Origin of the sequence: Enterococcus sp. DIV0170 (genome assembly GCF_051710765.1) — a bacterium.
GTDB lineage: Bacteria > Bacillota > Bacilli > Lactobacillales > Enterococcaceae > Enterococcus_A > Enterococcus_A raffinosus.
Map to the genome: position 1 here is coordinate 57,672 of NZ_JBIOLG010000001.1, position 57,671 is coordinate 115,342.

Here is a 57,671-nt window from a genome sequence, read left to right on the forward strand (position 1 = left end):
CGATGTGGAGGGGAAGGTTATTCAATGCTACATCTGTAAGGGCTTGACGATTTTTGCACGATTTAAAGAAGAGCATTCCTACAGAGGGGAGCAATTAGTGAATTATCAGACTGCTGCACAGGAAAAGAAGGCGCCTCAAATTGAAAAGGCATTAGCACAAATCTACACACGCAAATTGGAAGCGGTTACCTAGAAGGAGGATTTTATAATGAAATATATCGAATGGGCAGGAAAAAACTTTATTGGTATGTTTGAAGCCGGCGGCGAACAATTCATGGGATACATGACTGGTATCGTACCATTATTGATTGTACTTTTAACTTTTACTTATTCAGTTATTGCATTTATCGGAGAAGAACGTGTTGATAGAGCCATCCGCTATTGTTCGAAATACATGATTTTACGGTACTCATTGATGCCGATTTTAGCAGTATTAATGTTGACCAATCCAATGGCCTATACATTTGGAAAATTCGTTAAAGAGGAAGAGAAACCCGCGTTTTATGATGCTGCGGTATCGTTTGTTCACCCGGTTACGGGACTATTCCCATATGCGAATGCTGGAGAGCTGTTCGTTTATTTAGGAATTGCCAATGGTGTGACGAAAGCTGGATTTAGTCAATCAAGTCTGGCTGTCCGCTATTTCTTAGTAGGGATTGTGGTGATTTTGATCCGCGGAATCGTAACGGAACGTTTAACGAAATTCATGATGGCTAGAGAAGCGAAGAAAGCTGCAGCATAAAGGAGGAATCGTAATGTACAAAACAGTATTTGTAAAACCTGGAAATAAAGGCTGGGGAGTAGGCTGGACGCTAACTCCAACAGATCAAAAAAATAAAATTGTCTCTGTAACAGGCGGTGGGATTCATCCGGTTGCGCAGCAAATCGCTGATTTGACTGGTGGGATTGCCTGTGATGGTTTTAAGAATCAAATTCCTGAAGAAGAAACCTTATGTGCTGTTATTGACTGCGGTGGAACTGCGCGAATCGGCGTTTACCCAATGAAACGCATTCCAACAGTGGATGTATTGCCGTCTTCTCCATCAGGCCCGTTATCAAAACATATTACGGAAGATATTTTTGTTTCAGGTGTTCGACCAGAGGATGTTTCTCTTGTAGAAGATGCAAATTTAGAAGATCGTCAAATGGCAGCAGTCAATCATGGTCATGCGGAAGATGCTGAATCCGCTGCAGCTACTGAAAAAATAATTACTGAGGGTCGAGAGTCTGAAGAAGAGTTCAGAGAAAGATATTCAAAGATTAAAGAAGAACATAAAGTAGAGCAAGCGAAGAAAGACAGCTTCCTCGTTCGTTTCTCTCGTGGAATTGGTGGCGTGATGAGTACCTTTTATCAATCAGGTCGTGACGCGTTAGATATGTTGTTGAAGAATATTATTCCATTTATGGCATTTATCAGTATGATCGTGGGAATTATCAATTATACTGGTATTGGTGACTGGTTAGCGAAGGTACTTTCACCGTTAGCAGGTTCGTTACCAGGGATGATTGTTTTGGCTTTGATTTGTAGTATTCCAATCTTGTCTCCAATCTTGGGGCCAGGTGCTGTAATTTCTCAGGTTATCGGGGTATTGATCGGAACACAAATCGCTAATGGATCCATTCCAGTGCAATATGCTTTACCCGCGTTGTTCGCGATTAACGCACATGTTGGTTGTGACTTCATTCCGGTTGGCTTATCACTAGGAGAAGCTAAACCAGAAACTGTCGCGATTGGAGTACCTGCGATTTTATACGGCCGGATGTTGACAGGTTTTACAGCGGTAATTTTGGCTTGGTTGGCTAGTTTCGGAATGTATTAAAAATTGTTTGAATGGAGCGTATGGATTGATGGTAAAATCAAAAATTATTGAAATTGGCAGTATGGTGCCAGCATTTGAAGAAGAACGATTGATTATTTTGTTTGGCCCCTCTGCGACCGCAGAGCTGAGAGATATTTGTGTGATTCATGAATTTGAAGATCGACCTAAAGATGCGTTAAAAGTAGGCGGCAAAATCAAGTTCGGCGATCAAGAGTTTACGATTGAAGAAGTGGGTTCGCAAGCAAATGCAAATTTTGAAGAATTAGGACATATTTCGATTTATTTTCGTAACGCGATCGGGGAAATCTTACCAGGAGCAATCATTGTTAGTCCGGGTACCTTTCCTGCCTTTGAAGTCGGTGGCGTAATCGAGATTCTTTAAAACAAAAGTCGAGGATGTGCTTACACTAAAGCACATCCTCATTTGTGGTTTTACGGCTAAGAGGTGTTAGTCAGCAGAGGATTGTGTGGGAAAAGAAATGGATTTTTTGCGACAGGAAGATTCTTTTGTTATCAATGTTAGCTGCGAAAAAAATGAATTGGCCCCACTAGTTCTACGGATATTCTGGTAGAATCAAACCGTATGGTGAATGAAAATAAAAAGTTGTTCAGAGGATGGGATCACAATGGCTATAAAACATAATCGAGATATCGTAAAAGTAGCTACGATGTATTACAAAAAGAGTTTGAAACAGTCGGAGATCGCCAAACGTCTGGGAATCTCTCGTTCACTGGTTTCAAAATATTTGAATGACGCAAAAAATGAAGGGATTGTTGATATTTTTATTAAGAGTGAGAGTGCCTATTCGATTGAATTGGAATTGGCTCTTGAAGAAACATTCGGGTTGAAAAAAGCCGCAGTGCTGGATACCAGCAGCTTGCGAAAGGATGAAGTGGAACGCTTACTCGTTCAAACAGCGATTACCGCCTTTCAAAAAGAAATCGCAAAAGCCAAAACGATCGGACTCTCTTGGGGAAAAATGCTGAGAGGTATTGTTGATGAATACCCTTATGAGAATCATGCGGATGCGACCATCATTCCATTGATTGGTGGTTTAGGCTCTGAGATGGTAGATGTCCATTCCAATCAATTGGCTTACGATTTATCCAAAAAGTTGCGTGCTAAATGTAAATATTTATATGCACCGGCATTAGTGGACAATGCCTTTATCAAAAAAAGTTTGATTGAAAATGATGGTATCCATGATGTGCTGGAGGCTGGGAAAAATGTTGATTTCGCTTTAGTTGGAATTGCGAGTCCTTTTTCTAAAAACAATACAATGACAGAGATTGGCTATGTGAACCAACAGGACATTGATGAGCTGGAGAAGCTAGATGTGATTGGCGACGTTAATTCGAAGTTTATTGATCAGGCGGGACGGGAAGTCGCTTGTGAAATCAACGAGAATGTCATTGGATTAGGTGTTGAGGACGTACGAAAAATTGCTAATGTTGCGGTTGCCTGCTACGAGGACAGTAAAAAAGATGTACTGTATGTAGGCACAAAGACCAAGATTTTTACTCATATTACCGTAACAGATAGTCTTGCGGAATACTTATTGGAACAAGCAAAAAACGAGACACATTGAGGTCTCGTTTTTTTTCGTAAAAAGCCCATTTTTCTAAGGGACATATTTTTGGATGAACTCCGTGACTTTTTCCTGGTACATGCTGGGATTACTGCTTAATGCTTCGGCATGTTTGGCACCGTGAACGACATACTGTTCTTTTGGTCCTTTCGTCGCTTTGTAGACTTCATCTAGCATGAAATATGGAACGAAATCGTCCTTATCACCATGAATAAAGAGCATTGGCCGAGTATTCTTTTTCAATTGCTTAATCGTATCTGCTTCACCAAAAAAGTAGCCGGCGCGTACTTTTGTGACCAAACTAGTTACTGGAATCAAAGGAAAGGCCGGCAGGTTGAACATTTCCTTCAATTGATAGCCTAATTCACCTTTCACCGAGCTGTACCCACAATCCTCAACGAATGCTTTGACGTTATCCGGCAATTTTTCTCCGCTGGTCATCATGACGGTTGCAGCGCCCATGCTGACTCCGTGAAGAACGATTTCTGACTGAGGATCTTTTTTAATAATCCGATTGATCCACTGGAGATAATCCTTTCGTTCATCCCAGCCGAATCCAATGTAATCTCCTTCGCTTTTGCCATGTCCACGAGCATCAGGCATTAACACATTATAACCAAGGTCATGATAGATTTTCGCGTATTGCGGCATATCTGTAGCTTGTCCCATATATCCGTGGGCAATAATCGCTGTTTTGTGTTGCTCTTCTTTCGCAGGTAGATAGTAAGCCGATAATTTCAAGCCATCGTTTGAGGTAAGCTGCCAATCGCTGCGGTTATTTTTATCATTGAACCAGTCTTCCGCACGAATCCGTTCCGCTGATTTTTTCTCCGATCCACTGGCTAGAAAATCTTTTTTCGCTGGAACAACGGCATAAGAATAAAAATAATTCCCTGCTGCAATGAGCACGATTACTAGGATTAGGATGAGTCCTAAAATGATTTTCGTTGATTTATTCATTTGTTTCCTCTCTTCTTGTGGTAAGCTGATAAACACTGTCTAGCAAACCAAGAATATATTATTGTGTAGACTACTTGTTAAATTGAATATGATGGATCTGATACCTGATGAAGATACCATAAGCAGTATAAGAAAAATTCAAGTCCATAGCAAGTTGCTGAGAGGTGTATTTACAGAAGCAACTATCCATGAGAAAATGTAGCAGAGTTTGAAACAGGAGAAATCAGATGAAAAATAAAAAAATCACGATTAAAGATGTTGCTAAACAGTCTGGGGTATCAATCGCAACAGTCTCTCAGATCCTAAATGGCAACGAACAAAAATTCAGCCCCAAAACTGTCGAAAAAGTGCTGGCAGCAAAAGCGGAGCTGAATTATGAACCAGACTATTTCGCACGCCGCATGATCATGAAAAAAAGCAAAACGATCGGTGTGTTAATTCCAGATATCACGAATCCTTTTTTCGGAACGCTGGTTCGCGGAATCGAAGGTATTTTGTATCGCGAAAATTTTGTGACGATGCTTTGTAATGCTGATCTGGATACAAAAAAAGAAACCGATTATTTAGAGGAGCTGAGTCGTCGAGGCGTTGATGGGTTTATCATTGCTAGTTCAGCGATCTCCAATCAAGCGATCAATGAAACCTTACGGAAAAAGAATCTGCCGTATATCGTGCTGGATCAAAAGAAAGCAGAGGGCTTCAGTGATGCGGTCTTGACGGATGATTTTTCAGGAGGGAAAATTGCCGGCGAGCATTTGCAGCAATTAGGGCACGAAAAGGTAGCCATTGTCTTACCTGAAGATGCAACCGAGAATATCAGCACACGACTGGCGGGCTTTCAGGAGATTTATCCTGATGCCGTTCGAATCCACGGAGAATTGTCAAAAACTGGCGGCCGTCAAGCAGCTAAAGAAATCGTTAAAATCGATGTGACTGGAATCTTTGCGATTAATGATGAGATTGCTTTTGGTTTGTATCTAGGTCTGGCAGAGCTTAAGAAAAAAATTCCGCAAGACTACAGTGTGATCGGCTATGACAATATCGATATGAGCGAGTATGTGACGCCGCAGCTAACGACAATTGCTCAACCAATCTATGAGTTGGGGCAAACAACAGCGGAATTATTGCTGGAAAGAATCGAGCAGCCGTCGAAAGATTGGGAAGAAAAAACATTGCCTGTTCAATTAATTCAACGTTTTTCAACTGCACACTTGAAATAGCTTTCAAGCTGTGCTATATTTTTGGTGTCGAATTAAAACGTTTTAATAAAACGTTTTAATTTAAACTTAAATGGAACGATTCAGAAGAAAAAGAAATGGAGTGAATAAAATGAATACGATTACAGTCATTGGAAGTATCAACCTTGATCGCACGATTCGGGTGAAACAAATGCCGAAGCCAGGTGAAACCATGCATACGAAAGAAATCTTTTCTGCTGGTGGAGGAAAAGGAGCCAATCAAGCCGTTGCGGCAAAACGTTCTGAAGCAGTGACTAATTTCATTGGTGCAATTGGCAATGATGAATCAGGCGAAATGATGCGGGAGCTTTTATCAGAAGAAGGAATTGATCTCTCTGGAGTTCAAACCTTAGAAAAACAGGCGACAGGTCAAGCCTATATCATTGTTGATGACCAAGGAGAAAATAGTATCATGATCCATTCTGGGGCCAACAATGCCTTCACCCCGCAACAAGTAAAAGAGCATGCAGAGGTAATCAAAGCTAGTGATTTTGTTGTTGCTCAATTTGAAAGCACTTTAGAAAGTACGATCGAAGCCTTTTCCATCGCTCGTGAAGCAGGTGTGAAAACGATACTGAATCCAGCTCCAGCTTTAGAAAATGTGCCTGAAGAACTATTAAGAGTGACCGATATGATCATCCCAAATGAAACGGAAACTGAAATTTTGACAGGTATCCAAGTGACCGATGAAGCCAGCTTGAAAGCAGCAGCGGAACATTTGCATCAACTGGGCATCGAAGCAGTGATTATCACCATTGGAAGCAAAGGCGCTTTTTATGATGTACAAGGACGCAGCGGCATTGTACCTGCCTTCAAGGTAAACGCAGTCGACACTACTGCGGCTGGAGATACCTTCATTGGCGCTATGAGCAGTGTATTAGAAAAAGATTTCAGCAATTTAGAAGAAGCGATCAAATATGGAAACAAAGCCTCTTCCGTGACTGTCCAACGTTTTGGGGCACAACCATCTATTCCCTACAAAAATGAATTGAAGTAAAGAAAGGATCTTTATCATGAAAAAAAGTAAAGTCATCAACTCAGATATTTCACGCGTTATCGCTCAAATGGGGCATTTTGACCAACTAAGCATCGGGGATGCTGGAATGCCGGTTCCAATGACCACTGAAAAAATTGATTTGGCTGTCGATAACGGAATCCCTAGCTTTATGGATGTGTTGAACAATGTATTAGAAGAATTAGCGGTTCAGCGAATTTATTTGGCAGAAGAAATCAAAACAGAAAATCCTGAAATGTTGAAAAAAATTCAAGAACGTTTACCTGAAACGCCTGTAACGTTTATTCCTCATACGGAAATGAAAGCAGCACTGCATGACAGTCGAGCATTTATTCGGACAGGGGAAATGACGCCATACGCCAACATTTTATTGGAAAGCGGCGTTGTCTTTTAAGCAGCGCTACAAGGAGGAAATACGATGAATACAACAGCGATCTTGATTGGACTAGGACCGTTACTCGGTTGGGGGCTATACCCAACCATTGCGTCAAAAATTGGCGGGCGTCCAGTAAATCAAATACTTGGATCAACTTTAGGGACTTTGATCTTTGCGTTAATTTTTGCAGTAGTTAATGGAATGGGACTTCCAACAGGAATGGATCTGGTCTTCTCTATTCTTTCGGGTGTGGGCTGGGCCATCGCTCAAATCATTACCTTTCAATCGTTTACTTTAGTCGGCTCCTCGCGGGCGATGCCGATCACAACAGCTTTTCAGTTATTAGGTGCTTCCTTGTGGGGTGTCTTTGCCTTAGGTGATTGGCCAGGAGTCGGTGCGAAACTATTAGGCGGGTTGGCTTTGGTATTGATTATCTTGGGTGCTTGGATGACCGTGTGGACAGAAGAAAAAACACAGGAAAAGGCCAGCATTTTGAAAAAAGCAGTGCTATTATTAGCGGTCGGTGAAATCGGCTATTGGGCTTATTCAGCTGCACCGCAGGCAACGAGTATTGATGGTATGCACGCATTCTTGCCGCAGGCGATTGGTATGCTTTTAGTTGCGCTTGTTTACTCCGTGATTTTAAGCGTGAAGGACAAAGAAAAATCTGCCTTGGCAGAAGCCGTATCCTACAAGCATATTTTTTCTGGCTTCTTCTTCGCTTTTGCCGCACTGACTTACTTGATTTCTGCTCAACCAGATATGAACGGGTTGGCAACAGGATTCATCTTGTCTCAAACTTCAGTTGTATTAGCAACCTTAACCGGTATCTGGTTCTTGGGACAGAAGAAAACCAAAAAAGAAATGACGATTACAATCATCGGCTTGGTATTGATTTTAGCTGCCGCTGCGATGACCGTAATGATCTAAAGCTGTCGATTTTCGACAGCTTTTTTTGAGCTTCGTATCCATGAGTTGGCTTCGCCTTTCTTATTGGAGGTAAATCAAAGTAAAAATTCGCGCGGTAATGCTATAATCGAAACGAGAAAAGAGACTATCGTTTTTTTAAAATAGAAAGAAGGAAGAAGCATGAAGCTGACCGTTTCATTAGATATTTTGGAGGAGGCCTTTTATTACGTGTCGCCGGTTAAACCAGTCTCCACAGTTCCGCTGGTCTACGCAACATTTTTAGTGGAAAAGACAGAAGTGGCTTATACCACTGACAATGAAGCGAAGTTCGCGCGAAAAATCGAGCGCGTCTTCAAAGCCGCTTTTCACGAGATTGTCCAAGCAAATCAAGCGTATCGTGAGATTCTTGATCAAGACAAGCTTTTGTCCTTTGATGAGCATTTAAAAAAGCAAAGGCAATTAATTGAATCAATAAAAGAAGCCATTCAGAAGTATCCTGAATTGACGCTGATTCGTCTGGAGCTTACAGGCAGCTGGCCGGTTTTCCAAACGGAAGCTGGGCGGCTGGATTTAACGGAATAAGCGTGATAGTTTAGGATTTTGATGACAGATGGTACAGTTAAGCTGAAAGGGTGAATTAAATGGATATGACGTATTTTGAAGGACAAGCAGTATTTTTAGAGGATTATAAAAAGGTCGCAAAGGCAGCGACGATCAATCAGCAGCAAGTGATCGATCAAGTCATGGAGCAATTGAACAAACCGACACCAGATGACAAATTGTTTTACATTCTACCTGGCGAAGAGACAGCCAACGGTCTGGCGGTTAGATTTCCTTTCCGTAAAGAGCTGATCGCTATGGATAATGAAGCGACCGTCTCTACTCAATTCTTCTATGAAGGATCACCATATGAATATGAAGTGGTTGAAGAGGAACAATTGTAATCGTTGAGACTTTCAAGTGTAAAAAGCTTGAAGGTCTTTTTTTACTTGCTTTAAAAAAAGAAGCTGGTATGATGGATATAATATGGTTTGTTATTTTTTTGCAAGAATGGGAGGTGATGGTCTTGCATGATTTACAAGCAGCAGGGCTATTTCCTGCAAGCGATGATTTTAAACTGAAAGGGAGTTAATACATTGTTCATTCTTGAAAAGAAAGCGGAACCAACGCAGCAAATATGGAATCACATCAAACGCCAATACCAAGGCGAAAAAGTAGCGGTTGTAGGAGTAGAGAAACAATTGCCGCAAACTTTTTTACGTAATAAACAAGTTATTTTTTATGAGAGCTTAACTGGAAAAGCTTTACTAGATGAAGGGAAAAAATTTTTAGAGAAGTTCTCGAAAGACTATACAGCTTTTGTTTTCTATTTGGCTTGTTCTTCAGAAATAGCGGAGCAGCTGATTGAAGCGGGTCGGAAACTAGGTGTTCGAGTAACGGTGACAGTAGAAGAAAAGGCAGCTTAGGAACTAGTCATGTGGAAAGAAGTCATTCAACAAAAGAAGGTCCATAATAGGATTTTACGGAATGGCTTGCGTTTGCTGCATCAATACTCTTGGCGCCAAAGCAAGGATAAAAAAGCTTTATTAGAATTTTCAGAACAACTGCAGAACGTGATGCAATTACATTTAGAAACTCAGAATTTAGTCGTAGGGGTTCCTGGATTTGGAAAAGAAGTCACTCTTTTGGAACTAGATGAACCGAATTTTGTGCCTCATTATAAAATAGAACAAGTTGTGGAATCTACCGAAGGACATTTTATCAAGCTAAAATTAATCAAAACCATTTAAAAGCAGTCGCACAAATGTGCGGCTCTTTTTTTACCAAAATTGTTCGAATAGTGAGATTGCGGAAAGGGAATTTCCACTTTAATGTGGAAAATAAAAATTTTAACCAATTAAGAAAACGCTTTATAGTTGGACTATAGAAAGAAGAGGAGGGAGTTTCTTGGGAGAAGCAAAAATTGGAACGGAAATGGAATCGATGGCGATTATTTTGCATGCCGGAAATGCGAAAAGTGATTCATACGAAGCGCTGCAGGCAGTAAAGCAAGGCGACTTTCAGACTTTCGAAGAAAAATATCAATCGGCAAAGGACGAAATTAAATTGGCACATAAAGCTCATGCAGAGATGCTACGCAAGCTTTCTGCGGAAGAGCGTATGGATGAAATTGATTTGCTGCTTGTTCACGCCGAAGGGCATTTAACATCGACAGCGATCGCAGTCGATATGATCGGTGAGTTTGGTGAGCTATATAGATGGAAGGAGACGATGTAATGGATAAGAACTTTTTATGGGGTGGCGCAACAGCTTCCTATCAATGCGAAGGAGCTTGGGATGTAGATGACAAAGCAGAATCAATGTGGGATCGCTATTTACATGAGAACGATCTAGAAAATGGTGATGTCGCTAGTGACCATTACCATCGTTTCGAAGAAGACATTCGAATGATGAAGGAAGGTGGACAGAATTCTTATCGTTTTTCTCTTTCTTGGCCGCGGATCATCAAAAATAAAGAAGGCGAGATCAATGAAAAAGGAATTATCTTTTATCAACGCCTGCTTGATGCTTGTCATAAGTATGATATTGAACCTTTCGTGACGATTTATCATTGGGACTTGCCGCAATATTGGGAAGAAGAAGGTGGCTGGCTGAATGTCCAAGTCGCTTATGCTTTTGAACATTTAGCAAAGGTCTGCTTCGAGCATTTTGGTGAGAAGGTTCGAAACTGGACCACCTTTAACGAACCTAAATGGTTTATTGCCAATGGCTACTTCATCGGGAATTATCCGCCAGGCCTGCAGGATGTTCAGAAGACGATGATTGGTGCTTATAATGTAATGTTAGCGAGTGCTTTAGGTGTTCGAGCATTTAGAGCGGGAAATTATCAAGGACAGATAGGAATTGTTCACAGCTATACCCCAGTTAATGGTGTAGATGACACGATCGAAACTCGGATCGCTATGCGCTATGCCGATAATTATTGCAATAATTGGATCTTAGATACCGCAGCTTTAGGTGAATTTCCAATTGATCTAGTAGCGAAATTAGCTCAGGATCATGATATCAGTTTTGTGAAAACAGAAGAGTTGAAAATCATGAAAGAAAATACTGTTGATTTTATTGGACTAAATTATTACGCTCGGACCTTGGTGAAACCCTATACCGGTGGCGAAACACAACTTGTCTTCAACCATTCAGGGAAAAAAGGGGAAAGTAAAGTAGTAATCAAAGGCTGGTTTGAACAAGTCAAAGATCCAAATAGTGAGTTTACTGCTTGGGACACGGAAATCTATCCAAAAGGTCTGCAGGATGGCTTGATCGAAGCCTGGGATCGCTATCACCTGCCGATCTATGTAACAGAAAATGGTGTGGGTGTCCGAGAAGATGTGACAGTAGAGCAGGTGAATGATGACTATCGCATTTCCTTTATGAATGATCACATCAGTGCGATTATGAACGCGATGGATCGCGGCGTAGATATTCGCGGCTACTATGCTTGGGCTTCATTTGACTTATATTCATGGAAAAATGGTGTGGAGAAACGTTATGGATTAGTAGCGGTTGACTTTGAAAAGGATCAGATCAGAAAACCAAAAGCGTCTTACTATTGGTTCAAAGAAATCATTGAAAGCCAAGGACAAAAAATACAAAGAAGAGCCTTCGACTAAAAAGGAACGATCGCTTTTCTAATAAGAAGAGGAGAGAAATAAAATGAAAAAAATTATGCTGGTATGCAATGCTGGAATGTCAACAGGGATGTTAGCGAAGAAAATCGAAGCCGCTTCTGACCACACACTAGAAGTCAGCGCCTATAGTGAATCAGAATATCAAGATTATCTGCAAGGGGTGGATCTAGTCTTGATTGGTCCGCAAATTCGTTTCTTAAAACCTCAGATCGAAGCAGCTGTGGACGTGCCAGTAGAAGCCATTTCGCCAATGAAATACGGCATTATGGATGGCAAGGGTGTTTATGAGGATATCAAAAAACTGATTGGAGGATAAGAAGTCATGGGATTTAGTACATTTAGCGATACGATGGATAAATACATCTCACCTTTGGCAAATAAACTGAGTCAGCAGCGTCATTTAAAAGCGACGCGTGATGCCTTTATGTCTATGCTGCCAATAACATTGTTTGGTTCGATTCCAATTATTTTGAATGCACCGCCTGTGACAGAAGATACGAAAAATGGTTTTTTGTTAGCTTGGGCAAGCTTCGCGGAAAAGAACAGTCTGGTTTTAAATTGGATCAGCGGGGTAACCCTGAGCGCCATGGCCTTATTCATCTGTGTAGGGGTAACTTACTTCTTGTGTCGCCATTATAAAGAAGATGTCTTACGTCCAATGATGTTTTCACTTGTCGGTTTCCTAATGCTTGTCTTAACACCGCTAAAAATGGGTTGGGACGGGAAGGAAGTTGAAATCAGCTTTTTAGATGGACGGGGAATCCTGCTGTCACTTTTTGTCGCAATCGTTACGGTGGAAGGGTACCATTGGATGCGTAAAAGAAATATTGGTCGGATCAAGATGCCCGATAGCGTACCGGCCTCTCTTTCAGAGACCTTTGCTGCTTTAGTGCCGGGCTTGATTTTGATGACGTTCTTTTCAGTGATCTTTATCATTTTCCATGCGTTTGATACAACAGCCGTTCAGTTCCTTTACAATATTATGGCGCCAAGCTTCAAGGCAGCTGACAGCTTACCATTTACGATTATCAGTGTCTTCTTGATCCATTTGTTCTGGTTCTTTGGGATTCATGATGCTGCCTTAGCAGGGATTCTTGGACCGATTCGTGATGGGAATCTATCGATCAATGCTGCGGAAAAAATGGCAGGCAGTGATTTGAGCAATATTTTCACGACACCATTCTGGACCTATTTCGTTATTATCGGGGGATCTGGTTCCGTGTTGGCTTTAGCTTTCTTAATGATGCGCTCGAAATCGAAGCAGTTGAGCACTGTTGGGAAAATCGGTTTGATTCCATCTTTCTTCGGTATCTCTGAACCAATGATTTTTGGAACACCCTTAATGCTAAATCCGATTTTTTTCTTTCCTTTCATCTTTACTTCCGTCTTTAACGCGATTGTTACGTATCTGTGTATGTCATGGGGAATTGTCGGAAAAACCTTCGCTGTCTTTTCTTGGCAGATGCCGTCACCAATCGGCGCATTTCTATCCACAATGGATTGGCGGGCTGTTGTCTTAGTCTTAATTTTGATCATTCTTGATGGTGTGATGTATTATCCATTCTTGAAAGTTTATGAGAAAAACCTTGTTCAGCTAGAAAAAGAGAGCGATACAGAATCGGCATAATGTTATAATAAAGCGTAGAAGTTTAATAACTTCTATGCTTTTGTTGGGATACAAATCAGTTATTTATTATAGGAGGGATCATTGTGAATATTTCTCAAAGACAAGAAAAAATTCTAGAGAAATTATCCCTAAACCAGCAGCCTTTTACCGCTGGCCAACTGTCAAAAGAGCTGGGTGTTTCGTCGAAAACGATTCGAAATGACATTCAGCAGTTAAACCAGCTTTCTGAACAACCCATGATCCTATCGAAGGCGGGAACAGGGTTCTATATAAATCCTGAAAATAACTACCTTCAGCAGCTGACGTCTGATAAGCAGTCGACGAATTTGACCTTTGATTTACTCATGCGGTTATTAGACCAAAAAGCTTGTGACTTTTACGAACTGGCGGATGAATTCTTCATTAGTGAATCCACCCTTGATCGAATGGTCAAAGAGCTTAATAGATTGATTGCGAAAAGGGATCAGCGCTTGATAATTAAACGAAAACAAAATCGACTTTTGATTGAAGGGGATGAGGCGGCTAAACGTCGTGTGTTTACGTTGTTTTTAAATCAGGAGATTGAGACCAATAAATTAAGCTTAGACAATTATTCGGATTATTTTGAACAGCTTGATCTAGCGAAATTAACTAAGGTGGTCGTAAATGTTCATCAAAAGGAAGGCTTTTTCGTCAATGATTTCTCAACGATTTCATTTATTTTGCATCTCGCAGTATTGTTGGAAAGAGTCAGCAAAAAGAGCTACTTGAATCCTTCTCAGGTATCACTAAAAGAGACTAAGAGTCGTCAAATGACTCTGGCGATGGTTAAGGAATTAGAAAGTAATTTTGAGGTTAAGATTCCAGAGGAAGAATACGCGTATATCTATCGCTTATATTCTGGTTCGCTGGTTTCTGATGAGGACCTAGCCGATAAAAAACTAAAGCAGGCGATTGAAGGCGTCTTAACAAATATCGACTCGATTTTTTTCATTGATTTTACGCAGGATAAGAAAATCACGGATTATTTACTGACCCATGTGTCGGCATTGTATAAGCGCGCTACTCATAAACAATATTTGGTGAATCCCTTACTTGAAGAAATCAAAAGCAAGTTTCCTTTTGTTTATAATGTCAGTGTCTATGCCTCTGGTTATCTTCAAGAGAAGCTGAGCATTCAATTTCCAGAAGATGAAGTGGCGTACCTATCCTTGCATTTTCTTTCAGCATTAGAAAATATTCGCGCCCATAAAAAGAAACGTGTGTTGCTCATCTCTCCTTATGGTGTGGGAAATCAGAGAATTGTCAGAAACCAATTGAATAAGATCCAGGAGTTCGAGATCGAACTATTCGTTGCGGAATCTATATTCGCAGTGACCAACGAGATGACAGAAGAGAAATCATTGATTTTAACGACAGAGAAGTTGAATCTAGCGACAACCGTTCCGGTTTATCAGTATGATTCATTTTTGACAAATGCTGATTTAAAGAAGATTCAGAACCTATTGATCGAAGAAAATCAGTCACCTTCCGTTTTGACGACCTTTTTGAAGGAAGAGCTGTTCTTTCCCCAAGAAACGTTCACAGACAGAGATGAAGTGATCCGATTTCTTTGTCAGGAACTGTATAAAAAAGGTTATTGTGAAAAGAACTATGTGGAGAAGGTGCTGCAACGAGAAGCATTGTCCAGTACCGCCTTTGGTGATTTTTACGCGTTGCCTCATGCCATCAAACGTGAGGCAAAACAAAATGCGGTGGCCATTTGTTCACTAGAAAAACCGCTGCAATGGAAAGAAAAAAAGGTTAGATTGGTTCTCCTGCTGGCCTTGAAGGAAGAACGTGATAACTCCTTTGAACAGCTATTTGAAGAACTTGTACAGATGCTAAATGATGCAGCGCGAGTAAAGAAGCTTTCAAGGCAAACAAGTTTTCAAGAATTTATGGCGATCTGCCAGAATTAAGGAAAATAAAACAACCGTCAAAATCCTGTGAGGGATCTTGGCGGTTGTTTTGAATGCTTAAAAAATTAGCCCTGTAATAATGGCGCTTAAGAAGCTGACTAGGCTGGCACTCAATAAGATTTTTAACCCATGTTTGGCAACTAGATTGCCTTTTTCTTCGTTGAGTCCCTTCATCGCACCAGAAATGATTCCGATGGAAGAGAAGTTGGCGAAAGATACTAAGAAAACGGAAAGGATGGCTGTAGTACGCGCTGAGAACGTCCAGTCGCCCTTCGCTAATTCTGTCATCGCGACAAATTCATTCGTAACGAGTTTAGTTGCCATCAGGCTTCCTGCATCAACGGCTTCTTTCCAAGGAATCCCAGTAATAAACGCTAAAGGCGCAAACACAAAGCCTAGAATTTCCTGGAAGGTTAGCCCGGTAATCTTAGCGAAAATAAAATTGATCATTGCGATCAAGGCCACAAAGCCGATCAGCATCGCAGCAACAGTGACGGCCACATGAAAACCGTCTAATATATATTCCCCTAACATTTGAAAGAATGTCTGCTCTTTATCCTCTTCAATGACTAGCTCATCATTTTCCAGTTGATATGGATTGATGATTGAGGCAATGATAAAACCGCCAAATAAATTTAATACAAGCGCCGTAATTACATATCGCGGCTGGATCAAGGCCATGTAAGAGCCGACGATGGACATAGAAACGGTAGACATGGCAGAGATGCTCATGGACGTTAATCGTTGCTCAGATAAGGTAGGCAACTCTTTTTTGATAGAGATGAACACTTCTGATTGCCCTAGGATCGCAGATGCAATTCCATTGTAGGATTCTAATTTGCCCATACCATTGATTTTACTAAGGGCAAGCCCAACGCCTTTCATGAAGAGCGGCAGGATCTTCACATAACGTAGAATTCCGATGATCGCAGAAATAAAAACGATCGGCATAAGCACATTTAAGAAGAAGGGAAAGCTGCCTTTATTAGCGATTCCGCCAAAAACGAAGTCCACGCCTGAACCGGCGAAGCTCAACAGTGCATCAAAAACACCGGCTAAGCCGCCGACAATCGTGGTTCCAACCGTTGTTCGTAAGAGAATGAAGCCTAATAAAAATTGTAGTACCAGCATAACTAAAATGGGTGTGTACTGAATCTTTCGACGATCACTGCTGATTAACACACCTAAAGCTAAAACAATAATCAACCCAATAATACCTGTCACAAAATGCAAATAATCACTCCTAAGTTGTCTTTCTGATTTTTGACTTTTACCAAAACGGATACTCCTTGAGACAATTTTCAGAATAAAATGAATCGTATATGTATAAAAAGCGGTGCAAAAGAAGCGTCAGTCGGTAAAAATAATCTGAAACATCGTAGCTTTTTTTAAAAGAATTTGCGAAGGAAAACTACGCAAAATGTTCTTCTATGAATAAATTTTAAAGACGAAAGCACTAACAACTTCATTTTTATCTGTCTTGCAATGAGTAAAGCTTTTCTAAAAAAAATATGCTATGCTTAAAAAGAATTCTGCAACAAAGATATCAGTTCCGTTATTCGCAGTAGATAGAAGATATAGTAAGCCCTATACTTTCACTATTCATGAGCCACTTTAACGGAATGATATATACGGGGAAAATGAGCTTCGTTTTTCGATTTTTGAAGATTGAAGCACAGTTAGATGAACTTGGAGGGATCGGAATGGAAGGGGAAAACAAGAAGCGGATCTTGCTGCCTCGCTATCAGCAAGTAGCGGTAGAGATTGCTGAACGGATTGCTGACAATCGGTATCAAGTGGGAGAAAAAATTCATGCACGTTCCACGCTAGCCAGTAATTTTAATGTTTCTCCTGAAACTGCGCGGAAAGCAATCAATGTGCTAGTGGATCTCGGAATCATGGAGGTTCGCCATGGCAGCGGGGCCTATGTGCTTTCGCGAGAAAAAGCGAAGGTCTACTTTGAGAAATATCAGGATGTGCAGTCTGTTCAAGAAATAAAGAATGAGCTTCAGGCGAGCGTTGAGAAACAAAAACAAGAACTGGACAATGTGAGTGAGCTTTTGAATCAATTATTAGCCCAAACGAAGCGTGTTCATAATGTCGCGCCTTTTGTTCCGTACGAGTTAACTTTGACGGGAGAGGCAGAACACTTGGAGAGTACGGTTAATGACTTAAATATTTGGCACGAGACGGGAGCGACGATTATTGCCATTCAGCAAAAGAACGAGCTTTTGCTGTCGCCGGGACCTTACGCCAAAATTTGCGAAGGCGATACCTTATTCTTTGTTGGCAACGAATTCGTTATTCAACGGATGCAGCATCTGTTTTATCCAGATAAATAATTCCATCAAAAAAGAAAGCCGCGGCTTTCTTTTTTTTAAACCTTTAACCACTGAAACGATCTCATTTTAAGGGCAATTTCGATTTCTGACTTTACGAAGTAGCAGAGTGAGTTTTCGACGACATACTTGCTGATTTACTGAAAACTTTCAGCATCTTTTTTGACAAAGTGACCACATGGTGTTAAGTTAGTATGGTCACTTTTTAAAGAGGAGGATATTTTTTGAGTAAAGTTAAGGTAGAACATCTGACTAAAATTTTTGGTAAGAAACAGCAACAGGCCCTTGCGATGATTCAGGAGAATCGCGACAAGAACGAAATTGTAGAGAAAACAGGTGCAACTGTTGGTGTATATGATGCAAGTTTTGAAGTCAATGAAGGAGAAATTTTTGTTATTATGGGACTTTCCGGCAGCGGAAAATCCACAATGATTCGTTTATTAAATCGGTTGATCGATCCGACCTCTGGTGAGATCTATATCGATGGAGAAAATATCGCTCAAATGGACAAAGAAGCACTGCGGGAAGTGCGTCGCCATAAAATCAATATGGTCTTTCAAAATTTTGGGCTGTTTCCTCATCGTACGATTTTGGAAAATACAGAATACGGTCTTGAAGTCCGAGGCGTACCGAAAGCGGAACGTCAGGCAAAGGCTGAACAAGCATTAGAAAACTCAGGACTATTGACCTTTAAGGATCAATATCCAGATCAACTATCCGGTGGGATGCAGCAGCGGGTTGGCTTGGCGCGGGCTTTAGCCAACGATCCAGAAATTCTATTGATGGATGAAGCTTTTTCCGCCTTAGACCCATTGATCCGTCGGGAGATGCAAGATGAATTATTGGATCTGCAATCGAATGTACAAAAAACAATCATCTTTATTACCCATGATTTAAATGAAGCCTTGCGAATCGGTGATCGGATCGCGTTAATGAAGGACGGTCAAATCATGCAGATCGGTACGGGAGAAGAAATTCTGACGCATCCAGCCAATCAATATGTTCGTGACTTCGTTGAAGACGTGGATCGTTCAAAAGTCTTGACTGCCCAAAATATCATGGTGCCAGCGTTGACGACGAATATTGAAGTGGATGGACCAAATGTGGCGTTGAATCGAATGCGTAAAGAAGAAGTCAGTATGCTATTAGCTGTTGATCGTAAGCGTAAGCTGAAGGGAAGCCTGACAGCAGACAAAGCGCGGGAAGCACGTAAAAATAATCTAGAGCTGAGAGATGTCATTGATAAAAATGTCCGCCGCATCCCGAAAGATATGCTGGTCACCGACATTTTCAATCTAATTTTTGATTCGCCAGCACCACTGGCTGTAGTAGAAGGCGACCGCTTAGTCGGTGTCGTCATCCGTGGTAGTGTGTTAGAGGCGTTAGCAGATACAGAGACTGAAGAGGTGATCACAAATGTTTAGTATTTTACAACAAGCCTTGCCCGTCGCAGACTGGGTGGAAGGATTTACAGAGTGGCTGACAGGAACCTTTGCTGGTTTGTTCTCAGCCTTGCAGCATGCCGGACAATTTTTGATGGATGGAATGACAGGGATATTAACGATGATCCCACCATTATTATTGATTCTCGTTTTAACGATCGCCGCCTTTTTTATTTCCAATAAAAAATGGGGGCTGACAAGCTTTACCTTGATCGGACTGCTCTTTATTTATAATCAAGGATTATGGACGGATCTTATGAGTACCGTCACACTGGTTCTTTTATCAAGTCTATTATCGATCATCATTGGGGTACCTTTAGGAATCCTGATGGCGAAAAATGAGACTGCGAAAAAAATTATTACTCCCATTCTGGACTTTATGCAGACAATGCCAGGGTTCGTGTATTTGATTCCTGCGGTTGCATTCTTCGGAATTGGGATGGTTCCTGGTGTTTTTGCCTCAGTTATTTTCGCTTTGCCGCCAACCGTGCGTTTTACGAATTTAGGGATTCGTCAAATTCCAAAAGAATTGGTCGAAGCGTCTGATTCCTTCGGCGGTACCGGCAAACAAAAATTATTTAAGCTGGAATTACCATTAGCAAAAAGTACCATTTTAGCGGGGATCAACCAAACAACGATGCTTGCTCTATCAATGGTGGTTATCGCATCAATGATTGGAGCACCGGGTCTAGGACGTGGAGTTCTTTCAGCCTTGCAGCGTGCGCAAGTCGGAAATGGTTTTGTGAATGGCTTGGCGCTAGTTATTTTGGCGATCATTATCGATCGATTCACACAGAATATCAACAAGCCAAAACAACAGGCAGCTGAAAAAATGCCGAAGACCAAAAAGAAAAAAATCGGTATTGCCGCGGGTGTTGTTGCTGCAGTTGTTTTACTGGCTTCGTTTGGTTTTGGCGGTTCATCTAATGAAAGCAAAGGAACGATCAACCTGACCTATGTAGAGTGGGATACAGAAGTGGCTTCTACTCATGTCATCGGAGAGGTTCTAAAGGAAATGGGCTACAATGTAAACATGACTCCGCTGGATAATGCGATTATGTGGGAATCTGTTGCAAAAGGTGAATCAGATGCCATGGTTGCTGCTTGGTTGCCTAATACACACAAGTCACAATTTGCTCAGTATAAGGATCAGGTTGATGATTTAGGTGTGAACCTAAAAGGAGCAAAAGTTGGTCTGGTTGTTCCTGATTATATGGATGTAAACTCTATCGAAGATTTGACTGATCAAGCGAATAAAACAATCACCGGGATCGAACCTGGTGCCGGTGTGGTCAATGCCGCTGAAAATACATTGAAGGCTTATCCGAATTTATCTGATTGGAAAGTTTCAACCTCTTCTTCTGGTGCAATGACAGTTGCTCTTGGCCAAGCGATTAAAAAGAAACAACCAATCGTTATTACTGGCTGGTCTCCTCACTGGATGTTCGCTAAATATGGGTTGAAATATTTAGAAGATCCTAAAGGGGCCATGGGAACAGAAGAAGCTATTCATACAATGGCCCGTAAAGGTTTGAAGGAAGATCAACCAGAAGCGTATAAAGTCTTGGATAATTTCCATTGGAACCAAAAGGATATGGAAAGTGTCATGCTAGCGATCAATGAAGGAAAAGACCCTTCTCAAGCAGCAAAGGACTGGATTAAAGACCACCAAAAAGAAGTCGATGAGTGGAAAAAATAGAATAACTAGAAAAATTGCTGATCTCTTATGATCAGCAATTTTTTTGCATTTAAAAGAAGGAAGCTGTAAAAGTCCCTTTACAAATTGGCTTTTCCACTCATCAAAAAATTTCATAAATACTTTCAAAAAAGAATGATTCCTGTTAATTTGAGTTTTCATGATTAATGTTGAAAAAAGGAGACCTTTTAAGTAAGTTGAAAATTTACTATGATGAATATAGGAGATAGCGAGGTTGGCTGCTCAACGTTGTTTATTTTTCTTTAACGAAGAGGGCTGACAGCCGAATACTCCGAATGCTTAAGACGAGGAGGTGTGAAAATGGAAAAAACGATGCGGCGTCGCAATCAACTGTTATCCTTACTTCTTTCTGAAAGCGATTACAAAACAACGGATTATTTTAGTGAGAAGCTGGAAGTGTCAACGAGAACGATTTTGAACGATGTAAATTTTTTGAACAAGGAATTGGCGGGAAAAGCGATAGAGATTGTTAAGGTGCCAAGACATGGTATCAAATTAATCGGAACAGAAGGAGAAATCAACAGAATTACAGATCTTACGGTGGAAAGTGACAGAGATATTTATGACGTATTAGGCAGAAGAGAAGGTATTTTTCGTCAATTATTTATGACGCCCGAAGGACAGTTGCTAGAGACGCTAGAAGCGGATTTTTTTATCTCTGATTCAACGTTAAAAAAAGATCTAGATTATCTACAGCGCTATCTGCGGCATTTTGATGTCAAAATCTGTCAGAGCAGACGGAAGGTTTCCTTGCGTGGGGCGGAGGCGGACATCCAACAGGCGTATCAAAATTTTTTGATGACAAAGTTTCCCGATGCTCTACTAGTAAACAATGAAGAGCTGCTCATCCAATTAGAGAACTATTTCCCTGTCGCCCTGATCCAATTAGTCAAAGATACGTTAGAGAAGTTTTCCGATATGTTTTATAGCAATATTTCCAATAAATATTTTTCAGCAATTTTTCTTACTTTTTTATGTTTACTTACGCGAGCGGAAAACGGCTGTCATATGACGATCGAAGAGAAAAAGAAAAGCGACTTAGAGGATTTGGCTTTATATACGCAAACCTATGAGATTTGTGCCTTCATTTCTACGAATAGTTCGATCGAGCTTTGGTATCCCGATATTTATCATCTATCTGAAACCTTATATGCCATGAACGTAAAACCCTTCTACAAATCAACCAAGACGTACAATGACAGCTATCAAGAGGCGGTGGAAGAATTAATCGCCGATTTAGGAAACCTGTTAAATATCGATTTTTCTGGCGATCAGGAATTACATGATTCACTTATGAGCCATATTGTTCCGATGATTTATCGGCTGCGTCGTAATATTTTGATCAAAAATCCTTTTATGGAGGACATTAAAAATCGCTACTTATTATTGTATTCCATGATGTGCTACGCCATCAGCAGTATCGGTCAGCGATTTTCGATCGAAGTGACCGGCGATGAGATTTCTTTTCTAGTGATTTACTTCCAAGTCGCTTTGGAGCGCAAGTATGGGGTAAGTTTTCGTAATATCTATGTCGTTCTTTCACGAGGGTTGATCACAAGTGATTTGATCTATACGAAAATTCGGCGAATCATTCCCCATACCGATAAAGTGATTCAATTGACGACCAAGGAATTTGAACAAGTGACGTTGAATTCAAGAGATGTCGTGGTCACGACCGATCCTAGTGTGAAGGCCAGAAATGTGGTTTATATTTCACCCATGATCAAAGATGAGGAAATCAGCCGAATCGTTCATACCTATTACAAACGGTATCACGCGACAGCAAAAGAAAAAACACAGGTAAATCAGCAATGGATCAATCCAGAGCTTGTTTTTCTTCAACAACATGTTGAGAACAAAGAGGCGTGTTTGAATTTTATGATTGAAAGGTATCAAGCGTTAGGGATCGCGAAGGAGAACTTTGGCGAATCTGTTTGGACCCGGGAAAAGTTAGGAGATACTAGTTTTTCTGTCAGTGTGGCGATTCCCCATGCGGACCCGAGTGAGGTGAATCAGACTTCTATTGGGATCATGACTTTAGATAAGAAGATCAATTGGGGCATCAATAATGTGAATGTCATTTTATTTTTCGCTATTTCAGATACAGATATCAATGCGGCAAAGAGTAAAATCACAGGTTTACTTGAGTTTATCGAAAAGGAGGAGAATGTGGAAAAACTGATTCAAGTAACAGATAAGCAAGCACTTTTGGATTTAGTGATGGGGGAAGGGAGTGCAATTTAAGTGGCTGACTTTTGGGATGAAATGTACTTAGATGAACAGTTGGTTGATTTAGCAATGGATGAACCCGATAACTTTTCAGCGTTGGCGACGTTGGCCAGTCGACTGGAGGCCAATCAGTGTGTGAATGGTGAATTCAGCTCAGCGGTTCAGGAGCGAGAGAAGGAGTTTGCGACTGGTTTGCCTTTAGAGCATATCGGCGTGGCGATTCCTCATACCGATTCTGAATATGTTTTCAAGCAATCAATGGCAATCGGCATTTTAAAGAATCCGGTAATGTTTGAAATGATGGGGTCACCGGAGGTTCTCGTTCCAGTAAAAATCATGTTTATGCTAGCGATCAAGGAACCGAAAAAGCAACTGGAATTTTTACAGGCGTTGATCGATATGTTTCAAACAGATGAAAAGGTCTTAGCAATTATTCAAGCGAATACGGCAGAAGAAGTCGTAAAAAGCATCAAACAGAATTTAAAATAAGGACGTGGAAAAGATGAAAAATATTTTATTAGCATGTGGTTCTGGCATTGCGACATCAACAGCAGTAAATGGAAAAATATCAAAAATTTTAGATGAAAATGGGTACAAAGGAAAGTATAAAATTACCCAATGCAAAATTTCGGAAGCACCGAATAAAGCTTCTAACTATGATTTTTTGATTTCGACAACGGTTATTCCGAAAGGTTTGGCTTGCGAATCTGTTTCCGGAGTATGCTTTTTGACTGGCGTTAATACAAAACCAACGATCGATAAAATTATGGAGTTAATGGAAAAGTAGCCTGTATAAAACAATACGAGTAAGGAGAGGGATTAATCATGGATGCGATTATTGGAGTGTTTCAATTTATTCAAGGATTGGGTGTATCCGTTGTAATGCCAATTGTCATTTTTATTATTGGTTGTGCCTTCAGAACAGGTGTTGGGAAGAGTCTTCGAGCAGGGTTAACGGTAGGGGTCGGCTTTATTGGGTTGAATTTGGTCATTAATTCGCTATTAGGAACCAGTCTTTCGCCAGCCGTACAGGCGATGATCGATCGTTTTGGTTTGAGCCTATCAACGATCGACGTGGGATGGCCAGCGGCAGCGGCGATCGCCATGGGTTCAACAGTTGGATTGATTATTATCCCGCTAGGCTTAGTGGTCAATATCGTGATGCTCCTTACCAATACGACACAAACGGTTGATGTGGATATTTGGGATTATTGGCACTTTGCGTTTACTGGAGCTTTAGTAGCAATTATTACCGATACATTATGGCTAGGGATTGTGGCGGCTGTCGTGAATATGGTGATTATCATGGTATTAGGTGATGTTACCGCGCCAGAAGTGGAGAAATCACTGGATCTGCCGGGCGTTTCGCTGCCCCATGGCTTCACGACGGCCTATGCGCCAATTGCGATGGTCATCAATAAATTGATCGATATGATTCCTGGCGTGAGAGATATCAATATTAATATGGATACGGTTCAACGTCGTTTCGGTGTTTTCGGTGAACCGATTCTAGTTGGAACGGTGATGGGGATCGTTATCGGTATAATTGCCGGCTACGATGTGACAAATGTTTTAACCTTAGGGGTTTCTTTAGGAGCTGTTTTAGTGTTGATTCCGAAAATGGCGGCTTTATTGATGGAAGGCTTGATTCCGATCAGCGATGCTGCCAGTGAATTCATTCAAGAAAGATTTCAAAATCGTGGGAAAATTTATATTGGGTTAGATTCAGCGATTGGAGTTGGACACCCAGTGACATTGGCAATTTCATTTATCTTAGTGCCAACATTGATTTTCTTAGCGGTTGTCCTACCAGGAAATACCGTTTTACCATTCGCTGACTTAGCCGTTATCCCATGGATGTTTGTATTGATTACACCGATTGTAAAAGAAAATGGCTTTAGAGGGCTGATTGTTGGGTTGGTCGTATTAGTATTCGGGCTATGGATCGCCACGGATCTGGCACCAATGATTACGACGGCAGCAAAAAATGTGAATTTCCAAATGCCGGAAGGGGCCTCTCAGATTTCATCTATTTGTGATGGAGCGAATCCATTGACTTGGGTACTGGTTCGCTTAAATGGTCTCGGATATATCGGTACTGGAATTGGCGCTGCGGTGGCTTTGGTGATGGCGATTTGGAACCGCAATCGAATCAAAAAAGAAGCATCACAACTGCATGATGGCGGAGAAGCAGCGTAATTCTGCAGTAAGAAAAGGGGGAAGGACACATGAAACGGTTTGAATACGATAAAACATTGTATTTCTTAGATGTCCCTGTTACCGGAGTCGTCTCATTGATTGTTTTCCTCATTGCGATCGGTGCCATGATCACGAATCGTTTGCCGGCGTTGATGGGTATGGTTGGAATTGTCGCCTTTTACAGTTTTTGGAACGCGCTGGTGGCAAGAGTGACCCCGAAAGAAGTAGCAATCGCAGAAGACACGTTGACTCTACGTTCCTTCAAACGAGTGGATGATTATAACTTGCCGCAGCTGGATAGCTTCAAGATTCGTGAGTTTCCAACTGCTGGAAAGATGTATTTACGTATGAACGGCGGTGGACTGTTAAAAGGGCGCTATTGGTTGAATACAAGAAATTATAATGACGGGCAGGAGCTGTTTCGGTTGTTGCTGGACATGGAATATGAAAAGCATCCAGAATCATTGAAGGCTCGTGCTAGAAGAGTCAACACGGAGTATAACGCTCAAGTCAAAAAGAAAAAAGAGGCGAGCTGATGTTTGAGAAAGAAAAAGCAGAGATTATCACAGCTGGGATAATGCTAGACCGCTATGGTTTGATTTCACTTTCAGGTGGAAATGTGAGTATGCGAATCGATTCGAAAACCCTATTGGTTACACCTAGTGGAATGATGTATGAAGAGATGGTCCCAGAGGATGTTCTCGTGATGACGATTGAAGGAGAAATTATCGAAGGAACCCGCCGTCCGAGTGTTGATACGATTGCGATACGTTATATCCTGCAGCAGATGCCGGCAGTGAATGCGGTCATTCATACCCATCAGCCATATGCGACCGGAATCGGTTTAGTCGTGGATCGGATTGATTGTGATGTGACGACATTAGCCAATACTGCGAAGGGTCCAGTCAATGTCGCTCCGTATAGTTCGGCGGCGAGTATTGATATGGGCTATGCGGTAGTCGATCATATCGGAGATCAGCTGGCAGTCGTACTGAAAAATCACGGCGTTGTCACGATCGGCAAAAATTTAAAAGAGGCGTTGTATGCTGCCGTCTATTTAGAAGAAGCAGCGAAAACACTATACGTCGCTCATTCTTATGGTGGGAAAATCGCAAAGCTGTCTGCTGAACAGATTCAAACGGCTGTAGAGGTGTTCAAAGATTATGGTCAGGTAAAAAATTGAATCAGTGAGCACTGAGAAAGTGTAAGGGAACGCCCTTTGTGAAGGACTGTCTGCCTATTTTGGCAGACAGTCTTTTCGTTCGTGGAATTATTCGGGCTTTAGCAGAATTTTCAACTCTTTGCCATTCATGGCTAGTTCAAAGGCTTCCTCCCATTGATCTAAGGGAAGGGTTCTGGTAATCATAGGCGATAGATCAATTTTAGCAGTTGCTAACCACTCCAATGCTTTTCTCCAAGAGCTAGGTTTTTGAGTACGTGAGCCAATGAGCTGAATTTCTTTATTAAGCAGCAGACTCATATCCAGCGGGACAGGATTCTTTGCGAAAAGTCCTTCTTGAATAACCGTTCCTTTCTTTTTGACAATTTCTAAGGACTGCTGAAGTGCCTGAAAACTGCCGGAGCATTCAAAAACTTGATCAAAGCCCAAGCTGTCTGTTTCTTGTTCGACTAAGTCTTCTAAGGAGGTCTTTTGACTATCAAATGTTTTAGCGATCCCCAGCTCACGAGCCTTTGCTAAACGCAGGGTATCTTTGGTAATTCCAATGAGGGTCACGTTCGCGTTCATTGATTGAAGGACCAGGGCGAGTAAGACACCAATCGGCCCAGGCCCAAAGACAGCAATTTTCTCATTAGGCTGAACGATTGTTTTCTCCATTACGGCATGGATACAGCAGGCCAGCGGCTCCATTAAAGCGGCTACTTCACTTGGCAGCTCTGCTGGCAAGTGATGGCAGCGATCAGCCTTAGCTAAAACATACGTTGCGAAGCTGCCATCCACCTGTGTTCCTAGTCCTTTTCGGTGACTGCATAAATTATATTCTTCCTTTAAACAGTAAGGGCATTTTTCACAAACTTCGTAGGTTGTCTCACTGACGATTCGATCTCCAATGTCCAGCTGTGTTACTTTATCCCCTTTTTCAGAGACTATACCAATGAATTCATGGCCGAGAGTCAATGGTATTTTCTTGTTATATTCACCCTTCAGCGCATGGATATCCGACCCACAAATACCACTAAATAATACTTTTATTAATACTTCATCTTTTTTAACAGAAGGTTTGTTAATATCGCATAAGTCAACATTTCCGACACCACTAGCTAATTTCCTTAATGATTTCAATTTGATCCGCTCCTTGAGAATTTATTTATTAAAAATTGTTATAAAAAGACAGCTTCTATCTAGTATGCCAAGCGTAGCACAGAAGTTCTTTAGGTATCTATCACAATTCTTTTGAGAAGTTCACCAAAAGGATTGGTCTTGTGAAATAATAGGAGGCAGATACAATTAAACGTGTAGAGGTGATAGTGATGAACAGGAGAATCAATAAAATTTTATTGGATGTTTTGCATGAGAAGGAAGAATCCTTGGTTAATTACGCCAAGCTCTTTAAGGTTTCTGAACAGACCATTCGCAATGACATCAAGGAAATCAATTTCCAATTGGAAAGCAATGAAAAAAACGAAGCACTGTATTTTGAAGACGGCTATTTAAAAATACCGAAGGAGGTTGACTTAAAGGAACTATTTCAAACGTATGCGTCTTTTCAGCACTATCATTTAACCCTCGATGAAAGACGGACTATTTTAGCGCTGCTTCTGATCACAAGTCATGATTATGTGACGACCTACTATCTCTCTGAATACCTCTTAGTCAGTCGCAATACGTTAGTCAGCGATATTGAAGCGTTAAAGAAATGGTTCAAAAAAAATGATTTATCCTTGCTTTCTCATATTGGGAAAGGCTACAAGGTGGCGGGAAATGAAGTTCATATTCGTTCGGCGATGACGAAACTCGTCATTTTTAACGGGTTATTCGATTACAGCTATGATTATGCACTTGGTTGGGAAAACAACATTTTTCAGAATTTATTGTTAGAGATCATTGATCCTGATACACGCTATCAGGAAGTCAGCCAGCTGCTGATGGAGGCTGAAAAGGAAGAACAACTGCAACTATCTGATTTTTCATATCATGAAATGGTTTGCTACTTGATTATTATGATTGAACGGATCAAGCATGATCAGCGGATTGATGTGACTGAAAATTTGGCTGAGCTGCAGGAAAGCTCTAAGGCTCATTTTGCTCAGACGATCATTGAAAAAATTGAACAATCCTATGATATTCGAGCAGAAGGCGGCGAGCTGGGGTATTTGATCTCGATTTTACGCAGGAAGAGCTATATCAAGAATAATGGACGCAAAATTGATTCGATCGAGACTCAAATTTTGATTAATGAATTTATTTTCAATCTGGCAAAGGAAATGGATATTAAATACTACTTGAACAGCGATCTATTTGATCTATTAGAGAATCACTTGAAGCTCTTAATCTATCGTCTTTCTTTGAATGACAGTGTGGTAAATGTTTTGCTGGATGAAATTTATCAATCCTATCCGGATATGTTTGAGATTGTAAAACGGAATTTGAACAAGGTTGAGAACTACTTAGATGTGGAGATTCAGCCGAATGAGTTGTCCTTTATTGTCATGTATGTGATGGCGATTTTAGAAAACAGCAGCAATACACAATCAAAAGGACAAATACGCTTGCGAATTGTTTGCAACTCTGGCAGCGGGACCGCTCAATTGATCAAGGTAAAGCTGAAATCAGCCTTTCCTCAAATTGAGGTGGTGTCAGTTGATTCCTCTCATGCGCTGCAAAAGGTTCAGCCTGAGGATCAAGACCTTATCGTCAGTACCGTCCCATTGAAATTTGACCAGTCGCCAGTGGTCCTTGTGAACCCGATTCTTACTGAACAGGACATCGTCCGAATTCAAAAGGTGTTGTATAAGATCAAACCGCGGCATTTTATTGATCAAAATTATTTAATTACTAAAGAAGAGGCGATGATTGAAGATTTTCTACCGATAATTCAGAAATACATGGATGACGGCGAGTATCAAAACTTCTTAAGCGATATTGAATCCTTCAATCGTCTAAACGAACGACTAGCCGAGGAAACTCAGGAAATCAACCGATTGACTGCGATCCTGACGGTTGAGCGGATCAAACTGGATCAAAGCTGTGATAGCTGGCAATCAGCAGTGGAGGCGGCAGGGCAGCTCTTGCTGGCAGATGAACTAATCACATCGGAATACATACAGGCGATGATTCAAATGGTCGTTGATTATGATTCCTACATTGTAATCTCACCAGGAGTGGCCATTCCCCATGCGGAATTCTCACATGGAGCCAAAAAAATTGGCGCAGGCTTTGTCCGTTTAGCAGAGCCGGTTTCCTTTAACCATCAGAAAAACGATCCAGTGAAGTATGTTATTGCCTTTTCTTTACCTGAAGGGGTTTCAATCGGCACCTGCTTGTATTATTTTACAGAAATTTTAGCAACCGAAAATTTTTTAGCGTTGATGGATCAATGTCAATCGGAAGAAGCGGTCATGAATCAGTTAAGAAAATTAGAAGATAAAGTGATGGGATATCCTTATGAATAAACTATTGAGAAAAGAAGATCAGAAATTTTTGTATTATTCCTTCGATGAAGAGGACCAAGAGGCACTATTAAGAGAAATGAGCGGAGTGCTGATCGATGCCGGCTTTGTCCATGAGAGCTACTCAGAGGCGGTAATTGAACGAGAACAGGTTTTTCCTACAGGACTACCCACGCAGGGAATCAATGTGGCGATCCCTCATACGGATTCTGACCATGTAAAAAAGGAAGGGTTTTTGGTAGGTGTGTTGGAAAAGCCCGTAACCTTTGAAATGATGGCCAGCAAAGATGTTTTTTTAGAAGTAGAACTTGTTTTTATGCTGGCGATCAAACAGCCAGAAAATCAATTGGAAATGCTGCAAAAATTAATGCTGCTATGTCAGGATGAGAAAAACTTACAGTTGCTTAAGTCAAAAGAGAAGGTTGTTGAGGTGGAGCAGTTATTGAAGACGATTCAATAATGGAAACAAGGAGGAGAAAAAATGTTAGATATACTTAAAGCAGGTGTGAACTATATATTGGACCTTGGAGCAGCTGCGATGCTGCCGATCATTTTGACCGTCTTTGGGGTTGTTTTAGGTCAAAAGCTGAGTAAATCTTTTCGAGCTGGTTTAACCGTCGGGATTGGTTTCACTGGATTGAATTTGGTAATTGGGTTGCTTTCGGATTCGATCGGAGCATCCTCTCAAGCGATGATTGAACGTTTAGGTTTGCAATTGGATATCTTGGATGTTGGTTGGCCGATCGGAGCAGCGATCACCTTCGCCACACCAATCGCAGTAATTTTGATTCCGGTAATCTTTATTTTTAATATGATCCTGCTGCGATTTAATCAAACCAAAACGATGGACGTGGATCTTTGGAACTATTGGCATTTGATTTTCCCGGGAGCAATGATTTATTATGCGACCGATTCGATTTGGATCGCCATTGTTTGTGCCTTGATCAATTCCTTTGTCATTTTCAAATTAGCCGATTGGACGGCACCAGCAGTCGAGCATTTTTTTGGCTTGCCGGGCATCTCCTTACCCCACGGGGAGACGGTAAACTTTGCGCCGTTGACCTATGCGTTGAACCGTGTATGGGATAAGATTCCAGGCATCAATAAAATTGATATTAACGCGAAGAACTTGAAGGAGCGTTTAGGGATCTTTGGTGAACCGATGATGATCGGTTTGGTATTAGGGGTCGGAATGGGCTTGCTGGCAGGCTACGACTCTCAGGCAATTATCCAATTAGGTGTGCAAACTTCAGCGGTAATGATCTTAATGCCGAGAATGGTGGCTTTATTGATGGAAGGGCTATCACCGATTGCTGAAGGGGCTAAAACCTTTATTCAAAAACGTTTCCCAGGAAAAGAAGTGTACATTGGTTTAGATGCGGCAGTTGTAACAGCCCATCCGGCAATTATCACCGTAGCACTATTGATGGTACCAATCACGATCTTATTAGCGGCAATTCTGCCATTCAATCGCTTATTACCTTTCGCTGATTTAGCGGTATTGCCTTTCACGGTCATCTGGTCAGTCGCAGCATCAAAAGGAAATATTTTCAGAGGATTGCTAAATTCAATCGCATCCATTTGTATCGTCTTCTTTATCGCAACGAATTTAGGAGCATTGACGACCACAATGGCACATGCAGTGGGCTTTGCTTTTCCTGAAGGGGCAACGATGATTTCAGGGATTGATATGAGCAGCCACATCACCTTGTGGATCATGCTGAAGCTGATTGATCCATCGAATCTTCCGGCCTTCATGGCAGGGGCCATTGCGCTAGTTATGTATGGAGCGCTGTGGTTCTGGACACGAAATGATATTAAGAAGCATTATGGATTGTCAACAGGAAAAGACGATACAAATAATACGGTTAAGGGAGCTGAGATGAATGAATAAGAAACATATCCTTATTGCCTGTGGAACAGGTGTAGCAACCTCTACGGTGGTGTGCATGCGGGTAAAAGAAGAGCTAGAGAAAAACAATATTCCAGCAACAGTGGAACAGTGCAAGGTAGCCGAGCTGCCTTCAAAAATACAAGGAGCGGATTTGGTTGTTACGACGACGGCTTATGAGAGCGAGAACATCCCTGTTATTCGTGCCTTGTCCTTTTTAACAGGTGTTGGAATTGAAGCAGATGTACAGAAAATTATTGATATTTTAAGTTAGATAATGCGCGCTTCTTTTCCTGAATAAATAGGAAAAGAAGCGCGTATCTAACGAAAGGCATATGTTCGAACATATAAAATAGAGATAGGAGCGAACCCATGAAAGGAAAAGTTGCGGTAATCACTGGCGGGGCAAAAGGAATCGGCAAAGCGATTGCCCAAAAGTTTGCAGAAGCGGGTGCGTACACAGTGATTTTAGATTTTGACCAAGTGAATGGGGAACAAACAGCGGCGGAATTTTCTCAGGCCTTTTCGGAGTCCTTGTTTATCCAAACCGATGTCTCAAATCCAGAGTCGCTGCAGCGTGCAAGCGAGCAGGTTTTTGAACATTTTCATCAAGTGGATATTTTGGTGATCAACGCGGGGATCAGCTATCTACATTCCATAGATGAAATCTCGATCGAAGAATGGCAGCGTGTCCTGCATATTAATTTGGACGGCTCCTTCTATACCTTGAAGGCTTTTTATGATTATTTTGTCGATGACGTAGGAAAAGTCATTTTTATCACCTCTGGATCAGCTATTACGGGCACCGGCGGCGGGATGCACTATGCTTCCTCAAAGGCAGGACAACACGGTTTAATGCGAGCGGCGTCAAAGGAGCTTGGACCAAGAGGGATCAACGTCAACGCGATTGCACCGCGAGTCATTCAGACCGATATTTTAGATACGCTTTATCCAGATGCAGCTAGTCGAGAAGAGCTGGTGAAAAAAATTCCGCTTCGGCGGATCGGTCAGCCAGAAGACATTGCGAATCTGGCGCTGTTTTTGGCAAGTCCTGAAAGTTCGTATATTCATGGACAAATTATGTTAGCTGATGGTGGAAGAACCTATTAAAGGAGCGCTTATGAAAAAAATTTTAGTTGTTACAGGTACCTCCGACAATAAACGGAACTTTGCCGTGAACTATATTGCGGAGTTTATGAAGGAAAAAGGAGTAGAGGCAGAGGTTGTTGGAGAAAGTATTTATGATGTAACAGAGGTAGCCGAAGATATTTCTGCGATTGTAGCTATTGGACAGCCGCAATTCACGACGGATCTGCCGATCATTGACGGCACCCCCTTTATTACGAAATTCAACATGGATACATGCTGCCAGCAATTGCTTGAAAAGCTCTAACGTGGCGACCTATACAGGGAAGCCGATTAATGAGTCGAGTGTTGAGGGAGCAATGAAAAGCTGTTCTTTCATGATTAATGATGAAAAAAGGATGACTATAAACAGAGTCACAGATTTATTATGATGGAGATGAGAAATAGGGCAGAATCAGAGGCTCAGCGAGGATGTACCTTTTTGTTTTTAAGCTGAGTAAGTTGTTCTTTCACTATGGAGATACTAAAGGACTCTAGGAACGAATAGAAGAAACATTCTCCTGCATTTATCGAGTACCATAAAGCATTTGGAAAAATCATAGTGAAAATCAACCTTATTGGTCCTTTCGCGAGAACCCAATAATACATGGTTTTTACTATGATCTTTTTATTCAAAAGTCAGTAAACCCAAAAGAATGTGAAGGGCTGTGACATATGTTACGAAAACCGCGTCGTTGGAACATTTTGTAAAGATGACATTGTGAAAAAAATCATTTGGTGAAAGCGTTGACACTAAGAAGCAAGGCTCTTATGATGAGTGTGTAACATATGTTAAATATAAGAACATATGATAATAATGAGTCTAAATTAAGAAAGAGTTCCTTTATACAGGTTCTCTTTTTCAAAAAGAAGCTCATTGGCACGAACTAGGAGGGAATAAAAATGAGTTATTCCGACGATGCCCGATTGTTAACCGAGATTGCTTCCATGTATTACGAAGAGGGAGCAAAGCAATCAGATGTGGCGAAAAAATTTAATATTAGTCGTTCGCTGGTATCCAAGTATTTAGCAAAGGCACGTTCCTTAGGTCTGGTAGAGATTATCATTCATGACGATCTTGTCCATCCCTATCGCATGTTAGAAGAGAAATTGATTGAAAAATTTGGATTGACGGAAGTCATTTGTATCGCGCCAGCCGCAGCTGAAATGCTGAACAAACGGATTGGTATCGCGGCTGGAAAATACCTGTCACGCGTTTTAAAAGGCGACGAAACCATTGGCGTTTCCGCGGGGATGGTCGTTCACGAGGCGGCACAGAACTTCCTGCCGAAAAACCAAATGGAAAATATTCGATTTATCCCGTTAGTAGGCGGATTGGGACAAGAGCATACAGCGTTGCAGGCAAATGTGGTCTGCGAAATTTTTGCCCGTAAGAGCGGCGGTTCAGTATTGGAGCTGCATGCGCCAATCACCGTCGATTCAGCTGAAGCTAAAAAGGTGTTTATGGCACAATCCTTTATCAAGAACGTGTTTGACAAAGGGAAAAAGGCGGATGTCGCATTAGTGGGAATTGGCGGATTGCCCGCGTATTCCACGATGACTAAAGCTTATCTGCCGAATGAAGAAGTACCACTAAGAAAGGAATTGTCTGCTGGCAATGTGTCAGGAGATATTTGTTACAACTTTATTGATGAGGAGGGCGAGTTAACAGATTGCACTTGGAATGATCGGGTCTTAGCCATCAGCCTGTCGGAATTAAAGCAGATTCCAAAACGGATCGGTGTATCTGGCGGAAAAGAGAAAGTCAGCGGAATACGAGCAGCGTTAAAGGGAAAATTAGTCAATGTTTTGATTACCGATGAAGAGACAGCTAAAACGTTATTAGATGAAGATAAATAAAAATGGAGGCGCATAAATGATGACAGCAACGAAAAACATCTCGATTCCGAATCGAGCAGGTTTGACGGACGAGGATTTGGTAGAGCTTTATCGCAGAATGTGGGAAATTCGTTTCTTTGACGAGAAGGTGGATCAGCTATTTGCCAAAGGTCTGATTCACGGAACCACTCACTTGGCAGTGGGACAGGAAGCGACAGCCGCAGGTAGCGGAGCAGTTTTAAGAAAGACCGACTGGATCACTGCAACGCACCGCGGACATGGACAAACAATTGCTAAAGGGACAAATATCAATGAAATGATGGCAGAATTGTTTGGTCGTACAACAGGAACGAACAATGGGAAAGGCGGCTCAATGCACATTGCGGATCTGGATACGGGAAATCTCGGTGCAAATGGGATCGTAGGCGGCGGCTTCCCGATTGCTACAGGTGCAGCACTGACGTCAAAATTGAAAAAAAATGACACGGTTGCTTTAGCGTATGCCGGGGATGGTTCAACAAATGAGGGCAGCTTCCATGAATCCTTGAATCTGGCTTCCATTTGGGCATTGCCTGTCGTCTTCTTTATTGAAAACAATCAATACGGGATGAGCGGACCGTTTAAAACAATGATGAACGTTGAGCGTTTGTCTGAACGAGCAAAAGCGTATGGAATCGAAGGAATTACTATCGAAGGAAATGACGTGATCGAAGTCATTAATACTACCTATGACGCGGTTGAAAAAGCGCGTCGCGGAGAAGGCCCAACCCTTATTGAGGCGATGACTTATCGCTGGAAAGGCCATTCGAAATCTGATGCGAAGAAATATCGTACGAAGGAAGAGGAAGAAGATTGGCGTAAGAATCGCGATCCAATCAAATTGGCTCGTGAAAAATTCGTAACGGCAGGGATCTTCACGGAAGAGGAAGCAGAGGAAATTCGCTTAGCAGCGAAACAGGCGATTGAAGATGCGGTAACCTTCGCGGAAGAAAGCCCAATGCCGGCGATTGAAAGCATGTACGAAGACGTTTATTCAGACTAGAGAGAATTAGGAGGAGCAAATAATGAGAGAAATCACGTACGCGGAAGCGGTCAGAGAAGCAATGTCTGAAGCGATGCGAGAAGATGAAGATATTTTCATGTTAGGTGAAGACATCGGTGTTTATGGTGGCGCTTTCGGTGTGAGTCGGGGTATGGTGGAAGAATTTGGTGAGGAACGGGTGCGTTCAACACCGATCTCTGAATCAGTGATCGCGGGAGCGGCTGTAGGTTCGGCGATGACAGGAATGCGTCCGATTTTTGAAATTCAATTTTCAGACTTCATTACGATCGCCTTAGATCAAATCGTCAACCAAGCAGCAAAAATCCGCTACATGTACGGCGGAAAAGCGAAAATTCCATTGGTGATGCGCACACCAGGCGGTTCAGGAACAGGCGCGGCAGCGCAGCACTCGCAAAGCTTAGAAAACTGGACAGCCCACGTCCCTGGATTGAAGGTTATCCAACCAGCGACGGCTTATGATGCGAAAGGTTTGCTGCATGCAGCGATCGAAGACAATAACCCAGTCATGTTTTATGAACACAAGCTTTGCTACCGAACGAGTTCAGATGTACCGGAAGGAAAATACACGATTCCAATCGGAGTCGCAGATATCAAACGAGAAGGAACCGACATTTCAGTTGTAGCGACTGGAATTATGGTTCACAAAGCCATGGAAGCCGCAGATATTTTAGCGGAGGAAGGCATTCAAATCGAAGTGGTTGATCCACGGACGCTGGTACCGCTAGATAAACAGGCAATTATTGATTCTGTTGTTAAAACAGGAAAAGCTGTTGTTGTGACTGAAGCAGTAAAACGCAGCGGATTCAGTGCTGAGCTGGCAAGCGTGATCGCAGAAGAGGAATGCTTCGACTTCTTAGATGCACCGATCGTACGTTTAGCCGGTAAAGAAATCCCGATGCCGTATCATCCGGAGCTTGAGAAGAAAGCGGTTCCTCAAGTAGAGGATATTGTTGAAGCTTGTCGTGGATTGATGGCGTAGGGGGGATAAAAAATGGCGAATGAAGTATTGATGCCGAAGTTAAGTTCCACGATGGATGTCGGAACGATCACGACTTGGCTAAAAAATGAAGGTGATTCCGTGGAAATCGGTGAAGCGATTTTTGAAGTAATGACGGATAAAATCGCGATCGAAGTGGAAGCCTATGATGAAGGAATTTTACTCAAAAAATATATCGGCGACGGAGATAGCGCACCGGTGAATTCCGTGATCGCCTACATTGGTGAAGCTGGGGAAGACGTTCCCGCGGAAATGCCAGGAGCAGAGTCGGAAGCGGCGGAAGAAACACCAGCTGAGGAAACGACAGCAGCTGAACCTGCCAAAGATACAACTGTTGCGACAACGAAAGTTCGGGCAACACCAGCGGCTCGCCGCATCGCACGAGAAAAAGGGATCAACCTGCAGCAGGTTCAAGGAACGGGGCCAAAAGGGCGCATTCAAGCTTTAGATGTGAAGCAATATCAAGAAAAACCAGTTGCAGCCGCGCCAGCACAAAAAGCTGCAGAAGGCGAGCTGATTCCTTGGAGCGGGATGCGTAAAGCCATTGCCGACAAGATGTCAGAAAGCAAGCACACGATTCCTCATGTGACCATGAATGCGGAAGTTGACTTAACGAAGGTAATCGAGCTGAGGAAGCAATTACTGCCGATGGTAGAAGAACGCACCGACGAGCGGTTATCCTTCTTAGAAATTATTGCAAAGGCAGCGATGGTCGCATTAAAGGCGTATCCTGAATTTAATGCAAATGCCTATGAGGATGGTATCCGACGGTTCGAACATGTCAATCTTGGTGTTGCAGTGGCGGTTGCTGAAGGCTTAGTCGTTCCTGTTGTGGAGCAAGCCGATCAGAAGGGGTTAAGTGATCTGACCGCAGCCGTAAAAGCGGTGACGAAAAAAGCGCGTGACGGGCAATTGATGCCGGCAGAAATGAGCGGCGGGACCTTTACGATCAGTTCATTAGGCCGCAGCAAGGTTCAAACCTTCAATCCAATCATCAATTTACCGGAAGTGGCAATTCTAGGTGTTGGCGGCAGCTATGACAAATTAGTTGTTGAGAATACACCAGAAGGACCGCAGGTAGCGACGATTACCGCGTTGAACTTATGTCTGTCCTTTGATCATCGAGTTGCTGATGGCGCACCTGCCGCGGCATTCTTAAGTATGATTGTTGACCTGCTGGAAAATCCAATGAGCTTGTTGCTGTAGAGGGGGCTGAACATGACGAAAAAGACAGATACAGTCGTAATCGGCGCAGGACCTGGCGGTTATGTAGCGGCCATTCGTGCGGCGCAATTAGGACAAAAGGTAACAGTGGTAGAAGCTGAACATATTGGCGGTGTCTGTTTGAATGTAGGATGTATCCCATCCAAAGCATTGATTACAGCAGGACACCGTTATCAAGAAGCCCAGCACTCTGATTTTTTAGGCTTGAGTGTGAAGGAGGCAACCTTAGATTTTGCCAAGACGCAGCAATGGAAGGATCAGCAGGTCGTCAAAACGCTGACCTCTGGTGTTGGGATGCTTTTGAAGAAAAATGGCGCGGACGTGATCATGGGCAGGGCCACCTTTACTGGACCGCAAAGCTTAACGATCACCACAAAAAAAGGGGAAGAAAAGCTGGAATTCAAACATGCGATCGTCGCAACCGGCAGCCGGCCAATTGAAATTCCCGGTTTTGCTTTTGGCGGACGGGTATTGGACTCTACTGGCGGCTTGAATTTAAAGGAAATACCGAAGAAGCTGGTGATTATCGGCGGAGGAATCGTTGGCTCAGAGCTTGGCGGCGCCTATCGCAATCTCGGTTCAGAGGTCACGATCATTGAAGGCAGTCCGAATATCCTGCCGAATTTTGAAGCGGATATTCAAAAGCTGGTTGCTCAACGCTTTAAACAAAACGGCGTGTCTATTTTCACAGACGCAAAAGCGAAGAAAGCGACAGAGATAGCCAATGGCGTAGCGGTTGAATTTGAGGTCAAAGGCAAGACTCAAACCATCGAAGCAGATTATGTGATGGTCACAGTCGGGCGCAGACCCAATACGGAAAGTCTAGGTTTGGAAAAAGCCGGCGTTAAACTGACTGAACGAAACTTGGTTAAAGTAGATGAGCAATACCGGACCTCTCAGAAAACGATTTTTGCCATTGGCGACATCGTGGAAGGTCTGGCCCTGGCCCACAAAGCCAGCTATGAAGCGAAGGTTGCGGCTGAAGTGATTGGCGGGAAAAATGTGGCGAAGGATTATCGCGCGATTCCAGCAATCTGCTTCACCGACCCGGAAGTGGCAACAGTTGGCTATACCTTGGCAGAAGCAAAGGCGGAAGGAATCAAAGCCAAGACAGCGAATTTCCCAATGCAGGCCAATGGACGTGCTTTGTCGTTGAACGCTACAGAAGGGTTTGTTCGGTTAGTCTTTGAGGAAGAGACCGAGTTGGTTCTAGGTGCTCAAATCGTTGGTGTGAACGCCAGTGATCTAGTGGCTGAGATCACTCTGGCGATCGAATCCTATCTCACATTAGAGGATATTTCTCTAACGATTCATGGACATCCGACACTTTCAGAAATGGTGATGGATGCGTGTGAAGTCGGACTAGGATTGCCGATTCATATGTAAAAAGAAGGACTGCCAAGCAATCGGCGGTCCTTCTTTTTTATGCTATTTTTTACCTAATTCCTCATCTTTGCGAATCGTAGCATCAATCCCTTTAATCACCGTTGAGATAAAGGCGTTGTCTTCTAATTCTACGATCCCGGCAACAGTTGTTCCACCAGGGGAACTTACCCGATCAATTAAAGTCCATGGATTTTCATCGCTGTTGGCTAAGGTTTGTGCGCTGCCTAGAATCGCTTGGGTCGCCATTTCTAACGCGAGGTCCTTTGGCAAACCATTTTTCACGGCTGCACGTGCGATGGAGTCGATAAATAAGAAAGTATACGCAGGTGAACTGCCGGCGATAGCTGTGAAGATGGAGAAATATTTCTCTTCTAATGGCCACGCTTTTCCGACGGCATTGAATAGATCGATGATTACTGCGACATCTTCTTTGGTAGCATTGGTGTTTCCACAGACAGCGGCCGCACCTTCGCCCACCATCGCGTTCATATTCGGCATGACGCGGACAATTCGAATCGGCTGATCCGTTTCAAAGACTTCATAGATAGCTTCGGTACTTGTTCCAGCCGCGATGGAAACGATCAAAGGATCATTTTGCAGGATGGCGTCTTTCGCCTCCAGCAAGACTCCTTTAATGACATTGGGTTTTACTGCCAAAATCAAGGTATCGACGGTTTTAATCACTTCCTGTGGATCTTTCAAGGCATGGGCGCCCACTTTATCCGCAAATGCCTGTACCTTTTCGGTTGAGATATCATATAAATAAATATCCTCAGGCTTGCTGAACCCCTTTTGAACAATGCCTTCTACGATTGCAGATGCCATATTCCCGGCACCGATAAAACCAATTTTCATACTAACTCCTCCTAATTTTTATTTCTATAGGTCTGCTTAAATTTGAGCAAAGTGTTTCAATCAAATGTTTAAATGTTAAAAAGGTGGTACAATCACTAAAGAGATTATATGCTGAAGGGACTTTATTTAAAATAGTTTAGATAAAGAAGAAAGTGTTCGATTCTAAGGTGGTGGGGAAATGGATGTAACGACAGAGCAGTATGTCAGCTTTTATCAATTTTTGAAAACGTTGGATTGTTACTTGGGTGATGATGGGCAAATGGTCGGGGAGGTACAGCGTTTTTCTGCTAATCCGCGGCGAGAGATCGCAGCCTTTGTAACGAAAGAAACGACTGATCGAATAGAGGTTCCAGCTGATTTTATTCGCATAATATATGTAATGAAGGGAACGGTGGCCGTTCAAATCAAGGATACGGAGCAGGTGCTGGATGCTGGCGGTCTAGTCATAGCCAATGCCGTAACCAGCCTTTCTTATCGCGGCAACTTCGAGGCCGAAGTGATTGCCTTTTATTTTAAGCGAAGCTACTTTAACGAATCGTTGTTAAGTCAATTTTTGGAAGAGCCGTTGCTTTACCGCTTTTTTGTAGAGGCATTGAGTGACGAGTTTAACGGAATTCCACGTTTTCTGGTCTATGATTTTGTTGAGGTCACCGATGTGCATTTTTACGCGCTGCTTCTCTTAAAGCAGGTGGTTAAAATGGCGTACTTCAATAATAAGGTGACTAAATCGGCGTTTGTTCTTTTGATCGTGGAGATCAGTCAGGCCGCTCCTGAACGGTTGATCGCGAAGGATAGTGTTGTCTCTAATGGTCAGCTGACGGAAGAAATATTAGCGTATATTGATGCCCGTCTGGAGCAGGTAACCTTGGAAGAGGTAGCACAAAAGTTTCATTTCCATCCCAATTATTTATCCAACTTATTAAAGGAAAAGACGGGTCATTCTTATACGGAAATTGTCTTAGTGAAAAGAATTGAGCGCTGCAAGAGCTATTTGGAGCAGACCGATCTGACCATCCAGACAATCGTTGAGCGTCTGGGCTATAAGGACAAGGCCTTTTTCTACAAACGGTTCAAACAGATTGAGGGCGTCACACCACGACAGTATCGAAAAATGCGGGAGGAAGAAAACTAATGTATGAAGAGATTTTTGCTGAGGTTCATTTAACAGTCGTTGAACAACCGATTGAATGGGTGGGGGAGCTGCCGCTTTATCGGGGGCATCTCAAGGAATTGCCTTTTATCACTGGGGAAGGTCCCTCAAAAAAAGCAATGTATCGCCAGTTGGCGGAACAATATCAGGAATATGTCGCGTTGAATCAAATGGAGGATAAGGAGGAGGAGATGACCTCTTCACTATTAACAGCGGATCAGTTATTGAAATATTACGATGGCGAAACCTTCGACGGCTTTTCATTGAGCGATTTATTGAAAGATGAATAGAAACAGAGCAAGTTTGTATACCTTTTCAATACTTTTCGATAGACTGAATGCAACACGATGAAGGAGTGAAACTTATGTCACCGATTGAAGAATATATAAATGACGCGGAGCAGGAGCAGCAGCCGATGCTAAAAGACATCTATCAGCTGATTAAAGAGCTGCTTCCAGCAGAAACGACCGAAAAGCTTTCCTATGGGATGCCAACATTTTATTTGAAGGAAAATCTCGTTCATTTTGGCGCAATGAAAAAGCATCTGGGTTTTTATCCAACGCCTAGCGCGATGACCGCTTTTGCGGACAAGCTATCTGATTACAAAACCTCAAAGGGCGCCTTGCAGATCCCCTACACACAGGAGCTGCCGAAAAAGTTGATCAAAGACATGGTTCGCTTTCGTTTGCAGGAGGTGGTGGAGAAAAATGCTTAAGGAAATAGAGATCATGCTATATGTCAATGACGTGGCAGGCTCAGCGGCCTTTTGGCAGGAGGGGTTAGAAGGAAGAATCATTTCTCAGCAAACAATGCCGGATGATTCCTTGCAGGTGACGGTGGAATTGTTCGATTCAGTACATCTAGTATTGTTCGATCGCGGATTTATCGAACGCTACTCTCCAGAAGTCGTCGATAATGTTCCATCACTGCTTATGAAGGTATCGGATCTGGAGGCTTCCCATGAACGATTGCAAAAATTAGGGACAACAGTGAATCCGATTGTCCAACAGGGCGAAAAACGGCTGTTTAATTTCGCTGATCCTGAAAATCATTATTTTGTTTTGAGTGAATAACCCTCATGAATTGAGGGTTATTTTTTTGTAGTATACACTATAAATGGTTGAGAATTCAGTTGATGAAATTTATTATAGACTTGGCGTTTGAGCTGTTAGAAAAAGTAGGATGATAGATGTTGGAAGTTGAGCGTATTCTCGTAAATTGAAGGGCAGAAACTTTGTATAATGCTGAATGAGGTTTGAAAAATTAGCATGGTTGAAGTTTAATACTTTCTGTAGCTTGATAATTACATTTACTTGTGAAGATGGTTTACACTGTAATGGAGAAAATCTCTTGCAAGAAAGAGATTCTTGTAGAAAAACTAACGCAACTATCGAGATGATAATATTGTGAATTATTAGAAGTTAACAAAGGTAATAGCAGTAACTAAATCAATAATTACTGATAAATAAAGGGCTTGTTAAAAAATGTAGTCGCGAGAGTTTAAGAGGTTGCATAAACTGAGAAAACGAAGGTATCATAAAAGAGAAACTTAAATAAATAGGGCTGTGTAGCACTTTTTTGGAGTGGGAAAAAGACACATGCTGGTGTAGTAGGGTGACCGTTGTTAGTTAAAAAAAGGTATAATTAATACAATAGAAATTAACTCTTTTTAGGATTTATAGATATTTAAAATAGTATTTATCAAAACAAAGTTTACAAAAGGCTTGATTGAAAGCGCTTTTAAATATACTATGAACTTATCAGAATAAAAAGAGCCGCTAATAGCTGCAACTATTAGCGACTTAAGCGAAGTAACAACAATTAGCTGTTGATTACTCTTTACACAATTCAAGGTTATGAGACTAACCAAGTGTGTTTACGCCTATCTATATTTTATCGAAATGATAGCTAAAATCAAACTTTGAATTTAAATGAGCCTTTTAAGTCGTACAGAGCACTCAACAAGCGTTGTCGTTGTAGCTTTTTGCGATTTTTTATTTTGAAATTTTTATAATTGAGGAGAGATATAAGTGAGTGAATTAGTTGGAGAAATCTTTGTAACTAGTGATTATGCAAGATTCAAAAAATTGAAAGGAAACCGTGAATTAAGAAAAAACATTAGTTTAGAGAACTCCATAAAGAAAAGCGGGATAATAATTCCTATAGAAGTAAATGAAAAGTTTGAGATATTGGATGGGCAAAATCGTTTTGAAATAGCCAAAATGTTAGGAATATCAATTCCTTACAGAATAATTAATGGATTAGGAATTCAAGAAGTTATACATCTTAATTCGACAACTAAACCTTGGATAGTAATGGATTTTATAAACAAGTATTGTTTGGATGGCAATATTGAGTATATTCGGCTAGAGGAACTGGCGAAAAAATACACAAAAATACCAATATCATCACTTGCATCAGCAGCAGAGGGACATTTGAATATGAATTCACGAACCACACAAAATGTCAGAGAAGGAAAGTTTAAGTTCTATAATTATGAAGTTTTCATTTCATTTTTGCTAGACTATTATTTGTTTTTATCACGAACAGGTATAAAGGGTGGTCAATACTCCTTTTTTGCTTTTTTCAATTTATATACTACTGAGGTATTTGATTTACAAAGGTTAGTAAACGGACTTTCTAATAAGATACAGAATGTTAATGATAATACAAATAATGATGTAGTACTAGAAATTTTTTTAAAAGCTCATAATTATGGACTTAAAGAAAAGTCTAAATTAGCAATTGAGTATACTCTCAATAAGAAGGATAAACCTTTGATTAAGACGAATAGAAATACAATTTTGCTTAATACGGGAGGACTATAAAAATGGATAAAAGTTTTGGAAATGTTTACTTAGCTAGTGAATATGATCAGTTCAAACTAATCAGGGGAAATAGACCAATAACTTTGAATCGTAAACTAGAAAAATCAATTCTTGAAAAAGGTATCTTAAGACCTATAACAGTTAATAGCAATATGGAAATTTTAGATGGACAACATCGATACACAATTGCGAAGAAATACAACATACCACTACCTTATTATGTTAGTGAGTCAAAAAGTATAGACGATATTATTGATTTAAATAATGCGTCCCACAGATGGAAGATAGAAGATTATATACACAAGTTTAAAGAAGAAGGATTACTCAGTTATATCAGGCTCTATGAAATAATCATTGACTACAAAAATGTAGCATTAGCGGATTTATGTTCTACAGCTCAAGGATATCTTAATAAATCATATTTTTCTTTTGATAGTATAAAAGATGGAGAATTTGAATTTGTTAATTATGAAGAATTTATAACCTGTTTAAAGGACTTTCAAGAGTTCATTTATAAGACGAGAATAAGAAGTACGACAGGTGTATTTTCAGCATTTTTCGGATTATACACAATAAAGAAATTCAATTTATCGAGCTTTATTGAACGGATTAATGTGAACGATACGCGAAGTAAAATTATTGGAATAAGAGATGGAAAAAGAATTTTAAGAATGTTTGTGGAAGCATATAATTATAACCTAAAGGAAGGGTCTAAAAATTACATAGACTATAAAGTAAAAAAAGATCGAAGTATTGTTATTTTAGAGAAGAGGAACCGAAAATTACTTAATTATATAAATAAAGACATAATATGATTGTTTCGTTAAATATAGTTAGAAATTTCGATTATAGTGTTGATGCGAAATATAGAATAGGCGAATAATATCTTTTATAAAACGAAGATATTTCTAAATGAGTTGAAAATTAAGTATGTGATATAGAACATGGAGTGATCAAATGGATCTATTTAAACTTCAGTACGAAAAAGAAGGCCAAACTTTAGATCGGAAACGTGCAAGCATTGAACCAAAAAAAGTTGCTGAACAGATTAGCGCATTTGCAAATGCTGAAGGAGGTTTATTAATTATTGGAATCGAAGATAATGGTGAAATTACTGGATTTAAGTATCCAAAATCAAAGAACATTGAAGAATATATTGAAGCGCCGCATACCTTTTTAATGCGTTTTCCTAAGTACAAATTTGAAAGACTACCTGTAGTTAATTTTAAAGGGGAGTCTGATGAGTTACTTTTGTTCATAATTGAACCCAGCTATGAATCGATTATTTCACTGAAGGATGAATCGGTCTTTTTGCGAGTAAATGACAAGTGCAAACGTCAGTCTCACTCTCAAATCACACAACTAGAATATGACCGTGGCTCAAGAAAGTTTGAAGAAGAACTAGTTGAATACTCGTCGATAGAAGATGTAAATGAGAGTCTTGTGGAAGAGTTTCGTCAATTGCTAGGGACATCTGTTTCAACAGAGAAATTGTTAAAAGCAAGAGGCTTTTTACGTGAGGGTAAATTGACAGTAGCAGGACTTCTGTTATTCAGTGATAACATCAGGGCATTTATGCCTAGTGCGCGAATTCGTTTCATGAGATATGAAGGTGTAAAGGCGGAGTCAGGATCTCGTTTGAATGTTGTTAAAGATGTAACTTTTGATAAAGCGCTACCGACAGTTATTCGTGAAACAGAAAAATTTATTGAAACACAATTACGTGATTTTACTTTTTTAGGGAAAGACGGGCGATTTGTTACCTTACCTGAGTATCCAAAATACGCTTGGTTTGAAGGGATGATTAATGCAATTGTTCACCGTAGGTATGATAATCAAGGAGATCATATTAGAATAAAAATGTTTGATGATCGATTAGAAATTTATAGCCCGGGAGCATTGCCTTCTTCAGTGACGTTAGAGAATATCAAAGAAGAACGGTATTCAAGAAACCCTAAAATTGCTGCTGCGTTGACTCAATATAAATGGGTTCGAGAATCAAATGAAGGGGTAGGACGTATTTTCCAAGAAATGAGTGAATACTTTTTGGATGATCCAATTTATGAGGAACCCAACGGTAGTGCTGTTCAGCTTACACTGAAAAATAATATTCTTGCGCGAAAAGATCGAGAGACTGGACGTGTAAACGAGATTGTTAGTGCTGAGATTTTCGAAGGTTTAAGCGAATTAGAAGAAACTATTGTGAGGTATCTTTATAATAGCGGTCCTCTAACACCAGCTGGGGCGGCTAAACTTATTGGGAGAAGCGCTGTACCTACAAGAAAACTGTTGAGTAAGCTAGTAGATAAGAAGATTATTAAAGTTCATCAAATGAATCCTAAAGACCCGCATAAGTACTATACATTAGAGAGTATCAAGTAGGTATCAAGTAGGTATCAAGTAGGTATCAAGTAAAATTTATAAATAGTTTATAATTATTTTAAATTACTGAATGGGGAGTGCGAAATTCATTTAATTGATTTCTAGCGTGCTTTTTACAGACTGAGATTTTGTGGAACTAAATTAATCAAGTATTCATCCAGACTGGTTTCAAAAGCCCCCTCAGCTAGTTGAACTGTAGAGTATAAAATTAGGTTGTATCATCCTTGTTATCGAAGTAATGATGCACGAATAGCAAAGAGTTTTCAAAAAATAAAATAAAAGCGCGTTCGTTATCGCTCGGTGTCAATTTAGAAAAAATATTTTCTCGAGGTTAAATAATAGAAAATTCATTGTTCTTTTACAATATTCCAAAATTCTAACCTTTAAGCGATTAGTTTATGGAATATGTCTAGTTATTGAAGATAAGAACCGTCCCCCAAAAGTAAGACCGAAAATCTAACTTTTTGAGGTCGGTATTTTTATGGCTAAAATACAGTTTTGATTTTTTTAAATTGAAAGTGGTTCAAGAAAAACAACAAAGACGAATGATTCAATCTCACAAATCATCCGCAGTCTACGAGGACCTTTCAAATTAAAGAACCGGATTTTTCCTAAAGCAACTCATATGTACTGAAAAAGCAATTTGAACGAGAGGAACCTAATTAAGAAATTAAAGCAGAAATGATTTATATACGTAAAGAACACAAAATTATAGCTATTTACGAATGACAAATGAACTGAAAAAAATCGCGGATTTCATGTCAGTAAAAAGAAAGTTAAACGTCTAATCCGAAAACTAGGGATCGAAGTCCGTTTCTATACTCGTAAATCAGGGCACTATAGTTCTTACCGAAGAAAGGTCAGAAAAGTAGTGGAAAATCGATTTCTTCGTCATTTTTAAACGGGTATTGCCATCAAAAACTTATGACAGAAATCAAATATCTTGATGTAGGTAGCAAGGGTGTAATTCGTCAAAAAAAGTTATATCTAGATTCATTCATGGATATGTATAATAATGAAATTCTATCTTACCGCATCTCAGAAAAATCAAAAGTCCAAGCAATTATGGAGGGCATAGAAGAAGCAGAAATGTTAATTTTAAAAAATGAAGTAGATTTTTCTACTCCGAAAAAATTCTAACTTTTTTTAGTCATTTCAAAAAAAAGGCGCTATTTATTGGACGAATATCATCAAATTGTTAGGTGATTTAAGTCAAAATCCTTGTGAATTGTTGTATTATCTTAAAAGGAAAAAGAGCTTTCATTGATTATTTTTTTTAGAGGAGAGAACTATGGTACAAATTTTGTTGGGACTGTTAGGCGTCCTATTGGTTTATTATCTGTTTTATTTTATTCGCGATTTGATCGCTGAACGTGGCAATTGGGGCGGCGGAAATATGGTTGTTTCCGGTGTGATCGGTTTTATCACGGATGCGATGGATACGCTGGGAATCGGCAGTTTTGCGCCGACGACAATGCTGCTGGAGATGACAAAGCAGCTGGACAACGACCGTCAATTACCAGGAACCTTGAACGTTTCTCATACTGTTCCGGTTATTATTGAAGCATTTATTTTTATTACCGTTGTAAAAGTAGCGCCGCTGACGTTATTCTCATTAGTTATCGCGGCGATCGTTGGGTCTTACATTGGGTCGAAAACAGTCAGCAAGCTGCCTGAGAAAAAAGTGCAATTCTATATGGGAATCGCTTTGATTGTTACAGCCGCGTTGATGGCGTTGAAACAATTAGGGATGCTTGATCTATTAGGAACAGGCAATCATTTAACTGGCTTGACGGGTGTGAAATTGATCATCGGGATTGTCGGCAACTTCATTTTAGGTGCATTGATGACGATTGGTGTTGGATTATATGCGCCGTGTATGGCATTGGTGTATATGCTGGGATTAAGTCCGCTAGTGGCCTTTCCGATTATGATGGCTTCTTGTGCAGGATTAATGCCTGTGGCGGGGACAAACTTTATCAAATCTGGTGATTATTCGCGCAAAGTCAGCTTAGGGATCACGATCGGGGGAATCATCGGTGTGATTATCGCGACCCGTTTTGTTACAGGATTGAACATGACGGTATTGACATGGATCGTTATCGTAGTTGTCCTCTATTCAGGCTTTACGTATATCCGTAAAGGAATGCATGAAGTAACAGGCACGTTGAAAAAGTCTTAGAGAGCAATCTCTAGGACTTTTTTTTAAGATAGTGGCAACGGTCTATTCACCTGCTTGTTTTTAGCGGATAATAAGTGAAACGAGTTTATCAGATGGGAGAATTTATGGATCAGGAATTATTAATCATCGACTTGCTTTCGGCAGGCGAGGCGATCTATAAGCGTGTTCGAAAAAATCGACAGCGAAATTTGCACACAGCATTTTTGTTTTTAATTGCTGCTTCGGTAGTATTTTTCGGAATCGGTACCTTTGTCTATCAGCGGTTGGAAATGCGTGTCTACTCGATCGACAGTGGGTATTGGCTGCGGGGATTTTATCATTTTTCATTAGTGCTGGGAATCCTCAGTGTCATCGCAGTAGGGACCTTCTTTATACTGAATGGAATTCAAGAGGTCCGACTGCGGCAATCCTTTCAACGTTTTTTAGCCCACCATGTTAAGAGGGCGGCCAAGTATCCGATTGTTTATCAGGATCGCGAAGCCTATTACTTAGCGGAAGAGGCAGGAAAACCGACATTGCGGTTAGAAAAGGCGGAATGTCTTGAATTGACCACGACATTTGACGGCGCGAAGGTCTTCTTAGGTGAACGGCAAGAGTTCTGGGGATTTTCCGCGATTCAATTATTTGTCCTGAATGAGGAATCGCTACGACTGCCCGTCCATTTTCCAAAAACACAGGGAATGAATCGAAAAGGATCTTTCCTATTGATTAGCGTGCTCTTTTTTGCGGGAGCAGGAGTGTTTGCTTACGATGGAATGACACGGCATCAAATGCTTTATGGCGGGACTGATGAGCCGAGGCGTTCAACTGTTACCAGTTCCAGTGAAGCGGCTCCGCTAACGAGTGAAGATTTACTGACGCAGCAAGGCGCGGCACCGACTAAAAAAACCAGCCAGACCAATCAATTGGATTTGAATGAGCAGACGCAGGAATTGTATCTGACGACGGATGGCGGCAGCGCATGGTCATTTGTCCCATTAAAACCAGAATGGCTGCGTTCAGGCAGCTATTTATTGACTAGCGGGGAGATTCCTATGGGCTATTGGATGGATAAGACGTACAATGTCTCATCGGATTTCTCTTGGTTTATCTATTCGGAGAATGAAAAGGAATTGTATTTCTTATTCTCTAGTGACAATGGTAAGACGTGGCAGAAATCACTTGTCTCAGAAAATGCGCAACGAATGCGTTATCGCAAGGCGCAGTTTTTCGCTGACGGCAGTGGCGTACTCGTTTATTCGAATGCATCGCCGGAGGTCTCTTCTGAAGGCTTGGAAATCTACCAAACCAATGATTTCGGCAAGACATGGTCTAGAAGCAACGGCACGACCATCAGTCAACCGGTCCAAAATGTCAGCTTTGTGAATCCGGCTTTAGGCTTTGTTTCAACAAGAGAAAAATTGTATTACACCAATAATAGCGGTAGCTCCTTCAAGGAGGCGATCGTAACCATTCCCGCTGAGTATCAAACTGGCGGGCTGGATCTGTTCCAATCCCCCAACGAGGTGACACAGGTCGGTACCAATCAATTGGAGACGAAATTTTATTTATTGAAAATGAAGGGAATCGATCAAGGCAAGATGTTCGCTTGTCTCTATCGTTCTTCCGACAATGGCGAGACCTGGCAATTTGCGGAGCAGTTGTCGCAGGTTCAGCCGACGGAATAGTTTACAGGCAACGTTTTTATTGCTACACTGTTCCGTTACAGGAAAAACGAAGATGGAGTGATTTGATGGAAAAACGATTGGACAAAGGCCCTTTTTATCACGGAACCAAAGCGGATCTAAAGATAGGTGAGTTGATTACAGCAGGAAAGAACTCCAATTACGGCAAACAAGTCAAAGCAAATTTTGTCTATTTTACCGGAACAATGGAGGCGGCAATCTGGGGCGCTGAATTGGCACTGGGTGAGACTCGGCAACGAATTTATCAAGTAGAGCCGACAGGCAAATTTGAAAATGATCCGAATCTAACGGATAAAAAATTTCCGGGAAATCCGACACGCTCCTATCGGACGCAGCAGCCGTTGAAAGTTGTCGGCGAGGTTGCGGAATGGTCTGGTCATTCACCCGAACAATTGAAAGCGATGATGGCTCACGTAGAGAACATGAAGCAGCAAGGAATTGAAGCAATCAATGAATAGCAATAAAAAAAGCCTTGATTTCAAGGCTTTTTTGCTGCTATTCAAAGACTTTATTAATGTCCTCCAGCATCATTTTGACTGATTCCAGACCGCCGCCGCTTAGGTACCATACGTCTGGCTGTAAAGAAATCACTTTTTTATTTTTGCCGGCAGTTGTTTGAGCGACGAGTTCATTATCAGCGACATTATTGTTGCTATCGTCACCACCGATTGCTTTTGTACGGTCAACGACGAATAGTACATCTGGATTTTTATCTAACACATATTCATAAGAAACACTTTGCCCATGGGTAGAAGCTTTGATGGCATCATCGGCTTGTGCAAATCCAAAAGTATCGTAAACAATGCCGAAGCGAGAATCTTTTCCGTAAGCTGAAAGCTGCCCTTCATTTACTAAAACGGTCAAGGCCTCGTCTTTGCTCTCTTCAGCTTTTGTTTTGGTTTCTTTTATACTAGTTTCTAATTCAGCTAATTGTTCTTTGGCGGCTTTTTCTTTGCCGAAGATTTTTCCTAGCGTTTCGACATTTTGCTTGATAGAGTTCCAGGTGTCAGAAGTGTCTACCGCCAGATACATTGTTGGAGCAATTTCCTTCAGCTGATCTAAAAAGTCGCTTTGACGACCAGAAATGATGATCAAGTCTGGCTTCATTTGATTGATTTTTTCTAGATCGGGTTCCTTGATTCCGCCAGCAGAGTCCACTTTTTTGTAGTCTGCTAAATATTCAGGCAAGTTGTCCGTAGCTGCGCCTACCACATTATCGCCGACACCTAGAGCATCCAGAGTATCCAGCGAGCCATTATCGAAAACAACGACCTTTTCAGGATTCTTTGGTACGGTGACTTTGCCGTTCGAATCTTGAACCTCCATCGTCTTTGCCTCTTTAACCGTACTGCTTGTCGCGTCTTTGTCGGTAGAAGCACTGGTACTTTCACCGTTCGTTGAGCCGCAACCCGCCAAACCTGCCCCTAACAATACCAATGATAAACCAACTATATATTTTTTCATTCCTTCTTCCTCCTAATTTATTGTTAAAAAACTCAAGGTTGATGAGTTTGATACCTAAAAAATGTCTAATTAAAATACATACAGAAGCGCTTACCATCTAGCTCGCAGATTTTGATCTCCATATCGTATAGGGCATTCAAAATCTGTGGCTGGATCATCTCCTCCATCGTTCCGTGGGCAAAAATTTCTCCCGCCTTCATCGCAACGATCTCATCGGCATAGGTCGCCGCAAAGTTAATGTCATGGATCACCAATAAAATGGTCTTGTGTTCTTCTTCTACTAAGCGACGCAAGGTTTTCATCAGCTGTACCGCATGACTCATGTCTAAGTTATTCAAAGGTTCATCTAATAAAATGTATTCCGTATCTTGGGCTAGAATCATCGCGATATAGGCCCGCTGCAATTGCCCGCCAGATAACGTATCAATTTTTTCCTCCGCCATTTCCACTAGTCCTAGTTTTTCTAAGGCGTAATCGATCATCTCCAGGTCGTTTCTCGTTAGGCGGCCTTTTGAATAGGGGAAGCGGCCAAAGCCTACAAGCTCACGGACAGTGATCCGCAGATTGACGCCATTGCTTTGCTTTAAGATCGATAATTTTTGCGATAGCTCATTGGAACGCCAAGCCTTTACCTCATTGTGATCGAGATAGATTTGCCCGGCATCAATGGAGATCAACCGACTGATCATCGACAGCAGGGTACTTTTGCCAGCACCGTTTGGTCCGATGAAAGCCGTCAGCTTCTTTTCTTTGATGGGCAAAGTTACTTCAGAGATGACTTTCTTCATCCCGTAATTCTTTGATACGTCATTTAGCTCGATCATTTTTGCCGTCTCCTCTCATAAATGATTTTCCAGATAAAATACAAGCCGCCGATAAATTGTGTCACCACACTGACCGTCGTCTTTAATTGAAAGACTTGTTCGACTAAAAATTGACTGCCGATCAAAAAGATCATTCCTAGTAAAACGGCGGTTGGGAACAGATAGCTGTGGCGATAGGTGGGCATCAGCTGATAGCTGATGTTGGCGACAATAAAGCCTAAAAAGGTAATAGGGCCCACCAATGCCGTCGCGGTTCCAGTCAAGAGACTGACTAAAAATAAGATCAGAATTTGAAATTTGTTTAGTGAGATTCCTAGATTGGTCGCTTGATCCCCCCCTAAATGCAAGACATCCAGGTAACGATTGGCAGCAAATAAAAGGAGGGACCCTAGGATAATGATGCCAGCCGCCAAGCCTAAATGCGTCGTATTGATATTTCCAAAGCTGGCAAAGAGCCGTCCCTGCAACAGATCGTATTCATTGGGGTCCATCATGACTTGTAAAAAATTGCTGGTGCTGCTGAATAAGGTTCCAAAGATCATCCCCAGCATCAGTAGGATGAATAGATCGTTTTGCTGCCGCTTCAGCAAGACCTTCGCTAGCAGTAAGCTCAACAGCGCCATCAAAAGAATGCTGATCAAAAAGGTGGAGGTCTGCTCCTGCGACAGCATGTTGACCCCGCCGACAATGAAAAACAGCAAGGTTTGAATCAACACGTATAAGGAATCCAGGCCCAAAATATTTGGGGTTAAAAATTGATTTTGTGTCATAGTTTGAAAGCTGATGGTCGCCATTCCTGTCGCCAGGGCAACAAGTAAAAAGGCCGCCACTTTTTTCCCTCGCAGCATCCATGCAAACTGAAAGTTCCCATAGGTGTTATATGTCAGATAAAGACCGCACAAGAGCAGAACGATCAGGACAAGACTAGCTAAAAGCAGCTCCTTTTTTGGCAGAGATCGTTTCATGCACGTCTCCTCCTAACCAATAGATAAATAAATATCAGACTACCTAAAATCCCTACCGTTAGACTGACAGGCACTTCATAGGGGGCGATGACGATGCGGGAAATAATATCGCAGGCCATTAAAAACAGACTGCCGCTCAACGCGGTAATCCATAGATTTTGCTTTACATGATCCCCATAGATCAGGGAAACGATATTTGGAACGATCACGCCTAAAAAAGGCACTGTCCCTACCATGATCAATACCAATCCACTGGCGGCAGCGACCAAACCGATCCCAAGCATTTGCATCAACCGATAATTGACACCTAAATTCACCGCCACATCTTCCCCTAAGCCAACAATTGTGAAGGAATAGGCAAATAGATAAATGATGAAAAATAAAGGAATCGTCAGATAGAGCAGCTCATAGCTGCCTTTGGCGACTAACGAAAAGTTTCCCTGCAGCCAGGAGGACATATTTTGGATCAGTTGAAACTGATAAGCAAAAAAGGTCGCGACAGAACCAACGATATTGCCGAACATCACACCCAGCAAAGGCAAAAATATTGGATCTTTATTTGGAAGCAGTCGGCTTAGTCCTAAAAAGATCAAGGTTCCGAGAAAAGCAAAAACAAAGGCGGCAAGCGTCCGAATACTGGTAGAGGCATTTGGCAGAAAAAGCATCACCAGTAAAATCCCCAATCGAGCACTATCCATCGTGCCCGCTGTTGTTGGTGAAACAAATTTATTTTGTGTGAGATGCTGCATGATCAGACCGCAAATACTCATAGTCGCGCCAGCTAATAACAAGCTGACGGTTCGCGGCACACGTGTAGTGGCTAGAATCAGCCATTGCTCAGAATCGCCACGAAGCAACGCCTGCAACATCAACTCTTTGACTCCGATAAATAAAGAGAGAGCGCTTAACAAAAGTAGACCAAGTATAATTCCTTTTCTTTTCAAGAACTCACCCCTTAGATAAGTGATAATGATTCTCATTCTCTCTGTGTATAAAGTTTAGGTGAAAAACAAAACAAATGCAAGTTAATTTTTAAGAATAATTATTGTAAAAATAACTTTGTCAAGGAAGGACAGTACTCATTTTTTGATTCCTACGGGTGTACAAACGAAGATAGGAAAGGAGAAATTTATTTGATAAGGTTTGTGTAAAACTGAATTTAGTCATAGAAAAAGAGACTAGGATTTTTCCCAGTCTTTAAGTCCAAGCTGCTATTTTTCTTTTCTAAATGTTACGAGGATCGCGCTTCTTGTCGCAATCACATTCGGCATATAAGAATGGGTAACAAATTCCCATCCTTCTGCTGATCGAGTATTGATTAGATCATCTAACCGATCCAGATCTTCCACACTTGCACTATCCTTAAACCATTTTATCGATGTTTCCAATACTTCGCTTTTGTATACCCACATAATTAAATGCCTCCTTTTCTTCCATTATAAAATAAAAGAACAATGAGAAGAAAAATCGAAAGAATTGTTTCAAAAGAAGCGCTGGGAACGAAAGTGAGCCTATTTTCGCCATTAATTAGAAACTATAGTTTCCTATCAGCGGTCTCTGTCTGCCAGCATTTCTTTATAGGTCTTTTGTTTCTCTTCTAAAAAAGTCAGATGCTGCTCAATTTTTCTTTTTTCCGTTAGCAGGCGATTCCTTTGGGCAGCCAGAAGCTTCATACGCTTCTCGATGGTTTGCTGTTTGCGAAGGAAGTTTTCGAAACCAGAAAGCTTTAATGAGTAAATCCGCTCTTTTTTAACAAGCTATTGACATTACCCTACCATCTTCGGTACCGTTAGGATAGCACGAATGAATGCGCTAACAAAAAGGAGGAGGTAAGGATATGTTTGATTTAAATGGAAAAGTAGCAGTAGTAACAGGTGCCAGCAGCGGGTTAGGTCGTGACGCGGCAATTGCGTATGCGGAAGCTGGCGCGGATGTGGTGTTATTAGCTAGACGTTTGGAAAGATTGGAAGAATTAGCGGAAGAAATCAAAAAGATGGGCCGTGATGTTCTAGCAATTAAGATGGATGTAACAGACGAAGCGAACGTCAAGGCTGGAATCCAACAAGCATTTGACCACTTTGGTCATCTGGACATTTTACTGAACAATGCGGGGATCGCAGTAGGGGGCGGTGTCGACTCCTTAACGGTAGAAGACTTCGACAAATCAATGGACGTTAACGTGAAGGGAATCTTCCTCGTTAGCAAGTATGTTGTTAAGCATATGATGGACAATAACTATGGGCGAATCGTCAATGTGGCGTCTATTAACGCGATCATGGCAGATAAAGAGGACGTGTTCATTCGTCATTCATACAATGCCAGCAAAGCGGCAGTTTTAGGGCTAACTAAAGGAATGGCGGCCAGCTATGGGAAATACAATATTACAACCAATGCCATCGGACCAGGACTGTTTGAGTCTGAGATGACCGAAAATACCTTATTCAAATCCGATGACTTCTTAAATCTATATCAAGGATTGAACCCAATGAGCCGTCCAGGCAAGCATGGGGAATTAAACGGAACGATCCTATACTTCTCCAGCGATGCGTCAAGCTATACCAACGGTCAATTCATCGTTGTTGACGGCGGCATGTCGATCGTATAAGGAAAATAGTCGAAGCACTTTCTCAAATCGAGGAAGTGCTTTTTGCTTTTTAAATTACTATCCTCATTTATTGGGATCTTTGCTACAATCAATAGGAAAGACAAAGACTTGAATCAATGGTGAAAACCAACAGAACAGGAAGGGTACAAATGAAGAATTGTCCAAATTGTGGCCATGAAAATTTGGAAGATGCGCGTTTTTGCGAGGAATGCGGGCATCCGTTTACGTCAGAAAGCGTTGAAACATCGGAAATTTTCACTGAAGAAGAACAGCAACCACAACCGAAAAATGACCGCTTCTGTCCGAACTGCGGTGAATCAGTTCCGAAAGACGCTGATTTTTGTCCGAACTGCGGGCATCGGTTAAAAGCCGTGGTGGGACCAGCTCCTGCAGCTAAAAAGCCGTTGTCAAAGAAGCAAAAAATCGGGATCGGCACGGGATTAGCGCTCATCGTATTATTAGTGGGCGGCTTTATGTTTGGCCGCCATTATTACAGCTATCCTCAGCAGCTGAGCCGTTTGGAGCGAACCTTCAAAACACAAGATCCTGAAAAAATGGCGGAGGTCATCACCTCGGAAGATCCCAACTATAAGGTATCCGCGGCAAATTTGAAAAAATTTATCAGCTACTATCAAGAAAGTAGCCACAAAGCCGATTTCGCTGATTTTTTGGCGGACTTAAAACATAATCCCGGACATTTAGAAGACTTTTCCGTTAAAACGAAAGGAAAATATCTTGGTCTGTTTCCTCGCTATCAGCTAGTGATCCAGCCAGTATATTTAACGGTCACGACGGATCAAGCAGGGATGGACTTATCTTTAGATGATAAAAAGCTGGCGACGTCAAAGGGCACCAATTATCAGACGACTTGGGGTCCGTTGACTCCGGGAAGTTATCAGGTGGAAGGAAAATTAGACAGCGAGAAGTCCGTTTCGAAGCAATCGCTGATCCGCTATCACAATCCTGAATTTGAAACCGATAGCCATGTAGCAATGAATCTCCACAAAATTTCCTTCAAGGTTACCTCGAATATCGATGGGGCAAAGGTTCTGCTGAATAACAAGGAGGTCGCCACGATCGAAAAAGGGCAGGTGGAGATCAAGGATGTCGTTTGGCATCAGGGGATGGAGGTTCAGCTGCTCTTTAAGACAGCCGGTGATTCATTAAAAAGTGATACGTATCAAATCGCAGCCAACGAGTTTTTGGCGGATGACTATAACGCAGACAGCTATGCCTCAGAGATTAACCTGAACTTTGATCATGTCCAATCGGAAGCAGATGTGCAGAATTTCTTAGATAATTTATATAGTGATCTGTCAGGCTATACGTCTAGATACGGCAGCTTTGGTTCCTCACAGAGAAGCAAGCTAGCAGAATATTTTGTCAACGGCCTGGGCAATGTGGACGAAAAGGACTTTGAGAAATTTATCAACGATATCCGTACCAGTGATAAAAAATCACGGGTCAATGCAAAAGCGAAGGTCGAAT

The 57,671-nt window shown here is 41.4% G+C and carries 59 protein-coding genes and 1 pseudogene (2 of these 60 cut by a window edge); 51 read left to right on the top strand and 9 right to left on the bottom strand.

Going from position 1 to position 57,671, the window contains the following annotated elements:
• The 5 genes from IGI50_RS00275 to IGI50_RS00295 all read left to right on the top strand — a co-directional run.
• Window positions 1–193: the 3' portion of a transcriptional regulator GutM gene (locus IGI50_RS00275; RefSeq protein WP_438775696.1), read on the top strand. 185 nt of this gene lie to the left of the window's left edge; only the last 193 of its 378 coding nucleotides appear in the window; the start codon falls outside the window, past its left edge; it ends in the stop codon at window positions 191–193.
• Window positions 194–208: 15 nt separating this feature from the next.
• Window positions 209–742, top strand: coding sequence for a PTS glucitol/sorbitol transporter subunit IIC (gene srlA / locus IGI50_RS00280; RefSeq protein WP_218256294.1), 534 nt, complete (start codon window positions 209–211; stop codon window positions 740–742).
• Between the two features lie 13 nt (window positions 743–755).
• Window positions 756–1,820 (top strand): PTS glucitol/sorbitol transporter subunit IIB, encoded by a 1,065-nt coding sequence (srlE, locus tag IGI50_RS00285; protein WP_218256295.1) that lies wholly within the window; start codon window positions 756–758, stop codon window positions 1,818–1,820.
• Between the two features lie 28 nt (window positions 1,821–1,848).
• Entirely contained in the window at window positions 1,849–2,202 is a 354-nt protein-coding gene (locus IGI50_RS00290; protein ID WP_218256296.1) for a PTS glucitol/sorbitol transporter subunit IIA, read from the top strand.
• A 244-nt stretch (window positions 2,203–2,446) separates the two neighbouring features.
• On the top strand, window positions 2,447–3,409 hold the full coding sequence (locus tag IGI50_RS00295) for a sugar-binding transcriptional regulator (protein WP_438775697.1): 963 nt from the start codon (window positions 2,447–2,449) through the stop codon (window positions 3,407–3,409).
• A 33-nt stretch (window positions 3,410–3,442) separates the two neighbouring features.
• On the opposite strand, the gene IGI50_RS00300 is transcribed toward IGI50_RS00295, so the two are convergent.
• Window positions 3,443–4,369, bottom strand: a complete 927-nt coding sequence (locus IGI50_RS00300; protein WP_438775698.1) for an alpha/beta hydrolase — start codon at window positions 4,367–4,369, stop codon at window positions 3,443–3,445.
• A gap of 227 nt (window positions 4,370–4,596) precedes the next feature.
• Between IGI50_RS00300 and rbsR the strand changes: the two genes are divergently transcribed.
• From rbsR to IGI50_RS00365, 13 genes are all read left to right on the top strand, one after another.
• Window positions 4,597–5,589, top strand: a complete 993-nt coding sequence (gene rbsR, locus IGI50_RS00305) for a ribose utilization transcriptional repressor RbsR (RefSeq protein WP_218256298.1) — start codon at window positions 4,597–4,599, stop codon at window positions 5,587–5,589.
• Window positions 5,590–5,698: 109 nt separating this feature from the next.
• Window positions 5,699–6,604: a ribokinase gene (gene rbsK / locus IGI50_RS00310; protein WP_438775699.1), complete on the top strand. Its 906-nt coding sequence runs from the start codon at window positions 5,699–5,701 to the stop codon at window positions 6,602–6,604.
• A gap of 16 nt (window positions 6,605–6,620) precedes the next feature.
• Window positions 6,621–7,016: a D-ribose pyranase gene (rbsD, locus tag IGI50_RS00315; RefSeq protein ID WP_010747360.1), complete on the top strand. Its 396-nt coding sequence runs from the start codon at window positions 6,621–6,623 to the stop codon at window positions 7,014–7,016.
• A gap of 24 nt (window positions 7,017–7,040) precedes the next feature.
• Window positions 7,041–7,928, top strand: coding sequence for a ribose/proton symporter RbsU (rbsU, locus tag IGI50_RS00320; RefSeq protein WP_010747359.1), 888 nt, complete (start codon window positions 7,041–7,043; stop codon window positions 7,926–7,928).
• A 159-nt stretch (window positions 7,929–8,087) separates the two neighbouring features.
• Window positions 8,088–8,489 (top strand): hypothetical protein, encoded by a 402-nt coding sequence (locus IGI50_RS00325; protein ID WP_218256301.1) that lies wholly within the window; start codon window positions 8,088–8,090, stop codon window positions 8,487–8,489.
• Window positions 8,490–8,548: 59 nt separating this feature from the next.
• Entirely contained in the window at window positions 8,549–8,851 is a 303-nt protein-coding gene (locus IGI50_RS00330; RefSeq protein WP_010747357.1) for a DUF5960 family protein, read from the top strand.
• 192 nt (window positions 8,852–9,043) lie between these two features.
• Window positions 9,044–9,373 (top strand): hypothetical protein, encoded by a 330-nt coding sequence (locus IGI50_RS00335; RefSeq protein WP_222226200.1) that lies wholly within the window; start codon window positions 9,044–9,046, stop codon window positions 9,371–9,373.
• A 9-nt stretch (window positions 9,374–9,382) separates the two neighbouring features.
• The gene (locus IGI50_RS00340; RefSeq protein WP_438775701.1) at window positions 9,383–9,697 is read left to right on the top strand and encodes a hypothetical protein; all 315 of its coding nucleotides are present in this window, start codon (window positions 9,383–9,385) and stop codon (window positions 9,695–9,697) included.
• A 157-nt stretch (window positions 9,698–9,854) separates the two neighbouring features.
• Complete coding sequence (locus IGI50_RS00345; protein WP_438775702.1) at window positions 9,855–10,184, top strand: PTS lactose/cellobiose transporter subunit IIA; 330 nt, start codon at window positions 9,855–9,857, stop codon at window positions 10,182–10,184.
• On the top strand, window positions 10,184–11,578 hold the full coding sequence (locus IGI50_RS00350; RefSeq protein WP_438775703.1) for a glycoside hydrolase family 1 protein: 1,395 nt from the start codon (window positions 10,184–10,186) through the stop codon (window positions 11,576–11,578). The genes IGI50_RS00345 and IGI50_RS00350 overlap by 1 nt, the downstream gene beginning before the upstream one ends.
• A gap of 43 nt (window positions 11,579–11,621) precedes the next feature.
• Complete coding sequence (locus tag IGI50_RS00355; RefSeq protein WP_028020403.1) at window positions 11,622–11,912, top strand: PTS sugar transporter subunit IIB; 291 nt, start codon at window positions 11,622–11,624, stop codon at window positions 11,910–11,912.
• 6 nt (window positions 11,913–11,918) lie between these two features.
• A complete protein-coding gene (locus IGI50_RS00360; RefSeq protein ID WP_010747351.1) occupies window positions 11,919–13,223 on the top strand; it encodes a PTS sugar transporter subunit IIC in 1,305 nt (434 codons plus the stop codon).
• A gap of 83 nt (window positions 13,224–13,306) precedes the next feature.
• Window positions 13,307–15,163, top strand: coding sequence for a BglG family transcription antiterminator (locus IGI50_RS00365; RefSeq protein ID WP_438775705.1), 1,857 nt, complete (start codon window positions 13,307–13,309; stop codon window positions 15,161–15,163).
• 57 nt (window positions 15,164–15,220) lie between these two features.
• On the opposite strand, the gene IGI50_RS00370 is transcribed toward IGI50_RS00365, so the two are convergent.
• Window positions 15,221–16,396: a NupC/NupG family nucleoside CNT transporter gene (locus IGI50_RS00370; RefSeq protein ID WP_438775707.1), complete on the bottom strand. Its 1,176-nt coding sequence runs from the start codon at window positions 16,394–16,396 to the stop codon at window positions 15,221–15,223.
• A gap of 470 nt (window positions 16,397–16,866) precedes the next feature.
• On the opposite strand from IGI50_RS00370, the gene IGI50_RS00375 reads away from it, so the two are divergent.
• The 9 genes from IGI50_RS00375 (at window position 16,867) to IGI50_RS00415 (ending at window position 26,272) form a co-directional block, all read left to right on the top strand.
• Window positions 16,867–17,505, top strand: a complete 639-nt coding sequence (locus IGI50_RS00375) for a GntR family transcriptional regulator (protein WP_010747348.1) — start codon at window positions 16,867–16,869, stop codon at window positions 17,503–17,505.
• A 221-nt stretch (window positions 17,506–17,726) separates the two neighbouring features.
• Window positions 17,727–18,926, top strand: a complete 1,200-nt coding sequence (locus tag IGI50_RS00380; RefSeq protein ID WP_010747347.1) for a quaternary amine ABC transporter ATP-binding protein — start codon at window positions 17,727–17,729, stop codon at window positions 18,924–18,926.
• The gene (locus IGI50_RS00385; protein WP_218256306.1) at window positions 18,919–20,643 is read left to right on the top strand and encodes an ABC transporter permease/substrate binding protein; all 1,725 of its coding nucleotides are present in this window, start codon (window positions 18,919–18,921) and stop codon (window positions 20,641–20,643) included. Before IGI50_RS00380 ends, IGI50_RS00385 begins: the two co-directional genes overlap by 8 nt.
• Window positions 20,644–20,961: 318 nt before the next feature.
• Window positions 20,962–22,905, top strand: a complete 1,944-nt coding sequence (locus tag IGI50_RS00390) for a BglG family transcription antiterminator (protein ID WP_218256307.1) — start codon at window positions 20,962–20,964, stop codon at window positions 22,903–22,905.
• Window positions 22,906–23,379, top strand: a complete 474-nt coding sequence (locus tag IGI50_RS00395) for a PTS sugar transporter subunit IIA (RefSeq protein WP_218256308.1) — start codon at window positions 22,906–22,908, stop codon at window positions 23,377–23,379.
• Window positions 23,380–23,392: 13 nt separating this feature from the next.
• The gene (locus tag IGI50_RS00400) at window positions 23,393–23,677 is read left to right on the top strand and encodes a PTS sugar transporter subunit IIB (protein WP_010747343.1); all 285 of its coding nucleotides are present in this window, start codon (window positions 23,393–23,395) and stop codon (window positions 23,675–23,677) included.
• 38 nt (window positions 23,678–23,715) lie between these two features.
• Complete coding sequence (locus tag IGI50_RS00405) at window positions 23,716–25,089, top strand: PTS galactitol transporter subunit IIC (RefSeq protein ID WP_010747342.1); 1,374 nt, start codon at window positions 23,716–23,718, stop codon at window positions 25,087–25,089.
• Between the two features lie 29 nt (window positions 25,090–25,118).
• On the top strand, window positions 25,119–25,625 hold the full coding sequence (locus IGI50_RS00410; protein ID WP_438775709.1) for a hypothetical protein: 507 nt from the start codon (window positions 25,119–25,121) through the stop codon (window positions 25,623–25,625).
• A complete protein-coding gene (locus tag IGI50_RS00415; RefSeq protein ID WP_438775711.1) occupies window positions 25,625–26,272 on the top strand; it encodes a class II aldolase/adducin family protein in 648 nt (215 codons plus the stop codon). The genes IGI50_RS00410 and IGI50_RS00415 overlap by 1 nt, the downstream gene beginning before the upstream one ends.
• Before the next feature lie 87 nt (window positions 26,273–26,359).
• Here the strand turns inward: IGI50_RS00415 and IGI50_RS00420 are convergent, their stop codons facing one another.
• Window positions 26,360–27,391, bottom strand: coding sequence for a zinc-binding dehydrogenase (locus tag IGI50_RS00420; protein WP_438775713.1), 1,032 nt, complete (start codon window positions 27,389–27,391; stop codon window positions 26,360–26,362).
• 188 nt (window positions 27,392–27,579) lie between these two features.
• Between IGI50_RS00420 and IGI50_RS00425 the strand changes: the two genes are divergently transcribed.
• The 11 genes from IGI50_RS00425 (at window position 27,580) to lpdA (ending at window position 39,243) form a co-directional block, all read left to right on the top strand.
• Window positions 27,580–29,721 carry a BglG family transcription antiterminator gene (locus IGI50_RS00425; RefSeq protein ID WP_438775714.1) on the top strand — a complete coding sequence of 714 codons (2,142 nt, stop codon included), beginning with the start codon at window positions 27,580–27,582 and terminating at the stop codon, window positions 29,719–29,721.
• Entirely contained in the window at window positions 29,714–30,178 is a 465-nt protein-coding gene (locus tag IGI50_RS00430) for a PTS sugar transporter subunit IIA (protein WP_218256313.1), read from the top strand. Before IGI50_RS00425 ends, IGI50_RS00430 begins: the two co-directional genes overlap by 8 nt.
• 21 nt (window positions 30,179–30,199) lie before the next feature.
• Window positions 30,200–31,612: a PTS galactitol transporter subunit IIC gene (locus tag IGI50_RS00435; protein WP_438775716.1), complete on the top strand. Its 1,413-nt coding sequence runs from the start codon at window positions 30,200–30,202 to the stop codon at window positions 31,610–31,612.
• A complete protein-coding gene (locus IGI50_RS00440; protein ID WP_010747335.1) occupies window positions 31,605–31,883 on the top strand; it encodes a PTS sugar transporter subunit IIB in 279 nt (92 codons plus the stop codon). The genes IGI50_RS00435 and IGI50_RS00440 overlap by 8 nt, the downstream gene beginning before the upstream one ends.
• 98 nt (window positions 31,884–31,981) lie before the next feature.
• Window positions 31,982–32,719 (top strand): SDR family NAD(P)-dependent oxidoreductase, encoded by a 738-nt coding sequence (locus tag IGI50_RS00445; protein ID WP_438775717.1) that lies wholly within the window; start codon window positions 31,982–31,984, stop codon window positions 32,717–32,719.
• Between the two features lie 10 nt (window positions 32,720–32,729).
• Window positions 32,730–33,002: a hypothetical protein gene (locus tag IGI50_RS00450; protein ID WP_438775719.1), complete on the top strand. Its 273-nt coding sequence runs from the start codon at window positions 32,730–32,732 to the stop codon at window positions 33,000–33,002.
• Window positions 33,003–33,637: 635 nt separating this feature from the next.
• Entirely contained in the window at window positions 33,638–34,594 is a 957-nt protein-coding gene (locus IGI50_RS00455; protein ID WP_010747332.1) for a sugar-binding transcriptional regulator, read from the top strand.
• A gap of 16 nt (window positions 34,595–34,610) precedes the next feature.
• The gene (locus tag IGI50_RS00460; protein WP_438775720.1) at window positions 34,611–35,615 is read left to right on the top strand and encodes a thiamine pyrophosphate-dependent dehydrogenase E1 component subunit alpha; all 1,005 of its coding nucleotides are present in this window, start codon (window positions 34,611–34,613) and stop codon (window positions 35,613–35,615) included.
• 22 nt (window positions 35,616–35,637) lie between these two features.
• A complete protein-coding gene (locus tag IGI50_RS00465) occupies window positions 35,638–36,615 on the top strand; it encodes an alpha-ketoacid dehydrogenase subunit beta (protein ID WP_010747330.1) in 978 nt (325 codons plus the stop codon).
• A gap of 12 nt (window positions 36,616–36,627) precedes the next feature.
• A complete protein-coding gene (locus IGI50_RS00470) occupies window positions 36,628–37,839 on the top strand; it encodes a dihydrolipoamide acetyltransferase family protein (RefSeq protein WP_438775722.1) in 1,212 nt (403 codons plus the stop codon).
• 12 nt (window positions 37,840–37,851) lie between these two features.
• The gene (lpdA, locus tag IGI50_RS00475; RefSeq protein ID WP_438775723.1) at window positions 37,852–39,243 is read left to right on the top strand and encodes a dihydrolipoyl dehydrogenase; all 1,392 of its coding nucleotides are present in this window, start codon (window positions 37,852–37,854) and stop codon (window positions 39,241–39,243) included.
• A gap of 42 nt (window positions 39,244–39,285) precedes the next feature.
• Here lpdA and proC read toward each other — a convergent pair whose 3' ends face one another.
• The gene (gene proC / locus IGI50_RS00480) at window positions 39,286–40,098 is read right to left on the bottom strand and encodes a pyrroline-5-carboxylate reductase (protein WP_438775724.1); all 813 of its coding nucleotides are present in this window, start codon (window positions 40,096–40,098) and stop codon (window positions 39,286–39,288) included.
• Window positions 40,099–40,276: 178 nt separating this feature from the next.
• On the opposite strand from proC, the gene IGI50_RS00485 reads away from it, so the two are divergent.
• The 11 genes and pseudogenes from IGI50_RS00485 (at window position 40,277) to arr (ending at window position 50,783) form a co-directional block, all read left to right on the top strand.
• Window positions 40,277–41,230: a helix-turn-helix domain-containing protein gene (locus IGI50_RS00485; RefSeq protein ID WP_438775725.1), complete on the top strand. Its 954-nt coding sequence runs from the start codon at window positions 40,277–40,279 to the stop codon at window positions 41,228–41,230.
• Window positions 41,230–41,538 (top strand): hypothetical protein, encoded by a 309-nt coding sequence (locus IGI50_RS00490; protein WP_010747325.1) that lies wholly within the window; start codon window positions 41,230–41,232, stop codon window positions 41,536–41,538. The genes IGI50_RS00485 and IGI50_RS00490 overlap by 1 nt, the downstream gene beginning before the upstream one ends.
• A gap of 74 nt (window positions 41,539–41,612) precedes the next feature.
• Window positions 41,613–41,963: an iron chaperone gene (locus IGI50_RS00495; RefSeq protein WP_218256321.1), complete on the top strand. Its 351-nt coding sequence runs from the start codon at window positions 41,613–41,615 to the stop codon at window positions 41,961–41,963.
• A complete protein-coding gene (locus IGI50_RS00500) occupies window positions 41,956–42,321 on the top strand; it encodes a VOC family protein (RefSeq protein WP_438775726.1) in 366 nt (121 codons plus the stop codon). The genes IGI50_RS00495 and IGI50_RS00500 overlap by 8 nt, the downstream gene beginning before the upstream one ends.
• 957 nt (window positions 42,322–43,278) lie before the next feature.
• Window positions 43,279–44,076: a ParB N-terminal domain-containing protein gene (locus IGI50_RS00505; protein WP_438775727.1), complete on the top strand. Its 798-nt coding sequence runs from the start codon at window positions 43,279–43,281 to the stop codon at window positions 44,074–44,076.
• Window positions 44,077–44,078: 2 nt separating this feature from the next.
• Window positions 44,079–44,891, top strand: coding sequence for a ParB N-terminal domain-containing protein (locus IGI50_RS00510; RefSeq protein ID WP_438775728.1), 813 nt, complete (start codon window positions 44,079–44,081; stop codon window positions 44,889–44,891).
• A gap of 142 nt (window positions 44,892–45,033) precedes the next feature.
• Window positions 45,034–46,458 (top strand): ATP-binding protein, encoded by a 1,425-nt coding sequence (locus IGI50_RS00515; RefSeq protein WP_438775730.1) that lies wholly within the window; start codon window positions 45,034–45,036, stop codon window positions 46,456–46,458.
• Between the two features lie 524 nt (window positions 46,459–46,982).
• Window positions 46,983–47,544 (top strand): annotated as a pseudogene (locus IGI50_RS00520) (IS3 family transposase); the annotation flags it as partial.
• Between the two features lie 205 nt (window positions 47,545–47,749).
• A complete protein-coding gene (locus IGI50_RS00525; protein ID WP_010747322.1) occupies window positions 47,750–48,640 on the top strand; it encodes a sulfite exporter TauE/SafE family protein in 891 nt (296 codons plus the stop codon).
• A 92-nt stretch (window positions 48,641–48,732) separates the two neighbouring features.
• The gene (locus tag IGI50_RS00530) at window positions 48,733–50,307 is read left to right on the top strand and encodes a WD40/YVTN/BNR-like repeat-containing protein (RefSeq protein ID WP_438775731.1); all 1,575 of its coding nucleotides are present in this window, start codon (window positions 48,733–48,735) and stop codon (window positions 50,305–50,307) included.
• A gap of 65 nt (window positions 50,308–50,372) precedes the next feature.
• Window positions 50,373–50,783, top strand: a complete 411-nt coding sequence (gene arr / locus IGI50_RS00535; RefSeq protein ID WP_438775732.1) for an NAD(+)--rifampin ADP-ribosyltransferase — start codon at window positions 50,373–50,375, stop codon at window positions 50,781–50,783.
• A gap of 37 nt (window positions 50,784–50,820) precedes the next feature.
• Here arr and IGI50_RS00540 read toward each other — a convergent pair whose 3' ends face one another.
• The 5 genes from IGI50_RS00540 to IGI50_RS00560 form a co-directional block, all read right to left on the bottom strand.
• Window positions 50,821–51,789, bottom strand: coding sequence for a siderophore ABC transporter substrate-binding protein (locus IGI50_RS00540; protein WP_438775733.1), 969 nt, complete (start codon window positions 51,787–51,789; stop codon window positions 50,821–50,823).
• A 65-nt stretch (window positions 51,790–51,854) separates the two neighbouring features.
• On the bottom strand, window positions 51,855–52,613 hold the full coding sequence (locus IGI50_RS00545) for an iron ABC transporter ATP-binding protein (protein ID WP_438775734.1): 759 nt from the start codon (window positions 52,611–52,613) through the stop codon (window positions 51,855–51,857).
• Window positions 52,610–53,578, bottom strand: coding sequence for an iron chelate uptake ABC transporter family permease subunit (locus IGI50_RS00550; protein WP_438775735.1), 969 nt, complete (start codon window positions 53,576–53,578; stop codon window positions 52,610–52,612). Before IGI50_RS00550 ends, IGI50_RS00545 begins: the two co-directional genes overlap by 4 nt.
• Complete coding sequence (locus IGI50_RS00555) at window positions 53,575–54,522, bottom strand: ABC transporter permease (protein ID WP_438775736.1); 948 nt, start codon at window positions 54,520–54,522, stop codon at window positions 53,575–53,577. The genes IGI50_RS00550 and IGI50_RS00555 overlap by 4 nt, the downstream gene beginning before the upstream one ends.
• 267 nt (window positions 54,523–54,789) lie before the next feature.
• Complete coding sequence (locus IGI50_RS00560) at window positions 54,790–54,990, bottom strand: DUF4177 domain-containing protein (protein WP_010747315.1); 201 nt, start codon at window positions 54,988–54,990, stop codon at window positions 54,790–54,792.
• Between the two features lie 425 nt (window positions 54,991–55,415).
• On the opposite strand from IGI50_RS00560, the gene IGI50_RS00565 reads away from it, so the two are divergent.
• Window positions 55,416–56,183: an SDR family NAD(P)-dependent oxidoreductase gene (locus IGI50_RS00565; protein ID WP_010747312.1), complete on the top strand. Its 768-nt coding sequence runs from the start codon at window positions 55,416–55,418 to the stop codon at window positions 56,181–56,183.
• A 149-nt stretch (window positions 56,184–56,332) separates the two neighbouring features.
• On the top strand, window positions 56,333–57,671 hold the 5' portion of the coding sequence (locus IGI50_RS00570; protein ID WP_438775737.1) for a zinc ribbon domain-containing protein. 206 nt of this gene lie beyond the right edge of the window; the window shows 1,339 of its 1,545 coding nt (coding positions 1–1,339); the start codon lies at window positions 56,333–56,335; the stop codon falls past the right edge of the window.

Coding starts and splice junctions, on each gene's coding strand:
- IGI50_RS00460 (WP_438775720.1), top strand. CDS start 34,611: ATGATGACAGCAACGAAAAACATCTCGATTCCGAATCGAGCAGGTTTG.
- IGI50_RS00545 (WP_438775734.1), bottom strand. CDS start 52,613: ATGATCGAGCTAAATGACGTATCAAAGAATTACGGGATGAAGAAAGTC.
- IGI50_RS00440 (WP_010747335.1), top strand. CDS start 31,605: ATGAATAAGAAACATATCCTTATTGCCTGTGGAACAGGTGTAGCAACC.
- IGI50_RS00550 (WP_438775735.1), bottom strand. CDS start 53,578: ATGAAACGATCTCTGCCAAAAAAGGAGCTGCTTTTAGCTAGTCTTGTC.
- IGI50_RS00295 (WP_438775697.1), top strand. CDS start 2,447: ATGGCTATAAAACATAATCGAGATATCGTAAAAGTAGCTACGATGTAT.
- arr (WP_438775732.1), top strand. CDS start 50,373: ATGGAAAAACGATTGGACAAAGGCCCTTTTTATCACGGAACCAAAGCG.
- IGI50_RS00330 (WP_010747357.1), top strand. CDS start 8,549: ATGGATATGACGTATTTTGAAGGACAAGCAGTATTTTTAGAGGATTAT.
- IGI50_RS00340 (WP_438775701.1), top strand. CDS start 9,383: ATGTGGAAAGAAGTCATTCAACAAAAGAAGGTCCATAATAGGATTTTA.
- IGI50_RS00530 (WP_438775731.1), top strand. CDS start 48,733: ATGGGAGAATTTATGGATCAGGAATTATTAATCATCGACTTGCTTTCG.
- IGI50_RS00470 (WP_438775722.1), top strand. CDS start 36,628: ATGGCGAATGAAGTATTGATGCCGAAGTTAAGTTCCACGATGGATGTC.
- IGI50_RS00525 (WP_010747322.1), top strand. CDS start 47,750: ATGGTACAAATTTTGTTGGGACTGTTAGGCGTCCTATTGGTTTATTAT.
- rbsK (WP_438775699.1), top strand. CDS start 5,699: ATGAATACGATTACAGTCATTGGAAGTATCAACCTTGATCGCACGATT.
- srlE (WP_218256295.1), top strand. CDS start 756: ATGTACAAAACAGTATTTGTAAAACCTGGAAATAAAGGCTGGGGAGTA.
- IGI50_RS00390 (WP_218256307.1), top strand. CDS start 20,962: ATGGAAAAAACGATGCGGCGTCGCAATCAACTGTTATCCTTACTTCTT.
- IGI50_RS00485 (WP_438775725.1), top strand. CDS start 40,277: ATGGATGTAACGACAGAGCAGTATGTCAGCTTTTATCAATTTTTGAAA.
- IGI50_RS00515 (WP_438775730.1), top strand. CDS start 45,034: ATGGATCTATTTAAACTTCAGTACGAAAAAGAAGGCCAAACTTTAGAT.
- IGI50_RS00490 (WP_010747325.1), top strand. CDS start 41,230: ATGTATGAAGAGATTTTTGCTGAGGTTCATTTAACAGTCGTTGAACAA.
- IGI50_RS00430 (WP_218256313.1), top strand. CDS start 29,714: ATGAATAAACTATTGAGAAAAGAAGATCAGAAATTTTTGTATTATTCC.
- IGI50_RS00385 (WP_218256306.1), top strand. CDS start 18,919: ATGTTTAGTATTTTACAACAAGCCTTGCCCGTCGCAGACTGGGTGGAA.
- IGI50_RS00495 (WP_218256321.1), top strand. CDS start 41,613: ATGTCACCGATTGAAGAATATATAAATGACGCGGAGCAGGAGCAGCAG.
- IGI50_RS00500 (WP_438775726.1), top strand. CDS start 41,956: ATGCTTAAGGAAATAGAGATCATGCTATATGTCAATGACGTGGCAGGC.
- IGI50_RS00325 (WP_218256301.1), top strand. CDS start 8,088: ATGAAGCTGACCGTTTCATTAGATATTTTGGAGGAGGCCTTTTATTAC.
- IGI50_RS00360 (WP_010747351.1), top strand. CDS start 11,919: ATGGGATTTAGTACATTTAGCGATACGATGGATAAATACATCTCACCT.
- IGI50_RS00415 (WP_438775711.1), top strand. CDS start 25,625: ATGTTTGAGAAAGAAAAAGCAGAGATTATCACAGCTGGGATAATGCTA.
- IGI50_RS00400 (WP_010747343.1), top strand. CDS start 23,393: ATGAAAAATATTTTATTAGCATGTGGTTCTGGCATTGCGACATCAACA.
- rbsR (WP_218256298.1), top strand. CDS start 4,597: ATGAAAAATAAAAAAATCACGATTAAAGATGTTGCTAAACAGTCTGGG.
- IGI50_RS00425 (WP_438775714.1), top strand. CDS start 27,580: ATGAACAGGAGAATCAATAAAATTTTATTGGATGTTTTGCATGAGAAG.
- IGI50_RS00540 (WP_438775733.1), bottom strand. CDS start 51,789: ATGAAAAAATATATAGTTGGTTTATCATTGGTATTGTTAGGGGCAGGT.
- IGI50_RS00375 (WP_010747348.1), top strand. CDS start 16,867: ATGGAAGGGGAAAACAAGAAGCGGATCTTGCTGCCTCGCTATCAGCAA.
- IGI50_RS00565 (WP_010747312.1), top strand. CDS start 55,416: ATGTTTGATTTAAATGGAAAAGTAGCAGTAGTAACAGGTGCCAGCAGC.
- IGI50_RS00455 (WP_010747332.1), top strand. CDS start 33,638: ATGAGTTATTCCGACGATGCCCGATTGTTAACCGAGATTGCTTCCATG.
- rbsU (WP_010747359.1), top strand. CDS start 7,041: ATGAATACAACAGCGATCTTGATTGGACTAGGACCGTTACTCGGTTGG.
- IGI50_RS00450 (WP_438775719.1), top strand. CDS start 32,730: ATGAAAAAAATTTTAGTTGTTACAGGTACCTCCGACAATAAACGGAAC.
- IGI50_RS00435 (WP_438775716.1), top strand. CDS start 30,200: ATGTTAGATATACTTAAAGCAGGTGTGAACTATATATTGGACCTTGGA.
- lpdA (WP_438775723.1), top strand. CDS start 37,852: ATGACGAAAAAGACAGATACAGTCGTAATCGGCGCAGGACCTGGCGGT.
- IGI50_RS00350 (WP_438775703.1), top strand. CDS start 10,184: ATGGATAAGAACTTTTTATGGGGTGGCGCAACAGCTTCCTATCAATGC.
- rbsD (WP_010747360.1), top strand. CDS start 6,621: ATGAAAAAAAGTAAAGTCATCAACTCAGATATTTCACGCGTTATCGCT.
- IGI50_RS00355 (WP_028020403.1), top strand. CDS start 11,622: ATGAAAAAAATTATGCTGGTATGCAATGCTGGAATGTCAACAGGGATG.
- IGI50_RS00560 (WP_010747315.1), bottom strand. CDS start 54,990: ATGTGGGTATACAAAAGCGAAGTATTGGAAACATCGATAAAATGGTTT.
- IGI50_RS00405 (WP_010747342.1), top strand. CDS start 23,716: ATGGATGCGATTATTGGAGTGTTTCAATTTATTCAAGGATTGGGTGTA.
- IGI50_RS00465 (WP_010747330.1), top strand. CDS start 35,638: ATGAGAGAAATCACGTACGCGGAAGCGGTCAGAGAAGCAATGTCTGAA.
- IGI50_RS00510 (WP_438775728.1), top strand. CDS start 44,079: ATGGATAAAAGTTTTGGAAATGTTTACTTAGCTAGTGAATATGATCAG.
- IGI50_RS00300 (WP_438775698.1), bottom strand. CDS start 4,369: ATGAATAAATCAACGAAAATCATTTTAGGACTCATCCTAATCCTAGTA.
- srlA (WP_218256294.1), top strand. CDS start 209: ATGAAATATATCGAATGGGCAGGAAAAAACTTTATTGGTATGTTTGAA.
- IGI50_RS00445 (WP_438775717.1), top strand. CDS start 31,982: ATGAAAGGAAAAGTTGCGGTAATCACTGGCGGGGCAAAAGGAATCGGC.
- proC (WP_438775724.1), bottom strand. CDS start 40,098: ATGAAAATTGGTTTTATCGGTGCCGGGAATATGGCATCTGCAATCGTA.
- IGI50_RS00290 (WP_218256296.1), top strand. CDS start 1,849: ATGGTAAAATCAAAAATTATTGAAATTGGCAGTATGGTGCCAGCATTT.
- IGI50_RS00410 (WP_438775709.1), top strand. CDS start 25,119: ATGAAACGGTTTGAATACGATAAAACATTGTATTTCTTAGATGTCCCT.